Source organism: Bradyrhizobium sp. AZCC 2289 (assembly GCF_036924615.1).
GTDB lineage: Bacteria > Pseudomonadota > Alphaproteobacteria > Rhizobiales > Xanthobacteraceae > Bradyrhizobium.
In genome coordinates this window covers 5,038,584-5,096,254 of record NZ_JAZHRY010000001.1, presented here as the reverse complement: position 1 = coordinate 5,096,254, position 57,671 = coordinate 5,038,584, and the positions used below count along the sequence as shown (strand labels likewise).

Genomic DNA, 57,671 nt, shown 5'->3' with positions numbered 1-57,671 from the left:
TCGACAACCCTGAGCGACATGCATCTGGCAGATGTCCGCTAACCCGAAGCATCAACGTAAGGAGAATGTGATGAGATTTGTGCGCCTCAGCCTGGCTTTGTCCGCATTCCTGCTGACCACCAGCCCCAGCCTCGCAGACGATATTTTTGGCACCTGGCTGCGCGACAATGGTGCCCTGCAAGTCAAGTTTGAACCGTGTGGCGATGCGATCTGCGGAAACATCGTGTGGGTAAAGCCCGGTTCGGATTCGAAAGCCAAAGTCGGGCAGCGCCTGTTCTTTGAGATGCGGCCCAATGGGGTCAATTCCTGGACTGGAAAGGCCGCAAGTCCTGACAGCGGGTCGGTCTATTCAGGCAAAATGTCGATCGAAGGATCTGGCCTCAATACCTCGGGCTGCATGGTCGGCGGCTTGATTTGCAAGTCGGTGAACTGGAAAAAGATATCTTAGACCGACACCGCACCGGCGACGCCGAGCAGTTCGAGGTGGCTATGCGTCCCGGCCCCCCGTGCGCAATTGCGCACCAGGCCGGGACCACACCGTTTTGGTGCCCCTCACGCAAACTTCGGCTGCACCGCGTGTGCCGTCAGCCTCGCCCGCTCGGTGTTCGGCCACAGCAGCGCGAGGCCGAGCAATCCCGACACGACCAGGATCACCGCGTTGATGGTGAAGCCCGTCATGTAGCCGTCGAGCGGCGCCGCGGCGCTCTGGATCACGCTGCCCATCACATAGGGCGCGAGGATGCCGGCGAGCGTGTAGAGCGCGCCATAGATCGAGATGATCGCGCCGCGCTGCGACACCGGTGTGAACTCGCCGAGCATCGGCGCGCAGACCACATAGATCGATCCGCACAGTCCTGATCCGACCACCAGCAGGGCGATCATCAGTGCGCCGGGTGCGACATGGGGAATCACCGAGAGGACCAGGCCGCCGACGATCAGCGGCACCGCGCCCAGCACGCCGCGGGCGCCGCGGGTGGTGAAGCCGCGCGCCAGCATCAGCTGCGAGATCCAGCCGGTGAGCAGCACCATCACAGCGCCGAACACCCAGGGCAGGATCGAGATGAAGCCGGCTTGCTGCTGCGAGAAGCCGAGCCCCTTGACGATGAAGGGCGTGAACCAGGTCAGCCCCAGCGACAGCGCCCAATAGGCACCGAAGGTCGCGGCGACACAGCCGACAAAGGTTCGCGAGGTCAACAGCCGGAAGTAGGGAATGCGCGGCTCATTGGCCGCCATCGCCGCGGTCTGCACCAGCGGGCCTTCCTTGCCGAGGATCAGCCACGCCACCGCCCACATCAAACCGACCACACCGAGCGCACCAAAGGCGTAATGCCAGCTGTAATTGACGATCAGCCAGTTCAGCGCGGGTACCGCGAGGATCACCCCGAACGCCGAGCCTTGCGACAGGATTGCAATCGGCAGGGTCCGCTTCTCGTCCGGAAACCACTTGAAGATGGCATGCGCTGCGACCGACGCCGCCGGGCCCTCGCCGGCGCCGAGAATCACCCGGCAGATCAGAAGCGTGGTGAAGCCGATGGTGCCGACCATCGGGAATTGCGCCAAGGCCCAGACCAGTGCCAAAGCCAGCAGCACCCAGCGGGTGTCGATGCGATTGACGATGAAGCCGACGATGATGGCCGCGATCGAGAACAGGAAGAAGAACGAGGAACCGAGCAGGCCGAAGGATTCCGGCTCGAGCTTGAGCTCGGTCATGATCGGCACGCCGGCAAGACCGACCACGATCTTGTCCGCAAAGTTCACCAGCATGAACAGAAACAGCAGAAAGGTGATTTTCCAGGCGCCTTTCGGCGTCGGTTGTGCGGTCATGATCGGCTCCCAAATTATCTTTGCCGGCTCTGTCAGATCGGCTTGGCCCGATGCTAGCCATGCCTTTCCGGACAAGGCAACAGCGCATTTGGACCGGACCGCGTGCGCTGCAACTATGCGCTGTATGCGACATGCCGCCTGACGTTGTTTCGCCTGGCGGAAGCAGGCGGATCACGATCGCGTCGCCGCGCGATTGAACCCGTGATCTACCATGGCCGCCCTGATATATGGTCTCATCCGTCACATCCGGGGAATTTCATGGCCAGATCAGTCCGTCGTCGCGCCAACATCATGGGCGCGTTTATTTCATTGGCCGTGCTCGCCGCAACAGCCGCGCCGGCGCAGGACGCCAAAACGCCGGACTATGCGGCGATCGTCGCTGCGCCCGACCGGGCCGATACCGACCGCCAGGCCGACCAGCGCCGCCAGCCGGCCAAAATGCTGGCTTTCGCCGGCGTCCAGACCGGGATGAAGATTCTGGATATGGAAGCCAGCGCCGGCTACAGCACCGAACTCTTGGCGCGCACCGTCGGGCCGGCCGGCACCGTCTACGCGCAGGATTCGGCTGCCGTGATCGAGCGCTTCGTCAAGGACAAGTTCGACATCCGCGCGCAGAAGCCCGCGATGAAAAACGTCGTGCATGTCATCAGGGACTTTGACGATCCGATCCCACCCGACGTCTCGGGCCTCGACATGATCACCTTCTTCTTCGCCTATCACGACATCACCTATATGCAGGTCGATCGCGCCGTCATGAACAAGAAGATGTTCGCGGCCCTCAAACCCGGCGGTTTTCTGATCATCGCCGACCATTCCGCGAAACCGGGCGACGGCACAAATGTCGCCAAGACGCTGCACCGGATCGAGGAGAGCACGCTGCGGCAGGAGATCGAGGCCGCCGGGTTCAAGCTGGTGGCCGAGGGCGATTTCCTGCGCCATCCCGAGGATCCCAGGGAGGCGGCGGTGTTCCGTCCGCAGGTGCCGACCGACGAGTTCGTGTTGAAATACCAGAAGCCGTTGTGAGGCACGGCTTTCGTCGCGCATGACCAACGGCAACCCCATCGTGCTTGATGTCACCGGCCTGACCAAGAGCTACCGCTCCGCCGGCGAGGAGATCGCCGTGCTTCGCGGCGTGAATCTTGCGGTCGCGGCGGGAGAAAGCGTCGCGCTGACCGGTGAATCCGGCAGCGGCAAGAGCACGCTGTTGCATCTGATCGCGGGCCTCGACGCCGCCGATGGCGGCGAGATCCGGCTGGCGGACGTCATCGTCTCCGGTCTCGGCGATGCCGGCCGTGCGGAATTACGGCGCGATCGCCTAGGGCTGGTGTTTCAACAGTTCAACCTGATCCCGAGCCTGACCGTCGAGGACAACCTGGTATTCCAGTCGCGGATCGCCGGCCGTCACGACCCGGCCTGGCATGCCGAACTCGTCGAGCGGCTCGGGCTCGGCAATTTCCTGAAACGCTATCCCGAGCAATTATCCGGCGGCCAGCAGCAGCGGGTCGCGATCGGCCGTGCGGTCGCGATAAAGCCGCTGCTGCTGCTCGCGGACGAGCCGACCGGCAATCTCGACGAGGCCACCGCCGACGAGGTTTTGGCGCTGGCCCGCGATCTGGTGGCGCGCACCGGATGCGGTTTTCTGATGGTGACGCACAGCACAAGGCTTGCCGCCACGCTGGACCGGCAGGTCAATCTCCACGCCGGTATCATCACATGACGCGCGCGCTCTGGATCCTTGCCGTGCTCCTGAGCCACTGGCGGCGGCATCCGATGCAGCTCGCGACCCTGTTGATCGGCCTGATCTCGGCGACCGCGCTGTGGAGCGGCGTGCAGGCGCTGAACCAGCAGGCGCGCAATTCCTACGACCGCGCCGCCGCGACCTTCGGCGGCGCCCGCACCGCGATGCTGGTCGGCCGCGACAGCGCCACCTTCCCGCAACAACTCTTCATCGACCTGCGCCGCGCCGGCTGGCCGGTCTCGCCGGTGCTCGAAGGCCGGATCCAGATCGGTGGACGTTCGTTCCGGCTGCTCGGCATCGAACCGGTGACGCTGCCCGCCGAAGTCGGCAACGCCCCCACGATCGGCAAAGCCAATCTGCAGTCCTTCATGACTCCGCCCGGAGAAATGCTGGTGGCGCCCGAAACACTGTCCGATCTCGGCCTGAGCGAGGGCGCGACGCCGTCGACCAATGGCGGCCCGGCCTTGCCGCCGCTGCGCGTGCAGCCGCAACTGGTGCCCGGCGTGCTGGTGGTCGATATCGGGATCGCGCAAAAACTGCTGAAAATGCCGGATCAGCTTTCCCGCCTGCTGGTCGGCAAGGCAAAAGGCAAGCGCGCGGCGCTGGAGACGATTGCCGGCGACAAGCTCCGTCTGATCGAGCCCAGCGCGGAAAGCGATCTCGAACGCTTGACGGATAGTTTTCACCTCAACCTGACCGCGTTCGGGTTGCTGTCGTTCTTTGTCGGCTTGTTCATCGTCAATTCGGCGATCGGGCTCGCCTTCGAACAGCGGCTACCGATGCTGCGCACCCTGCGCGCCTGCGGCGTGTCGGCGCGCCTGCTCAACACCGTGCTGGTGATCGAGCTGGTGTCGCTGGCGCTGGTCGCGGGGCTGATTGGACTTGTGTGCGGCTATTTGATTGCGGCTGCATTATTGCCCGATGTCGCCGCATCCCTGCGCGGGCTCTATGGCGCGCAGATTCCCGGCCAACTGACGCTCAAGCCGGAATGGTGGTTCGCGGGCGTCGCCATTAGCGTTTTGGGCGCGCTCGCGGCCGCCGTCGCCAGCCTCACAAAAGCTGTCCGCATGCCGGTGCTGGCCACCGCCCAGCCCTACGCCTGGCAACAGGCGCAGCACCGCTGGCTGATGTTCCAGAGCGCGCTGGCGCTCATGGTGTTCGCGGTGGCGGGGAGCTTTCTGTGGTTCGGCGATTCCCTGATCGCAGGCTTTGCCGTGCTCGCGGCCATGCTGCTTGGCGCCGCGCTGATCCTGCCGGCGCTGCTCGAGATCGTGCTTTCACTCGGCCAGCGATATGCGCGGCGGCCGCTCGGCGTCTGGTTCTGGGCCGACAGCCGCCAGCAGCTATCAGGATTGTCGCTGGCCCTGATGGCGCTGTTGCTGGCGCTCGCGGTCAATGTCGGCGTCGGCACCATGGTCGAGAGTTTTAGCCGCACCTTTCTGGTCTGGCTCGACGGCCGGCTGGCGGCGGATGTCTATGTCAACGCGGCCAACGAGGCGCAGACGGCCGAGATCAGGGCGTGGCTGCGCCAGCGCCCCGAAGTCGACGCGGTCCTGCCCGGCGGCCGCGCCGACACGCAATTCGGCGGCGCGCCGATCGAGGTGCTGGGACTGGCCGATCACGCTACCTATCGGGACAACTGGCCGCTGCTGCAGTCGGCGGACAATGCCTGGACCAAACTTCGACCCGGCGATGCCTGTCTCGTCAGCGAACAATTGGCGAGGCGTCTCAAACTTGCGATCGGCGACCGGATCGAGGTCCCGACATCGGGCGGCAACTGGCCGCTCCAGATCGTCGGCATCTATGCTGATTACGGCAATCCGAAGGGCCAGATCGCGGTCAATTTCGCCGCGCTGACGCGGCACTTTCCGGAAATCCCGCTGACGCGACTGGGCCTGCGCGTCGCATCGCCAAAGATCCCGGCGCTGATCGCGGCGCTCCAGGAAAAATTCGCGCTCGACGACCGCAACGTCGCCGATCAGGCGACGATGAAGGCGGACTCGACGCGGATCTTCAACCGCACCTTCTCGGTCACCGCGGCGCTGAACGCCTTCACCCTCGGCGTCGCCGGCATCGCGCTGTTGACCAGCCTGCTCACGCTCGGCAATTCCCGCCTGCCGCAACTGGCGCCGCTCTGGGCGATCGGCATTACAAGGCAGCGGCTGGCCGCGATCGAATTGCTCAAGACGATGTCGGTCGCGCTGATCACCACCTTGCTTGCGATTCCCTTGGGGCTGCTGGTGGCGTGGTGCCTGCTGGCGGTGGTGAACGTCAAAGCCTTTGGCTGGCGGCTGCCGTTTCAAATCTTCCCGCTGCAATTGCTGGCACTGCTCGGCGTCGCCATGGCCGCGGCATTGTGTGCCGCTTTGCTTCCCGTCGTCAGACTGGCGCGGATGCAGCCGGCCAGCCTGATCCGGATCTTCGCAAATGAGCGGTAGCGGCACGATATCCCGCCGCTTCTTTGCGGGCGGCGCGCTGCTGCTCGGGCTCGGCGGCAAAGCCCTTGCGCAGGGCTTTGCCGGGCTCGGCGAAACCACCGACGGATTTGCGTCCGTCGTTCCCGGCAAGGCGTTTGTGTTTCCAGCCGATCACGGCCCGCATCCGGGATTTCGGATCGAATGGTGGTACGTGACGGCCAATCTCGTCGACTCAAAAGGAATTGCCTACGGCGTACAGTGGACGCTGTTTCGGCAGGCGATCGCAGCCGGCGCCGAGCTCGAAGGCTGGGCCAATCAGCAGATCTGGATGGGGCACGCTGCAGTGACTTCAGCGCAGTTGCACCGGACCAGCGAGACCTTTGCCCGTGGCGGCATCGGCCAGGCCGGTGTCGAGGCAAGCCCTTACCTGGCCTGGATCGATTCCTGGGAAATGCGCGGGCTGCCCGCGATGAACGCGGCCAACATCGCGCCGCTCGCCCTCAACGCATCGGGTGCCGATTTCAGCTACGCGCTGCGCCTCGATGCGGATCGGCCACTCGTGCTGCAGGGCGATGGCGGCTACAGCCGAAAATCGGAGCGCGAACAGGCGTCGTATTATTACAGCCAGCCCTATTTCGCTGTGACCGGCAGCATCACCATCGACGACAGGCAAGCCGAGGTTACCGGCCAGGCGTGGCTGGACCGCGAGTGGAGCAGCCAGCCGCTGGCGCCGGATCAAAGCGGCTGGGACTGGCTGTCGCTGCATCTGAACTCCGGCGAAAAGCTGATGCTCTATCGAATGCGCCAAACCGACGGCAACCATTACGGTTCCGGCAAATGGTTTGCGCGTGACGGCAACGCACAGCAGATCGCCTCCGCCGATCTCACCATGACGCCGCAGGCCTTTACCGAGATCGAAGGCCGCAAGATTCCGACGACATGGCGCATCGCCATTCCAAAACTGGCGCTCACGATCGAATGCATCCCGCTGAACGCGCGAAGCTGGATGGGCACGAGCTTTCCTTATTGGGAAGGCCCGATCCGCTTTTCCGGCAGCCACGCGGGATTAGGCTATCTGGAGATGACGGGCTACTAGAGCGAGCGATAAATTCCTGAGGTGCGAGCCGACGGGTCGCGCGAATGCGCGCCCGATGACAGGCTCCGCGAGCCTCGAAGGATGAGCGGCCGGTGGCTGTCGCCCTCGGCCTCCTCAGGGTGACGGATCGCGCTATAGGCTAACACGTTCAAAAGGGGGGGAACTTTGCGATGTATCATTTCACCGCGCTCGTCACGTGCCTTGCCATCCTGTTTTATTTCTTCACCTCCATCCAGGTCTCGAAAGCGCGCGCCGCGTTCGGCATCAAGGTGCCTGCGACCTCCGGCAATCCCGATTTTGAACGGATGTTTCGCGTGCAGATGAACACGCTGGAATGGATGCCGATCTTCCTGCCCTCGCTGTGGCTGTTTGCCGTCTACATCAGCGATGCCGTCGCAGCCGGGCTTGGCGTTGTCTGGATCGCCGGCCGTATCCTCTACCTGATCGGCTATTCGGAAGCCGCGGCCAAACGCGGCCGGGGTTTTGGAATCCAGGCCAGCGCCGCGATCATTCTTTGGGTAGGCGCATTGGGCGCGATCGCCTGGCGTCTGATCCACGGGTGAATGATCCGATCACAACATCGTGGCGTTGCACTGTCTTCTTCCGATCATGTTTCGGGTGAATATATTCAGTCAGGCAACGCATCCCGAATCGTGCGTTGCTGTTGCTCTGAACTGCCCCGTCCGCTGATCCCCAGCGGGCGGGGTTTTCATTGGCGCCGAGTCCTTATTCCAGACCAGCATTTCATTCCAAATCAGCGCCGCTATTTGGAACATTACTACCGTCATCCTACACCGACTGCGGCGCGCCGGGCACGCGATCGAATCATATCCGCAGCGGCACTTAAAATGATTCTCATAATATAAGCTGGCATTGCGCGATTTCACGGCAAATCCGCATCATGCGCCATCTCCCTTTACCGTTGATCGCCGAGCCAGCGGTAAAATACGGCGCGTGCGTTGCACAAACATCACAGCGGCGTGCGAAGCGCGGCACGTCACGCGTTTGTCATTCCCAAAAATTTGTTCTGCGCTATCGCTTTGCACACGGATCTACGCCTGCTGGACGAGTGTGGCGATCCAATCGGAGAGACAGAATGAATGCGATCAGAAATTTAGTCCTCGGCTCGGCGGCGGCGCTTCTCGCCGCCTCGGGAGCCCAGGCGGCTGATCTTCCCGTCAAGGCCAAAGCGGTCGAATACGTGAGGATCTGCTCGTTGTACGGCGCCGGCTTCTTCTACATTCCAGGTACCGACACCTGCATCAAGCTGGGTGGTTATCTCCGCGTCGACACCACGTTCAACGGCGGCATCCACGGTACGCCGGCCTGGAACGGCGACATCGGCCAGGGCAATCGCTATCGCGACTACTTCGCCTCCCGTTCGCGTATGGCGCTGACGGTCGATACCCGCACCGCGACCGAATACGGCGTTGTCCGCACCTTCGGTCAGGCCGACATGCAGTTCTCGACCCAGGGCAGCACCACGGTCAATCCGGCCAACTTCACGGCATCGCCGAGTGCAGGCACCAATACGAGCCTGCTGAACCAGCCCGGCGAAGGTTACGTCGCCGTCGAGTACGTGTTCATCCAGTTCGCCGGCTTCACCTTCGGTAAGTCTTCCTCGGCCTACTCGACGCCGTGGAATGGTTTCCCGGGCAACATCAGTTCGAACCTGCTCGGCGGCAACAACACCGACACCGGCGTGAACAACATCCAGTACACCGCCCAGTTCGGCAACGGCGTATCGGCCAGCATCGGTCTCGACGATCCGACCGTGTGGGATCGCACCGCGGTGTACAATCTCGGCCCGAGCGGCGTTGGCGTCGGTGGCGTCGGCGCACTCGGCACCAGCGCCAACGCTTATGCCGGCACGCATGCTCCCGACATCGTCGGCAATATCAAAGTCGACCAGGCCTGGGGCCTGTTCCAGATTTCGGGCGCTGCGCATGAAGTCTCCGGCTCCTACAACATCCTGAACACGGTTGCGGCTCCCGCTGGCGCCGTTGGCGTGGCCAACGGTTCTCCGACCGCGCTGTCGGAAATCTCCGGTCACCCCGAGACCAAGTGGGGCGGTTCGGGGATGGTGGCGTTGAACGTCAAGAACATCCCGACCGGTGCGGGCGACGACATCAAGGTCGATGCGTCCTATGCGGTCGGCGACACCAAGAACGTGATCGCGACCAGCAGCGCTTCGCCGAACTTCGCGATGTTCGGCAGCACCAGCGCGCCCGGCGCCTATCAGAGCATCGGCATCGGTGCGACGACGGACGCAGTCTGGTTGCCGACTTCCTCCGGCGGCACCGGCGATCTGAAGCTGACCAAGGCCTGGGGCATCCGTGGTGCGTTCAACCACAACTGGGATCCCTACTGGTCGTCGAGCCTGTTCGGCAGCTACTCCTCCGTGCGTTACGACGGCGCGGTGGGCGACCTGTCGACCGCCAAGGGCGCGTATTGCGCGGCTTTCGCGGCCGGCCATCCCGGCGCCGGCGTCACCTACACCTGCAACCCGGACTTCAACGTCTCGCAGCTCGGTGTCATCACCCGCTGGACGCCGGTGAAGAACCTGACGTTCTCGGGTGAAGTTCAATGGTTCCACCTCGACCAGAAGTACTCGGGCACCTCGACCTTCGGTCCGGGCGCTCCGAAGCCGACGGCCACCTACGAGTTCAAGGACCAGAATACGGTTCTGCTGCAGCTTCGCGCTCAGCGTAACTTCTGATCGTCCTCACTCACGCGAACGCCGCGCTGCTTGACTGCAGCGCGGCGTTTGACGTTTTGGAAGACATGAACCGGAAGAGACGAACGGAATTGCCGTTGCGATCATTTTGCCGGTGGCCGGCCGCCGTCCTTCGCCGCCTCGCCGATCGAAAAACTGATCGGCACGCCCTGACCGTTGCGGCAGCTCAGCAGCCCTGAATAGGACGATGCCGCCGACGCGACGATCCGGCAGCTGTCATCGTCCATCGCCAGCGTTCCTTCCAGCCGCGATGGCGAAACCTTCAGCTGCATCACGCCGGATTTTTCCTCGACGCCGTTGACGCTGCAAAGCCCGACATGGCGCAGCGTCACGGGCCCCGAATAATCCGCGCCGGTGCCGGTCGCCGTCCTGGCCAGATTGCCCTTGATCTCCCATTCCTGGAGGTAGCCGATCTGCCCGCTGGCGGAATAGGACTGCGCCAGCGCCGCCGACGCACCGGTGCATATCAGTATGGCCGCCACGATCGCCCTCATCGACGCCTCGCGATCACTGCAAATCCCGCACGACACGAAAACCGTTGGCGTAATAGCGCACGTCGACGTCGTAGCGGAACCGTGACGCGGATCTGACCTCGGTTGCCTTTGAGAGGAAATTGCCGCCGCGCAGCACCCGCAGGCGGCAATCGCCGGTCGTCCAGGCCACCGCGTCCCTGGGCGCATTTTTGTAATTGTCGTTCCAGCAATCTTCGACCCATTCGGCGGCGTTGCCTGATGTGTCGTAGAGCCCAAAGCCGTTGGGCCGGAACGAGCCGGTGGCAACGATCTGCTTGCTGGTCGGACTGCCGCATGTATCGCACTGCGCGCGGCCCGAGCCGACGTCTTTGCCCCACCAGAATGGCGTCTTGGTCCCTGCGCGCGCCGCATATTCCCATTCGGCTTCGGTCGGCAGGCGGTATCTTTGCCCGACTTTCTGCGACAACCAGGCGACAAAGAGTTTGCTGTCATCCCAGCTCACATTGATCACCGGCCGGTCGCCGCGTCCCCAGCCGTGATCGTCGGGCCGGTGCTTGCAGGCGCCGGCATCGGCGCACTGGTCCCATTCCGCGAACGTCACTTCGCGGCGGCCGATCGCGAATGGCTTGCGGATGGTGATCGCGTGCTCCGGCTTCTCATATGGGGTGTCGTTGGACCCCATCGTGAAGTCCCCGGGCGGGACCACGACAAGCTCGGGGCAGTCGGCGCAGTCACGAAAGGTTTCGCCGGGTTCGGGACTGGTGTTGCGTTGCGCCACCGCGGCGTCGGGCGACGACGCGGGCCGGTCGGCCGGCGGGCCGGTGCTCAGCCCTCGCTGCGCGTTCGCTCCGGGACTTCCCAATCCAACCAGCGCTGTGAGGGAAATCACAGACAACAGCCGCAATTTCATGTCGTTATTTCCGCGGAGGCCATACTGAACTCCTTAGAATATGCATTGTCAGATTCAAGAGGCTCTAGCATGCTTTATCCGCTGGCAATCGGCAAGGCGAGGTACCCCGGCGCGAAGGCTTTTGGGGCCGGATTCCGGTTTACATCGCCCGGCAAACGAATATCGTTTGAACAGCCGTTTGGCGTTAGCCGCCGGGGTTCGCCGAGGGCGACGATTTTTTTAAGTAAGGACCGCACAGGCTGCGGTCCAATATTGGGAAAATTGCGATGGTCCAGCGAATCCTGAGGTCGATCCTCGTCCTGTTTTTCGGCTCCTTGTTGCTCTGCAACGCAGCGCTGTCCCAGACCGGCGGGCCGACGCCGTCGCCTTCGGGCGCCGCGGTGTACTTCATCGGATTGAAGGACGGCGACACGCTTCCCACCAAATCCACACTGCATTTCGGCCTGCGCGGAATGGGCGTCGCGCCGGCGGGTTCCGATCGGGCCAATTCGGGTCACCATCACCTGATCATCGATGCACCGACGCCGGCCCTCAATACCGAAATACCGAACGACTTCCAGCATCTGCATTTCGGCGCCGGCCAGACGGAAACCGAGATCACGCTGACGCCCGGCGAGCACACCTTGCAGCTCCTGTTCGGCGACAAGAATCACGTTCCGCATTCGCCGCCTGTCATGTCGGAGCGGATCAAGGTCAAGGTGGCCGATGCCGCGCCGCCCCCGGCGCCGGCAGCCGCTGGCGGACGCAAGCCGTCGCCAAAGGATGCCAAGGTCTATTTCATCTATCCGACCGTCGGCGCCTATATCTCGCCCAACCCGGTGATCCGCTTCGGTCTCCTCAATATGGGCGTAGCACCTGCAGGATTTGACAAGCCGAACACCGGACACCATCATTTGCTCGTCGACGCGGAATTGCCGCCGATGGATCAGCCGATCCCGAACGACTTCAACCATCTGCATTTCGGCGCCGGCCAGACCGAGGCGAAGATCACGCTGCCGCTCGGCCCGCACAAGCTGCGCCTGCTGTTCGCCGACTCGGCCCACGTGCCGCACGATCCGCCGGTTTATTCCGACGTCATCAACGTGACCGTGACGGAGAGCGGCCGTCCGCCACCGAGGAAGCGCGTCAAACACCACCGCCACTGGCGGTACTACCGGAATTGATACTGCGATGAAACTGCGAGAATTCCTGATCTACGGCTTCTGTCTCGCTGCGGGGGCGTTGTTCGCCACCGCAGCCGCGGCAGAGCGGCGCGTCGCGCTGGTGATCGGGAATGCCGTCTACAAGAATGCATCGTCGCTGCCCAATACGATCAACGACTCGACCGCGATCGCGGCGCTGTTCAAATCGGTGGGCTTCGAAGTCGTCATCTCACGCAACGATCTCGGCGTCGTCGATTTCAAGCGCAGCGTGCGTGAATTCCTGATCACGGCAGAGAACGCCGATATGGCGGTGGTCTATTATGCCGGCCACGGCATCGAGATCGGCGGCACCAACTATCTGGTCCCGGTGGATGCGAAACTCAGCCGCGACTACGACGTCGATGACGAGGCGGTGTCGCTCGACCGCATCATCTGGGCATTGCAGACGGTGCGCCGCCTGCGGCTGATTCTGCTCGACGCCTGCCGCGACAATCCGTTTGCCGCAAAGCTGCGCTCCGCAGGGAACCGAGCCACCGCCAGAGGCGGCCTTGCCAAGATCGAGGAAGTCAGCGCCGACACGCTGGTGGCTTATGCCGCGAAGGCCGGCTCGATTTCCTATGACGGCGACGGCATCAACAGCCCCTACGCCACCGCGCTGATCAAGCATCTCGCCGAGCCCGGCCTCGATATCCGCATCGCGCTCGGCCGCGTCCGCGATGATGTGGTCGCCATGACCGGCGGACGGCAGGAACCGTTCATCTACGGCTCGCTCGGCGGTGCCACCATCCCGCTGGTGTCGTTGCCGGCCAAGAAGGTCGAACCGCCGCCTGCGCCCGCCGCGGTCGCCAAGCGCGAGCCGCCGGCGGCGGCCGTACCTGCGCCGAGCCCGCCGTCATCCGCACCGCCGAAACCCGCGGTGGCCGTCGCTCCCGCGCCCGCCAGCGTGCCACCGGCGCCGCCAAAGCCCGTGGTGGTCGTCAACCCCGCGCCTGCCAACGTCCCGCCGGCGATCAAGGTCGAACCGCCCAAGCCGGCGCTGCCGGCGCAAGCCGCACTGGAGACCGCCGATCCCTGCATCCGCGACGAACAGCGCCTGGCCCGCCTGCGCGCCAACCCGACGCCCGATGAAATCGCCAGCTTCCAGCGCGACCTCGGCTGCATCCGGCTGCGCCCCCAGGTGCAGCGCCTGTTCGAGAGCTACGTGACCGAACCGCGGCCTGCGGCGGCCCCAGCCGCCGCGGCGCCCCCGCCGGCGCCGAAGCTGCAGGCCGAGACCCAGCCGGTTCCCGCCGAGGACGTCTGTGCGCGCGACACCGCTCGCCTGGCACGCCTGCGAGCCGAGCCGAGCATCAACGCTGTTGCAACATTCGAGCGGGAACTCGGCTGCGAGCAAATCCGGCCGCAGCTGCGGCGGCTGCGCGAGAGCCTTGGCGGCTGACACGGCCGCGCCACTCACACAACAGACAGCGCGGCTCTGGATCGATACAGTTACCCGACTCGGGGTTTTGCCCACGTTCAGCAAAATCATTTTTTTCAAGTCGACAACAACCGGCATGGCCGCGTCATTTGTAATGCCAATGTAATGCTAAGTGGATTTTTTGGGGGGGGGGGGCACATCATGAAACAGGTACTGATCTTGTTGTTTGCACTGTGTACAGCCGTTCCGGTCCATGCGCAGTCAGTCGATGCCGAACTCGACGGCATCATAAAAGATGCGAAAGGCAATTTCGAGAAACTCACCGTCATCGATAAATCGGACAAGGCCCTGAAAGTCTCGAATGACGCGCAGGTGTTTTCGACCCAGGCCGCGAACAAGGCAGAGAAAGAGGTGAAGGATGCGACGGCGCCATTGCAAATGGATGCAAACCGCGCCGATCAGATGCGAAGCCAGCTTCTGGCAATGGGATGTCCCGAGAACGGCGGCTCGGTTGCCATCGAACTTGCTCAACGCTGCAATCCGCTCATCGACCAACACCGGACCTTGCACGACGGGGTTCTGCGCCGGGCCGCCGAATTGAAAAATAAAATACAGACGGTGAGAACGCTGAGAGAGAACATTACCAAGACGACGCTGAAAAATGCCGAACAGCAAAAGAAGAACAATGACGAGCGGGCAAAACTCATCGCGCAGAAACTCGAAATAAAGACGCGAGCCGTCATCGCAGACCTCAAGAACAAGGCTACGGCGGAAAAGGCCTGCACTTCGATGTCGACCGCCGAGGGTCAGGCCTGCTGCCACAAGGTCGTGTTCGATGGCGCGGATCCAAAATTATGCGGCGTCGAAGCGATGTGCGAAGCCTTCGAGCATGGCGGCATGTTCGGAAGCGGTCTCGTAATCTGCAAGGTAGCCAGCAAATGAGCCGCCTTGGCGACAGGGCCGGACGCGCGGCTTTAAAGGTGTTGTCCCGGCGTTCGCCTGGCGTTCGCCGGGACAACGTTGAGATAGATAACGCCTGCGATCACTTCGTCAGCGGGCAACCGGAGTCCTTCGCGGTCGGGAACGCCTTGTCGCCCGGGACCACCGCGAGTTGCTTGTAGTAGTCCCAGGGCTTCTTCGACTCCGACGGCTTCTTGACCTCGAACAGATAGAGGTCGTGCACCATGCGGCCGTTTTCCAGCACCTTGCCGCCTTGCGCAAAGAGATCGTCGACCGGAAGCTCCTTCAGCTTCTTGGCGACCGCCTCGGTGTCCTTGGTTCCGGCGGCCTTGACCGCCTTGAGATATTGCAGCGTCGCCGAATAGGTGCCGGCCTGGATCATGCTCGGCATCCGCCCGGTGCGCTTGAAGAAGCGATTGCCGAGCTCGCGGCTCTTGTCGTCGCGATCCCAGTAATAGCCTTCGGTCAGCACCAGGCCCTGGGCGGCCTCAAGCCCGAGACCGTGGACTTCGGCCAGGGTCAGCAGTAGGCCGGCGAGCTTCTGACCGCCCTTGACGATGCCGAATTCGGCCGCCTGCTTGATCGAGTTGGTGGTGTCGAGGCCGGCATTGGCAAGGCCGATGATCTTGGCCTTCGAGCTCTGCGCCTGCAGCAGGAACGACGAGAAATCCGACGAGTTGAGGGGAATGCGGACCGAGCCCAGCACCTTGCCGCCCTTCTCCTTGACGACGTCGCCGGTGTCTTTTTCGAGCGCATAACCGAAGGCATAGTCCGCAGTCATGAAGAACCAGGTATCGCCACCGGCCTCGACCAGCGCGCCGCCGGTGCCGATCGCCAGCGCATGCGTATCGTAGGCCCAGTGGAAGCCGTAGGGCTGGCAGGCATCGCCGGTCAGACGCGAGGACGCCGCGCCGACCACGATGTCGATCTTCTTCATCTGCTTCGACAAATCGTGAATCGCGAGCGCCACCGACGACGTCGTCAACTCCGTGATCATGTCGACGCCTTCGACCTCATACCAGCGCCGCGCGATCGCGGTCGCCAGGTCCGGCTTGTTCTGATGGTCGGCGGTAACGACTTCGATCTTCTGGCCAAGCACTTCGCCGCCGAAATCCTCCACCGCCATCTTGGCCGCTTCAACCGACCACTTGCCGCCGTAGTCGGCGTAGACCCCGGACTGATCGTTCAGAATGCCGATCTTGACGCCCTGTGCCGACGCCGGCCCGGCGAGGAAAAGACCGCACACCGCAACGGCCGCCAACAATCCCGATTTCATATGTATCTCCCAGTAGCTTCTGTCCGGAAATTTCGCGCAACAATATTTCATAACCCTGCGACTGCCCATCTATTTCGGATCAGCCAATAGTATTGGGCATTTGCGCCGCGGTCAGACCGCGGCCGGCTTCGCAGGATGCTTCCGATCGGCCAGCCCGCGGACCACCATGTAGAAGATCGGCGTGAAGACCAGGCCGAACAGCGTGACGCCGAGCATGCCGAAGAACACGGCGACACCGACCGCCTGCCGCATCTCCGAGCCCGAGCCGGTCGAGATCACCAGCGGCAGCACGCCGAGAATGAACGCGAACGACGTCATCAGGATCGGCCGCAGCCGCAAGCGGCAGGCTTCGATGACCGCGTCCAGCCGCTCGCGCCCTTCGAGCTCGATGTCGCGAGCAAACTCGACGATCAGGATCGCATTCTTCGCGGCAAGGCCCACCAGCACCACGAAACCGATTTGCGTCAGGATATTGACGTCCTGCCCCATGATGCGCACGCCGATGGTCGCAGCGAGCAGGCACATCGGCACGATCAGGAGAACGGCGAACGGCAGGCTCCAGCTGCCATATTGCGCCGCCAGCACCAGGAACACGAACAGCACGCAGATCGGGAACACATAGAGACCCTGATTGCCGCCGGTGACCTGCTGGTAGGACAGGTCGGTCCATTCGAACGAGAAACCGCTCGGCAGCGTTTGATCGGCGAGCTGCTTGATGGTGTTGAGGGCGGTCGTCGAGCTCGTGCCGGGCGTCGGCTCGCCCTGCAGTTCGGATGCCGCGTAGAGATTGTAGCGCGCGACGCGGTCGGGTCCGGAGATGTCGCGGAAATCGACCACGCTGCCGAGCATGACCATGTCGCCCGCCGCATTGCGCGTGCGCAGCCGCGCGAGGTCGGAGGTCTCTTTCCTGAACGGCAGATCGGCTTGCGCGGTGACGTGATAGGTACGGCCGAACAGGTTGAAGTCGTTGACGTAAGTCGAACCGAAATAGGTCTGAATCGTATCGTTGATGCTGGCGATGGGAACGCCGAGCTTCTGTGCCTTGACCCGATCGATGTCGACGAACATTTGCGGCGTATTCGCGGTGAAGGGCGAGAACACCGAGGTGAGGTTCGGCGACTTGCGCGCGGCGGCGACCAATTCGTCGGTTGCGGCCGCCAACAACTCAGGACCGCGACCCTGACGGTCCTGGATGCGGATGGTGAAGCCGCCTCCGGTGCCGATGCCGGGCACCGCAGGCGGCGGAATCACGATGATGAAGGCACCCTGGATACTCAGCAGCCGCTGGCGCAGATTGTTGGTGATGACAGTCGCGGTCAGTCCCTTCTTCAGACGCACTTCCGGTTCATCGAACACCGGGAACAGCGCCGCGGCGTTGCCGGCCTGCGTGCGTGTCGCGCCCGAGAAGCCGGCAAAGACCGCGACGCGAACGATACCCGGCGTATCCAGCGCAATCCGCTCGATCTGGCGTACCACTTCGGTGGTGCGCGCCAGCGACGCCGCGCCCGGCAATTGCGCCGAGATGATGACGTAGCCGCGATCCTGCGCCGGAATGAAGCCCTGCGACGTTGTCGCGAGCAGCCAGCCGGCGCTGCCGATCAGTGCGACATAGATCACGAGCATCACAGCCTTATGCCGGATCACGAAGCCGGCCACGCGCGCATAGCCGTGCGAGAGGCGGTCGAAGACGCGGTTGAAGAGGCCGGTGAAACTTTCCCAGCCGCGGGCGATGATGTTCCAGCGTGCCGGCGGCCGCTTGTCCTCGTGTGGAACCAGGATCAGCGAGGCCAGCGCCGGTGACAGCGTCAGCGAGCAGAAGCATGAGATCGCGGTCGCCACCGCGATGGTGACGGCGAATTGCTGGAAGAACTGCCCGGAGATGCCGCCAAGGAACGCGGTCGGCACGAACACCGCGCACAGCACCAGCGCGATTGAGACCAGCGCCCCGCCGACCTCCTCCATGGTCTTGAGCGCGGCATCGCGCCGGCTCATGCCATGCTCGAGATGCCGCTCGACGTTTTCCACCACCACGATGGCGTCGTCGACCACGATGCCGACTGCCAGCACAAGGCCGAACAGCGTCAGATTGTTGATCGAGAAGCCGAGCGCCGCCATCACCGCGAAGGTGCCGACCAGCGACACCGGGATCGCGACGATCGGGATGATCGCGGGCCGCCAGCCCTGCAGGAACACCAGCACCACAATGACGACGAGCGCCATGGCTTCGTAGATGGTCTTGATCAGCTCATGGACGGATTGCGCGATGAACTCGGTCGGGTTGTAGCCGATATTGTAGTCGAGCCCTTTGGGGAAGCTCGCCTTTAGCGTGGTCATCGTATCGGAGATGTTCTTGGCTGTGGCCAGCGCGTTCGATCCGGGCCGCTGCGTCACCAACATGCCGACGGCCGACTTTCGCAGCAGAAAGCTGTTGGTCGAGTAGGACAGCGCGCCGAGTTCGACGCGGGCGACGTCGCGCAAGCGCACCGTGCGGCCGTCGGAGCCGGCCTTCACCACGATGTCCTCGAATTGCTTTGGATCCTTCAGGCGGCCGGTAAACACCAGATTGGGCTGGAAGGCGCGGTCCGCGATCGGCGGCTCCGCGATCTGCCCGCCGGTGATCTGCAGGTTCTGCGAGCGGATCGCGGCCATCACCTCGGCCGAGGTCAGGCCGAGATTGGCTATGCGGTCGGGATCGAGCCACAGCCTCATCGAATAGTCGCGGGCACCGAAGATCTGGATATCGCCGACGCCGTCGAGCCGCAGTAACTGGTCACGGACCTGCAGCAGCGCGTAGTTCGAGATATAGAGCTGGTCGAAGCTGTCGTCGGGCGACAGCATGAACACGACCATCAGGATGTCAGGACTGTTCTTGCGCGTGACGACGCCGTTGCGCTGCACCTCGTCCGGCAGTTGCGGCTGCGCGATTGCGACGCGGTTCTGCACCAGCACCTGGGCCTTGTCGAGATCGGTGCCGAGCTTGAAGGTGACGGTGATCGTCAATTGCCCGTTCGAGGTCGCCTGGCTGTAGAGATACAGCATGTCCTCGACGCCGTTGATCTGTTGCTCGATCGGAGCGGCGACGGTGTCGGAAACGGTTTGCGCCGACGCGCCCGGATATTGCGTGGTGATGACGACGGTCGGCGGCACCACTTGCGGATATTCGGAGACCGGCAGCGTGGTGTAGGCGAGCGCGCCGACGATCAGCAGCACGATCGACAGCACCATCGCGAGGATGGGCTGATTGATGGAGAGCCTGCCGAGATTCATGGCTTGGCACCGGCCGGGGCTGATGCGGGATGCGGGCTCACCTTGGCGCCGACGCGGGCGCGCTGCAGGCCGTCGACAATCACTTTATCGTCCGCCTTCAGGCCATCGCGGATTACGCGCAGGCCTTCATCGAGCGGCCCCAGCACCACCGGCCTCGCCTCGACCGTGTTGTCGTCCTTGACCACGAACACGATCTTGCGCGACTGGTCGGTGGCAATAGCCGTATCCGGCAACAACAGGGCCTCATAGGGCGCGCTGCCGATCAGCCGCACCCGGCCGAACTGTCCCGGCAGGATCGAGAAATCCTTGTTCGGAATCACGGCGCGGCTGCGCAACGTCCCGGTCGAGACATCGAGACGGTTGTCGAGAAAATCCATCTTGCCGTCATGCGACGGCTTGGTTTCACCGGTCAGCTTCACCTGCACCGGGTTCGGGGTGTCGCGCGAACTCGGCCGCTTGCCCTCGAACCAGAGCCGGTTGTTCTTCAGGTAGGTCGCCTCGTCGACGTCGAAATAGATGTAGATCGGATCGAGCGAGACGATCGAGGTGAGCAAGGTCGCGCCGCCCTCGCTGCCCTGCACGAGATTACCGACGCTGATGAGGTGGCGGCTGACGCGGCCGGCGATCGGCGCCAGCACATGGGTGAACTCGATGTTGAGCTGGGCGGCCTTCAGCGCGCCTTCGGCTACGGTCTCGGCGGCGTGCGCCGCCTGCAAGGCCTGGCGGCGTTGGTCGACGACCTGTTCGGAGACAGCGCTGGTCTGGACCAGGTTCAGGCCGCGCTCGAGGTCGCGCTTGGCAAGCTCAGCCTTGGCGCGCGCATCCGCAAGCTGGCCGTCGGCCTGCTTGGCGACGGCTTCGAAGGGGCGGGAATCGATCAGATAGAGCAGGTCCCCGGTATGCACCATGTCGCCGTCCTTGAACTCGACATTGGTGACGAAGCCGCCGACGCGGGCGCGAACCTGAACTTCCTCGACCGCCTCGAACCGTCCGGTGAACTCATCCCAATCCGTGACGGTGCGTTTCACCGGTTGCGCGACGGTGACGGGCGGCGCCGGCGCGGCCGCCTGTGGTGGCGGTTTGTCGCCGCAGCCGGACAGCACAACGGCGATCAGGATGCCGAGCGGCCAGAGCCGGCCGAGTGGATGGCTGTTGAGGCCTTTGGCCAGGCGCCCCTGTCTCGCAGTCGCACTCAATGCCATCTCCCCTGCCCTTCGCGGCGCCACGATCGATCGGCGGTTGCCGATCCTTCGCGGCGGAGGCCACAGATGTGATCGGGTCACAGTCTGTTCAAGAACCGACCGGGATCAAGCAAAATAGTTACGCATTCTGAAGGCTTTGCATCTTGCCCCCGTGCGTCGCGGGCGCAGCGGGGCAACGAGGCCGGCGCTGATATCGCCGTTCACGCGATCGTGACGATCGTCGTCGTCGCCGGTCTGCGGGTGAAGGATGCGTGACGTCACACACCTGCCGTCGGCCGCCCGCCCTCGAGCAAAGTTCCTCGTCGCACGCGATCCAAAAATGCTTTCGGGCACGCCCCGGCAGGCAGCAACCTCGGCGTGTCAAGGTTACCGGCACCTCAAAAAGGGTTAACACGCGGGAACATTGACTCCCGGTTGCAGCGCCAATACGCTCGTGGTTGCTAAAGCGTAAATTTTTTAGTGGCCGCTTTTCTTGAACATTCATTGATTTCGGCGGCGTGAGTGGGGCGTTTTGCGGAATGACGGGCGAAATTTCAGTCGCTAGTGGCTTGCCTTGCAGAGTGACCCTTGCCATCGGCCGTTCCCTCAGCGGAACGGGACGGCTCCCACGCCATGCGCGATTTCAATCAAAAGATGTGAACGAGTTCACAGCTCGCTTCCTCAGGCGATCGTAAAGAGTAAACCGGCCCAGCGCCGGTTACGGGAGTAACCATGAGCACCATTCCTGCATTCACGTTCGGCGGCATCACCCGTCCAGCCCTCATCCTGGACCCGTCCGGGAACATCATTCTGGATCCGGCGGCACAGGCCTTTTTGGATACTTACGGGACCAAGGCGCTCTATGCCGGTGTCCCCCCCGGTACACACTTTCCGCCGATTCCGGACTTGCTCACAACGCCGGTCGACAACAACGCGGCGGCCAACAACGTCGCTGAAGGCGCGGCGGTCAATACGCTGGTCGGCATCACGGCTTCATCGCAGAGCCTGCTTCCCTTCTCGATCACCTATTCGCTGTCGGCAGATTCCTCGAGCGGCGGCTTCAAGATCGACCCGAACACCGGCGTGGTGTCGGTCGCCAATCCCGCCAAGATCGATTTCGAGAGCAGCCCGGGTCATGCCTATACCGTCACCGTACAGGCCACCGACGGCATCTTCACCTCTTCGCAGAATTTCACGATCGGCGTCAGCGACGTTGCGCCGTCGACCCCGGTCGACGGCAATGCCGCGGCCAACACGGTAGCGGAAGGTGCTGCCGTCGGCACGGCGGTCGGCGTCACCGCGCATTCGACCGACATCAACGGCGGAACGGTTACCTACAGCCTGACCGGCGACACTTCGGGCGGCGGCTTCACCGTCAATGCCGCGACCGGCGTCGTCACCGTCGCCGATTCGACCAAAATCGATTACGAGACCGCGCCGGGCCACGCCTACAGCGTCACCGTGCAGGCCAGCGACGGGACGCTGACGAGCACCACGCAGACCTTCACCATCGCGGTGTCGGATGTCCCGCTGCCTACGCCGGCCGATACCAATCCCGCCGCCAACCAGGTCGCGGAAGGCGCCGCCGCTGGCACGCTGGTCGGCCTCACCGCGACGGCCAACGACCCGAACGGACCGACAACGACCTATTCGCTGATCGGCGACACCTCGGGCGGCGGCTTCACGATCAACGCCGCGACCGGCGTCGTCACCGTCGCCGACCCCACCAAGATCGATTTCGAAAGCGCGGGCGGGCACGCCTACAGCGTTACCGTGAAGGCGGATGACGGCCTGACCAGCACCACGCAGGCGTTCACGATCGCGGTTACTGACGTCGCACCATCGGCGCCCATCGACAGCGATGGGACGGCCAACACGATCGTGGAAGGCGCGGGCAATGGCTCTACCGTCGGCCTCACCGTGCATTCGACCGACATCAACGGCGGCACGATCACCTACAGCCTGACCGCCGATGCCTCGGGCGGTGGCTTCACCATCGATCCCAACACCGGCGTCGTCACCGTCGCCGATTCGACCAAGATCGACTTCGAGACCGCGGCGGGCCACGCCTACAGCGTCACCGTGCAGGCCGGCGACGGTACGCTGACCACCCCGCAAACCTTCACCATCGCGGTGACCGACGTCGCGCCATCGACGCCGGTCGACAGCAATGCCGCGGCCAATACGGTCGCGGAAGGCGCGGCCAATGGTTCGACCGTCGGCCTCACTGCGCATTCGAGCGATATCAACGGGGGCACGGTCACCTACAGCCTGACCGCCGATAGCTCCGGCGGCGGCTTCGCCATCGATCCCAACACCGGCGTCGTCACCGTCGCCGATCCGACCAAGATCGACTACGAGTCCGCGCCCGGCCACGCCTATAGCGTCGCCGTGCAGTCCAGCGACGGCACGCTGACCAATTCGCAAAGCTTCTCGATCGCGGTCTCCGACGTCGCGCCCTCGACGCCGGTCGACAGCGACGCCGCGGCCAATACGGTCGCGGAAGGCGCGGCCAATGGTTCGACCGTCGGCCTCACTGCGCATTCGAGCGATATCAACGGGGGCACGGTCACCTACAGCCTGACCGCCGATAGCTCCGGCGGCGGCTTCACCATCGATCCCACCACCGGCGCCGTCACTGTCGTCGATTCCAGCAAGATCGACTTCGAGAGTTCCGGCGGCAGTTACACGATCGTCGCCCAGTCCAACGACGGCACGCTGACCAATTCGCAGGCCTTCGTCATCGCGGTCTCCGACGTCGCACCGTCGGCGCCTGTCGACAGCGATGCGGCGGCCAACCAGGTTGCGGTTGGCGCGCCAGCCGGCACGCATGTCGGCGTCACCGCGTCCTCGACCGATGTCAACGGACCTGCTGTCACCTACTCGCTGGTCGGCGACACCTCCGGCGGCGGCTTCACCATCAATTCCGCCACCGGCGTGGTCACCGTCGCCGACCCCAGCAAGATCGTCTTCAACCCCGGCAGCCCGAGCTTCCACGTCACAGTCGACTCCAGCGACGGCACGCTGCACAACCAGCAGACCTTCACCATCGGCGTCATTCTGGATGCGGCGCCGGTCGTCACGGCAGGCCACACGCTGGCCTACACGGAAAACCAGGCGGCGACCGCGATCGATCCGGCGGTGACCGTTACCGACTCCGACAATGCCACCCTCGCGCATGCGACGGTGCAGATATCAGGCAACTACGTCATTGGCGAGGACGTGCTGGGCTTCACAACCCAGAACGGCATCACCGGTTCGTTCAACGCTGCAACCGGCACGATGACCCTGACCGGTTCGGCCAGCGTCGCGAATTACCAGACCGCGCTGGAATCGGTGACCTATTTTGACAATAGCGATAACCCGTCGGGATTGGCGCGCACCGTCACGATCCTCGCCAATGACGGCACGCTCGACAGCGCGCCGGCGACCGACACCATCAACGTCACGCCGGTCAACGACCCGCCGGTCGTGACCGCCGGCCACACCCTGAACTATACCGAGAATCAGGCGGCCACCGCGTTCGACCCGGCGATCACCGTGTCCGACGTCGACAACACCACTCTCGCCTCGGCGACGGTGCAGATCACCGGCAACTACGTCAATGGCGAGGACGTGCTGGGCTTCACCACCCAGAACGGCATCACCGGTTCGTTCAACGCCGCGACCGGCACGCTGACCCTGACCGGCTCCTCCAGCGTCGCGAACTACCAGACTGCGCTGGACTCGGTGACCTATTTTGACAATAGTGAAAACCCGTCGGGGTTGGCGCGTACCGTCACGATCGTCACCAACGACGGCACTGCCAATAGCGTCGCCAAGACCGACACCATCAACGTCACGCCGGTCAACGACGCCCCGGTCACCACCGCCGGCGGCTCGCTGAACTACACCGAAAACCAGGCCGCGACCGCGATCGATGCGAGCGTGACGGTTTCCGACGTCGACAGCGCCAATATGTCCAGCGCCACCATCCAGATCACCGGCAACTACGTCAACGGCCAGGACATCCTCGGCTTCACCAACCAGAACGGCATCACCGGTTCGTTCAACGCCGCAACCGGCACGGAAACGCTGACCGGTTCATCCAGCGTCGCGAACTACAAGACCGCGCTGGACTCCGTCACTTACTTCAATAACAGCGACAACCCGTCCGGGCTCGATCGCACCGTCAGCTATACCGTCAACGACGGCTCCCTCAACAGCAACACCAGCACGTCGACCGTCCACGTCACGCCGGTCAACGACCCGCCCGTGGTGACCTTCGGCGCGATCACCGGATTCACCGAGCCGCCGAACGGAACGCCTGCGGCGAGTTCGGTTCCGATCACGGTCGCGCCCAGCCTCACGATCAGCGACGTCGACAGCACCAATCTGACCAGCGCGGTGTTCGAGTTGAACAACCTCGAGCCTTCCGACGCGCTTTCAGTGTCGGGGCACGCCGGCCCCAGCGGCAACATCGGCAACATCCACTTCGATATCGTCACCAACATAGGTGGCGGCTCAACCAGCCAGACCGTCACCTTCACCGGCACCGATACGATTGCGCACTACAACGCCGTGCTGGATCTGGTCCAGTTCAACAACACCAGCGAAAACCCCGACACCACCGCGCGCTCCTATACCGTTACCGCGGTCGACGACGGCAACACCTTGAATGGCGGCAATAACACCGGCTCGGCCACTACGACCGAAACCGTCACCGCCGTGGACGATCCGCCGACCGCTTCGGTTCCAACGGATGCATCGCTCGGAACCGCATTCTCCCACACCAATTTTGCGATATCAGGCCTGTCGGTTGCGGATATCGACGCCGGCAGCGGCAACGTCACCGCGACGATTGCCACAAGCCATGCCGGGCTGACCTTCGACACCACCGGCCTCGCCAGCTTCACCAATAATGGCAGTCACACCGTCACGCTCACCGGCACCATCGCGCAGGTCAACACCGCGCTGGGAACCCTGGTCTACAACAGCGACGACGGCTTTAGCGGTGCGGACACCGTGACGCTGAACGTCAACGACAATGGCCACACCGGCACCGGTGGACCGCTCTCCTCGGGCAACCAGACGTTCCATGTCGGCGTCGTCCCGCAGGTGTTTTATATCGACAACACCAATTCCGGCCCTGGCAACGGAGCCGGCACGCAGGCCGATCCCTTCCATTCGATCGCCGCCTTCAACACGGCGAGCCCGGCAGGCACCGGCGATTACGTCGTGCTGGAACACGGGACCGGGACCTATAGCGAGGCCAACGGCATCAATCTCGCCAATGGCGTCAACCTGATCGGCGGCAGCCAGACCCTGCAATTCACCAATCCGGTGACCAACCAGGTGGTCACGGCCAATGTCGGCTCGGGCACCGATCCCCTCATCAAGCTCACCGCCGGCTCCACCGACAATGCGATTGATCTGCTCGCCGGCACCACCGGCCACACCATCGCGCACGTCAACGTCGATACCACGCTGGGCACCGGCATGGGCATCAGCGACGATGGTAACAATGTCGGCACCGTCGCCATTTCCAATATGTTGGTCAACACGGCGAGCGGTACCGGCATTAGCTTTACCCATGGCGGCACCGTCGGGACCACCGGCACCAACTCCATCTCGTCGACGTCAGGCACCGCCCTCGATGTCGAGAATACGACGATCAGTTCGAGCAACCTCACATTCCAGAGCATCTCCTCCGGTTCCGCCAGCAACAGCTCAGGTGACGGCATCATCCTGGTCAACACCGGGTCGACCGGTGGTCTGCATGTGACCGGCGTCGGCACAACGGCGAGCAGCGGCGGCACGATCCAGCACAAGACAGGCGCGGACGGCAGCAGTTCACAGGGCAGCGGCATCTTCCTGAACAACACCAAGGACGTTGAGCTTGCCGACATGCAGCTGAACGGCTTCGACAATTTCGCGATCCGCGGCAACAGCGTCACCGGCTTTACGCTGGATCACACCGTGATCAATGGCGACAGCGGAACCTCAAACAGTTTCATCGACCCATTGGTGACCAACTTCAACACCGGCGAAGACGCGATCCGATTTACAAATCTGCTCGGCTCGGGCTCGATCACGAACTCGAACATCAGCGGCGGCTATACCAACACGATCATGGTCGAGAACAATACCGGGACGCTGAACCGGCTGACGATCGATCACTCCACCATCGGCGGCCGGACCGACAACGGCACCGGCATGAACGACGGCATCAACTTCCAGGCCGACACTGGAAGCACGGCGATGAACCTCACCGTGACCAACAGCGCGCTGACCACCGCGCGCGCCGCTTTGATAGCGGTCACCAACCAGGTCGGCACCAACACCGACGTCGTGTTCGACAACAACACGCTGACCAACAATCATCCGCTGACGGTCTCGGGCGGCCCGGGCCTCGACTTTGCCGGCCTCGGCAACATGACGTTCGATATTTCGAACAACACGTTCGACATGCATGCCGCCAATGGCGGTACCGGCATCAAGTCTCACGTCATCGAGGTAAACAAGGGCAGCGGCAGCGGGAATTCGACGTTCGACGGCACGATTTCGGGCAATACGATCGGCGTCGCCGCCACCGCCCATTCGGGCAGCGGCGCCGCCTCGAACGATATCGATATCAACAGCCAGGACAATGGCACGTTCACCGTCGCGGTCCTGAACAACACGCTCACGCACTACGACACCGCCGGCATCCAGATCACCCAGGGACCAGGGAGCAGCACGGTCAACGCGACGGTGCAGGGCAATGTCACCAGCAACCCCGATACGAACGGATTCGCCGGCCTCTATGTCGTCGCCGGCGTCGGCCTCGCCGGCGACCATGGCGTCGTCAACCTCCTGGCCGGCGGCTCGGGCACGCAACGAAACGATTTCTCCAACGGCGATCCTACGAATACAGACGATGTCTTCCTCCAGGCATCCACCCCAGGCACGTCCGTGATCAACCTCTCAAAGGGCGTGTCCGTGGCGGCAACCGCAAACCAGGTCATCAAGGACAACAACCTCAATCCCGGCGCGACGACCGAGTTCGACTCCGGAACGATCAACCTTGTCGCCGGTAATCCGCCGCTGCCGCTGCTCGCGGCTCCCGGCGGCGTGCAGGCTTCCTCGCCGACATCGGGCGAGATGCATCTGACCCAGTCCGAACTCGACTCGGTGGTGGCCGCGGCAATCGCGGAGTGGGCGGCCGCGGGCGCCTCCGCCAGCCAGCTCGCCGCGCTGCATGCCACGACCTTCAGCATCGCGGATCTGTCCGGCAGCATCATCGGCGACGAAACGTCTCCGGCGCATATCACGATCGACACCGACGCCGCCGGCCATGGCTGGTTCATCGATCCGACGCCGTCGGACAATTCGGAATTCACCCACGCCGTCAACGCCGCCGGCACCGACCTCCTGACCGACCCGGCAAATGCGGCGGCCGGCCATCTCGATCTGCTCACCACCGTGGTGCACGAGATGGGTCACGTGCTCGGGCTACCCGACAGCAACTCGGCAAGCGCCGTCAACGACCTGATGTATATCAGTCTCGTCGATGGCGAGCGGCGGCTGCCGGATTCCGCCGACGTAGTGCAGGCGAACAACGCCTCGTCGTTCTCCTTCCAGGCCGTCGGCACCTCCGCGCCGGCACCGACCCCGGGCGGCTCCGCCGGCGCGCCGGTCGTGACGGCTGCTCCCATCCTCGACGCCGGCCATGGTGGCGGCACCCTTGTCGGCACCGCGGGTGCGGACAATTTCGTGTTCGCCAATGTCGACGTTCATGGGTCGGCGGCGCCGCCGATCACCCATGTCGCAAACTACAGTTTCGCCCAGGGCGACACATTCGACTTCTCCGCGCTCACATCGCAATTGCACGGATCGGGCGTAAGCGACGCTTTGGTGGTGCGCGCAATCGAGGGACCGGGCGGCTCATTTGCGACGCTGCAGGTAAATACCGCCGATAGCAGCATGGGTAGCAAGGTTGGCTCCAATTGGGTCAGCGTCGCCGAGATCGATGGCGCGCATATCGGCGATACCGTGAACGTGCTGATCGACAGCAACGCTGCGGTTCACCTCGCGCAAATTCATGTCGGCTTGCTGGTGTAAGGGCGACGCGTTCGATTTCTCCGGGCTGGCATCGCAGCCATGCCCTCCGGCGAACTGCCGGCGGGCGGGCTGTTCGGCAATCAATCGGCCTGCCCCTTCGGGCAGAGTCATCTCGACTTGCGGGTGAAGCCAAGAGCGCGTAAAAATTCGAATGATACAAATTGAATATTGCTCTAATTTGCCGAGCGGATTGTTCGATTAGGTCCGCACCGGCAAAGCCATTGGTTTTATCAACGGCGGCGCAACCGCCGCGCCTCAAGATTCAAGTCGACTTCTCGTTGTGCCGTGCCATAATGGCAATGTTAAATAATACATAGGAAGGAGCGCTCATGGCCGAGCCGTTTCTCTCGGAAATCCGGATGATGTCGTTTGGCTTCCCGCCCAAGGGTTGGGCGCTTTGCGACGGTCAGCTGCTTCCCATCAACCAGAACCAGGCGCTGTTCTCATTGCTCGGAACGACCTATGGCGGTGATGGACGCGTCAACTTCGGCCTGCCCAACCTGGATGGACGAACGCCGATCCACATGGGCAACGGTCACACGCTGGGCGAGCGTGGCGGCGAGCAGGGGCACACGCTCTCGATTTCGGAAATACCGACGCATGTTCATACGGCACAAGGCTCGCCGACGGACGGCGATCAGGTCATTGCCACAGGCAATTATCTGGGACCGGTGAACCAGCTCTATGGGGCTCCCTCCAACACCACGGCGATGGTTTCGACCGAGATCAGTGCCGTCGGGGGCAGTCAAGCCCATCTCAACATGCAACCGTTTTTGACCATCAATTTCAGTATTGCCCTGCAGGGCATCTTCCCGTCACAGAACTGAGGGGATTCATCCATGGCACAGCCTTACGTCGGCGAGATTCGCATGTTTGCCGGCAACTTCGCGCCGGCCGGCTGGATGTTCTGCGAGGGACAGCTGCTGCCGATCTCCGAGTTCGAAACCCTGTTCAACCTGGTCGGCACCACCTATGGCGGCGACGGCCAGTCCACATTCGCCCTGCCGGACATGCGCGGCCGGATCCCGATCCACATGGGCAACGGCTTCGCGCTGGCCGAAACCGGCGGCGTCGAGACGGTCACGCTGACGACCGCGCAAATACCCTCCCATAGGCATCCCTTTATCGCGACGTTGAACATTGGAGGGGCGAACAGTCCCGGCAATAATGTGCCCGCGCAAAGTTCTACCGTGAAGGTCTATTCGACCGTGGCACCGGGCGTGGCGTTGGGTCCATCATCGATTACCATGACCGGCGGCAGCCAGCCGCACAATAATTTCCAGCCGTATCTCTGCGTCGACTTCATCATTTCGTTGTTCGGCATCTTCCCGAGCCCGACCTAGGAGCATCCCATGGATCCGTTCGTCGCGGAGATCCGCATTTTCCCCTTCAATTTCGCGCCCAAGGGCTGGGCGTTCTGCGACGGGCAGCTCCTGCCGCTCTCGCAAAACACCGCACTGTTTTCGCTGCTCGGCACCACCTATGGCGGCGACGGCAAAAGCAATTTCGCGCTGCCCGACATGCAGGGCAATGCGCCGATGCATCCGGGCCAGGGCCCCGGCCTGTCGCTGCACGATCTCGGCGAAACGGGTGGATCAGACACCGTCACATTGCTCGAAAGCGAGATGCCGCAACACAACCACGGATTGATGGCCGAGGTCACGCCCTCGCAGTTATTCGCGCCGAGTTCCGCGACGGCACTCGGCCGGTCTGTCGGCGGGCCCGCTTATCAGGCTAGCGGTACCGGTTTGGTGCAAATGAACGCGCAGGCCGTCGCCCCCGCCGGCGGCGACCAGCCGCACAACAATCTGATGCCCTATCTCACGCTGAATTTCTGCATCGCGCTGCAGGGTGTCTTCCCGCCACGCACGTAAGCTCGGTTCGATGGATCAACCTCTGTCCGCTGCCCGCGAGACAGTCCCGTTCGGCTGGCGGCGTGCGGCCGATTCCGGGCTGAATTTCCGCCGCATCGCGGACGCCGACCTGCCGTTCCTCGTGCGGGTCTATGCCTCGATCCGCGCCGAAGAGCTTGCCGCCACCGACTGGTCCGACGAGCACAAGGCGGCATTCCTGGACCAGCAGTTCCAGGCGCAGCACGCGCACTATCAGCGCTACTACCCGAACGCCGACTGGCTGGTGACGGGGCACCAGGGCCGGGATATCGGCCGGCTCTACGTCGAGCGCTGGCCGAGCCAGCATCGCATCATCGACATCGCCTTCCTGCCCGAACATTGCGGCAAGGGTTTTGGCGCGGCACTGCTGCGCGACCTCATGGACGAGGCTGCCGCCGCCGCTAAAGACGTCTCGATCCATGTCGAGAAACTCAATCCGGCGATGCGGCTCTACCGGCGCCTCGGATTCGTCACCGAGGAAGACAAGGGCGTCTACGATCTGATGCGCTGGACCGCGCCAGCGGCGTGATCTCGCGCAAGATCGTTATCCCGTGGCCTCGTGGTTCGAGACGCGCGGCGTTGCCGCGCTCCTCACCATGAGGGTCTAAGACATCATCCTGAGGAGCACGCGTTAGCGTGCGTCTCGAAGGATGAAGCCACCGAACCCAAATGCGTTACGTGAACGTCGCGTGATAGCCGTTGCCGCCCTGCGTCGGCCCGACCGGCACCAGAAATATCTCCATCGTGCCAAGCGCCGGATGTGTCACCGGATAGGTCGCCTGCGGCAGCCACGGGCCTTGCGGCGCGACGAACAGCAGCGCGAACGCGCCGCCCGCACGTCCGCTCGCGCCCGCAGGAGCGACCTTCACCAGCTTCAACGGCACGACACCGCTCGATGCCTGCATGTCGAAGACCGTATCGCGATGCGGCGCGAAATCGTCGATCTTGAGCGTCGCGAGGTCAGGCGATGGTGACATTGCAATATCCATCCGGTTGCGCCGTTCCCTCTAGCATAGTGTGGATCACACGACAAAATTTGCATTGGCCACAATCGGAAGGTTAATACGAAACCAGCCCCGGCTGGATTACATCGGGCTGGAGCTGCAATCCCTTTCGTGACTAACATCGGTGGCTAAGGGTCCCGGCGCCCCTGCGCACCCGGCCGGGACGATGTCAGAGCGAGGTCGGCCATGGACGCGACTGTAACACCAGCTTTGCCCCGCGGCGCCGATCACATCGCGCCTGACTGCGCCGGGCAAAACTTTTACGCCATCGATCGCGGCCTGCGCGATCTGCTCGCGCTTTATCTCCTCCCGGACGATTTCCGGCGGCTGGAGCCGCATTTCGATCGCCTCGGCGCGCTCGCCGGCGGCCGGCTCGATGAACTGGCGCGGATCGCCGACAGGCATCCACCGGTGCTGCACCCGCGCGACCGCTTCGGCCGCGACGAGGACTGGATCGACTATCATTCCTCCTACCGCGAGATGGAAAATATCGCCTTCGCCGATTTCGGGTTTCACGCCATGAGCCATCGCGCCGGCACGCTTGGCATGGATCGCCCGCTGCCGGCGGTCGCCAAATACGCGCTGCAATATCTGTTCGTGCAGGCCGAATTCGGCCTGATGTGCCCGATCAGCGTGACCGACACCTCGATCCATCTGATCCGGAAATTCGGTAGCTGCGAGCTGAAAGAATATCTGCTGCCGAAAATGCTGTCCGCCGATCCGGCGACGCAGTGGAAGGGCACCCAGTTCATGACCGAGCGCGCCGGCGGCTCCGATGTCGGCACCATCGAAACCGTCGCCCGCCGCGAGGACGGCGAATGGCGGCTGTATGGCGACAAATGGTTCTGCTCGCACGCCGACGCCGACGTTGCATTGCTGCTGGCGCGCCCCGACGGCGCGCCGGCCGGGACCAAAGGCCTGGCGCTGTTCGCGCTGCCGCGCCGGCTGAAGGACGGCAGCCGCAACGCCTATCGCATCGTCCGGCTCAAGGACAAGCTCGGCACCCGCTCGATGGCGTCAGGCGAGATTTTGCTGGAAGGCGCCACGGCCTTTCTGGTCGGCGCCGCCGATCAGGGCCTGAAGCAGATGATGGAGCAGGTCAATCTGTCGCGGCTGTCGCATGGCGTGCGCGCGGCGGCGATGATGCGGCGCTGCGTCAACGAGGCGATGGTGTGCGCGCGAACACGCTCCGCCTTCGGCAAGACCATCATCGACTATCCCCTGCTCCGCCGGCAGCTCCTGAAGATCACGCTGCCGACGGAACAGGCGCTGTCGATGTTCCTGTTCGCGGCCGACGCGATGGACCGCGCCAATGCCGGCGCAAGGGACGCCGAAAATTGTTTGCGGATCCTGACGCCGCTTCTGAAATTCCGCGCCTGCCGCGACAACATTCCGGTGGCGACCGGCGCGATGGAGGTGCGCGGCGGCAATGGCTACATCGAGGAATGGGTGCAGGCGCGGCTGGTGCGCGACGCCCATATCGGCGTGCTCTGGGAGGGCACCAGCAACATCAACGCGCTCGACATCGTTACCCGCGCCGTCGGCAAGAGCGGCGCGCACAAGGCGCTGGAAGCCGCATTGCTGAAATTGCTCGACGAAGCCGCGGCCATTCCAGCGGCGTTCCGCGACCGCCTGCGGCAGACGCTCGACCGGACCATGCGCTTCGCCGAACGCGTCGCCGCCGACCCCGCGCGGGAAGCGCACGCCCGGCGTGCGGCGAGTGCGCTCTATCACATCGCCAGCGCTGTGCTGATGACGCGCGAAGCCGCCCAGCTCGGCGCCGATGCGCGCAGGGCGCTCTTGGCCCGGCTGGTGCTGGAGCATCGCCTGGGCGTGCAGGATCCGCTGGCGCCCGAGGCCGGCGAATGGGAACGGGAGGCTGTGGAAATTTTGTTATCGGATCGCAGCGTGTCGGTTGCGGAGATTGGTGGGCTGTTGGAGATTTAGTCGTCATTCCGGGATGGTCCGAAGGACCAGACCTCAGATGCGCAATTGCGCACCGGGGAATCTCGAGATTCCGGGTTCGCGTCTTCGACGCCCCCCGGAATGACCGGGGTAAGCATCTTCGGGCATGACGTCTCGCGCCAGCTTCGCTAGATTGCCGTCGAGGAAAGGAACCATCCGGGGGAGGACGAGGTGCACAAGGGCCGTGTCGTATTCGGCGCGATGGATGAGGTTGTCTTCGGCCGTCCGGCGGCCGAGGCGATCGTCGAGCAGATCGATCGCCTGAAGGCTGCCCGCGCCTTCCTGATGGTCAGCGGTACGCTCAACCGCCAGACTGACGAGATCGGAAAAATCCGCCGCGCGCTGGGAGCGCGCTGCGTCGCCACCTTCGACGCGATGCCGGCGCATACGCCGCGCGCGGCCGTCATCGCCGCCGCCAACCAGGCCAGCGCCGCCGATGCGGACATCATCATAACCGTCGGCGGCGGCTCGATCACCGACGGCGCCAAGGCGGTGCAGCTCTGCCTCGCCAACGATGTGAATACGGTCGAAGGCATCGACGCCATTCGCGGCCAGGGCAGCGGCTCGCTGGCCGCGCCAACCGTGCGCCAGATCAGCGTGCCGACGACGATCGCCGGCGGCGAGTTCTCGTCGATCGCCGGCGTCATCAACGAAAAGACGCGGGTCAAGGAAGGGCTGCGCCATCCGCTGCTGATGCCGCGCGCCACCATCCTCGACCCCTGGCTTTCCGTGCACACGCCGGAATGGCTGTTCCTGTCGACCGGAATCCGCGCCGTCGATCACTGCGTGGAAGGCATCTGCTCCCGCGAGGCGCATCCTTACGGCGATGCGCAGGCGCTGAAAGGGCTAGCCATGCTGACCGAGGCGCTGCCGCGGGTGAAGGCGGATCCCAACGACATCGACGCGCGGATGGATTGCCAGATCGGGACCTGGCTTTCGACCGGGCCGCTGGCGTCGGGCGTGCCGATGGGCGCCAGCCACGGCATCGGCTATGTGCTCGGCGCCGAATTCGAGGTGCCGCACGGCTATACGTCCTGCGTGATGCTGCCTTCGGTGATGCGCTGGAACAAGCCTGATAACGCCGAGCGGCAGGCGCTGGTGGCCGCGGCGATGGGACACCAAAGCGAGGATGCCGGCGATGTGCTCGACCATTTCATTCGCGGCCTCGGCATGCCGCGCAGCCTGCAGGATGTTCGCGTAGGCCCCGAACATTTCGACCGGATCGCGGAAGCTGCGATGGCCACGCCATGGGTGCCGCGCAATCCGCGCCGGATCGAGAGCCCGGCGCAGGTGCGCGAGATTCTTCTAATGGCGGCATAAGGGAATGGCATAAGGGAACCAAGAGCAAGATGTACACCGGCAAGCATGCGCTTCTTCGTCCGCTTCAGCCCGCCTTCATCATGGCCGGCACCGGCGAGACCGTCACCTACCGCGAGCTGGATGCGCGCAGCAACGCGCTGGCGCATCTGTTCCGCAACCGCGGCCTCAAGCGGCTCGACCATTATGCGATCTTCATGGAGAACAACAGCCGCTACCTCGAAGCCTGCGGCGCGGGCGAGCGCTCCGGCCTGTATTTCACCTGCGTGAATTCCTACCTGACGGCCAGCGAGCTCGCCTACATCCTCACCAACAGCGAGTCGCGCATTCTCATCACCTCAAAGGCAAAACTCGAGGTCGCGCGCGAGGCGCTGAAGCAATGCCCCAAGGTCGAACTCTGCATCGTCGCCGATGGCGACGGCGAGAATGAGCGCATCGTCGGCCTGCGGCAGGCGACGGCGGGTTTACCGACGACGCCGATCGCAGACGAGTCGGTCGGCACCGCGATGCTATATTCGTCGGGCACTACCGGCCGGCCGAAGGGCATTTTGCGGCCGCTGCCGGAACAGCCGCCGGTACAGAACCTGCCGATCTTCGACTTCCTGCACAAACTCTGGCAGTACCGCGAAGGCATGATCTATCTGTCGCCGGCGCCGCTCTATCATTCGGCGCCGCAAGCCGCGGTCAACCTCACCATACGATCCGGCGGCACCGTCATCATCATGGAGAGTTTTGATCCCGAGCGTTACCTCGAACTGATCCCGAAATGGGGCATCACGCATACGCAACTGGTGCCGACGATGTTCTCGCGCATGCTCAAACTGCCGGAGGAGGTGCGATCCCGCTACGATTTGTCGTCGCTGGAGATCGCGATCCATGCGGCGGCGCCGTGTCCAGCGATGGTCAAAGACGACATTATCAAATGGTGGGGACCGATCGTCCACGAATATTACGGCGCCACCGAGGGGCTCGGCTTCACCGCCTGCAACAGCCAGGAATGGCTGGCGCATCGCGGCACCGTCGGCAAGGTTTATCTCGGCGACCTGCATATTCTCGACGAGAACATGAAACCCTGCCCCGCCGGCACTCCGGGCACAGTGTGGTTCAAGACTGCGACGCCGTTTGAATATTTCAACGATGCCAACCGGACGAAGGAGGCCCGCTCGGCGGACGGCAGCATGAGCACCGTCGGCGACGTCGGCTATGTCGACGCGGATGGCTTTCTCTATCTGACCGATCGCGCGACCTTCATGATCATCTCCGGCGGCGTCAACATCTACCCGCAGGAATGCGAAAACCTCCTGATCACGCATCCCAAAATCGCGGACGCCGCGGTGTTCGGCGTCCCCAATGCCGATCTCGGCGAGGAAGTGAAAGCGGTGGTGCAGCCGATGCCGGGGGTTTCGCCGGGACCCGAACTCGCAGAGGAATTGATTCGGTTTTGCGGCCAATCGCTGTCGCGCCAAAAAGTCCCCCGATCGATCGACTTCGAAGCCGAGCTGCCGCGGCTGCCGACCGGCAAGCTCTACAAACGTTTGTTGCGCGACCGCTACTGGGGCAACAAGACATCACGCATCGTGTGAAGGCGAAAGCGACCTCCGAACTTCCTTCATTTGCCGACCGGGCAAGTGCCGGGATTATCGCATGGGGACGGTGATGCGCGTGTGGTGGCAGCGGCCTCGGAGGCTGGACCTTCAACCCCATTCACCAGGGCCGAGACGCGCCAGCGATAGGCGGATGCCGGCGTCAGGCCGGAATCGGCGAAACTCGCGCCGGCCACGTCGGCCACCGCGGCAAACTGGCCATCGGCGCCGGCCCGCGCGATACGGTAGGCTGTGGTTCCCGGCTGCGGGGTCCACGCCAGATCGGCAGAAATGTCCGAGGTATCGATGACCATGAGCGCCGCCGGCGCCGCGGCGGCAGCCGGCGCGGGCGCGGGCGCGGGTACAGCCCGCGCGGTCAGTGCATCGAGCATTGCCTTGATCGTCCTGATCTGCGGCCCCGACTTGGCGACATAGCTGTCCGCGTGATTGACGTAGCTCCACCAGTCCCAGCACGCCTGCGGATTGAACGGCAGGTACGAACTCGACATGGTCTGCGGATAAAGCACGATCAGGCGATTGGTGTCCGCCCAGGCATTGTACCCGGTGTCGTCGACGTAACGCCGATCGATATCGCCACTGTCCTGCTTGCACCCATGCAGCGCGATGTGGACCCGGCACGCCGCACCCTCCTCGCACGCCTTGGGAACGAACAAATAGCCAGAGTCGCCCAGACTGAGCGAACCGGCGTCATCGGGCCGGGTGTAAGCCGACTGATCGAAACGCTTGGTCGTCCCGCTCAATGTCCCCCGGTTGGGGGCATTCAACGCGCCATAGATATGCTGGAGAATGATTCCGGCCTGGTCATAGCCGCACTGGTCGATATACGGGACGGCGTTGTCGCCGCAGCCGTTGAGGCCATCCTTGTGCGGGTCCTGCGCGATAACCAGCGAATGGCCCGCCCCGATTGTGGTCTGGTAGTACAGGTTGCCGCGGTTGGGCTCGCCGAGATAATGCCGATAGAAATCCGCGGCCGCATCGGTGGCCGACTTGGCCACGACGGCGTCGTTGTAGCCGTGGAAGACATACACTTTCTGTCGCCGCACGAATTGCAGGGCATCGATATCGCCGGAAGCCGATTTGGCGTCGGCCTTTGCGAAAGAGCTGCCCAGTTCCGGCGGCGGCCCGGTCATGCATGGGCCGGTCGCGGTCATGATCGGCAGCGTGTAGCCGTTGATGATGTCGTCGGCATCCGCCTTCGCGCACCAATAGGGCCCGCCGGCGACCACGCCGACGCCCTTGATCACCGAAGACCAGGCGGTCGCGAACTGCACGGCCATGAAGGCGCCCGACGAGATGCCCGATATCGAGCTTTCGCCGATGTCGGCGTTGTAGCCGGCCAGTTTTGCTGGCTGTTCGGCCCGCGCCGGGCCCGCGGCCGACGCCGCCGCGCCAAAAACGATTGCCGTCGCCATAGCCACGCCTGGGTTCATGACACGCTCCTGTTGAGCCGAAGACATCCGACACCCCCGGTATGCTGGTTTCATGCCAAAGCCGGAGAGCGGCTTCCCGGAAAGGAAGGCAAGGACGGCAACCTGCTCGAAGTGCGCATGATCGCAAGCTCGATCATGAACGCCTCGGGCATCTTCACCGCCGACAAGACCGTCAAATACGACCCGGCGAAGTCGGTGCTCAAATTCGCAATCGGCGACAAACTGTCGCTGGCGGCACGGCAGACGGCTTCGTCAGGCCGGCGGCAGCGTTCTTTGCCGAGATCGAGCGCAAATACGTCGCGGTATAGCGCCAAACGCCGCGAATTCCGGCCGTCAGGCGCAATCAATTCCACAATATGAGACGTCGCTCGCCGAGATAGTCCGAATTGCCAATCCCCGCATCGGCCGCGGCCGGTTGCCCGAGCCCCCCGTCATGATATCGTCCGGCGCAAATCGGCCGGTTGAGACCGAAAATTGGGAGGGGATCATGCGGAGCGTGAAAACGCTTGCCGTCGCGGTATTGGCTGTGCTGGCGGCTTACGATGTCTCGTCGGCAGGCGAGCCGAAACAGGGCGGCATTCTCCGGATCTATCACCGCGACAGTCCGGGCAGCGCCTCGATCCATGAGGGCGCGACCTATTCGATCAACGTCCCCTTCATGCCTGTTTACAGCAACCTCGTCCTCTTCAATCAGCATATCGCCCAGAACAGCGTCGATACCATCGTCCCGGAACTCGCGGAGAGCTGGGCCTGGAGCAGCGACAACAAGACCCTGACCTTCAAGCTCCGGCACGACGTCAAGTGGCATGACGGCAAGCCGTTCACGTCCGCCGACGTCAAATGCACCTTTGACATGCTGATGGGCAAGTCGCCGCAGAAATTCCGCCAGAATCCGCGCAAATCCTGGTACGAGCAGGTCAATGACGTGACGACCAACGGCGACTACGAGGCGTCGTTCAACCTGAAACGGCCGGAACCGGCGCTATTGTCGCTGCTCGCCTCGGGCTACACGCCGATCTATCCCTGCCACGTCTCGCCGGCCGAAATGCGCACCAAACCGATCGGCACCGGCCCGTTCAAGTTCGTGGAGTTCAAGGCCAACGAGTCGATCAAGCTCGTGAAGAACCCGGATTACTTCAAGAAGGGCCTGCCCTATCTCGACGGCATCGACTTCACCATCATCCCGAACCGGTCGACCGCGATCCTCGGCTTCGTCTCCGGCAAGTTCGACATGACCTTCCCGACGGAAGTCTCGATCCCGCTGTTGAAGGACGTCAAAGCGCAGGCGCCGAATGCGGTGTGCGTGGTGGAGCCTAACAACGTCTCGACCAACATCATCGTCAATTCATCCTCGCCGCCGTTCGATAATATCGACATCCGCCGCGCGCTGGCGCTGGCGCTCGATCGCAAGGCGTTCATCCAGATCATGTTCGAGGGCCAGGGCGATATCGGCGGCACCATGGAGCCGGCGCCGGCCGGCCTGTGGGCGATGCCCAAGGAGATGCTGGAATCGATCCCCGGCTACGGCCCGGACATCAACGCCAACCGGGAAGAAGCGCGCAAATTGATGCAGAAGGCGGGCTACGGCCCCGACAAGCACCTGCAGATCAAGGTCTCCACGCGCAACATCCCGGTCTACCGCGATCCCGCCATCATCCTGATTGACCAGATCAAGAGCATCTATATCGACGGCGAACTCGACGTCGTCGACACCGCGCAGTGGTTCCCGAAAGTGGCGCGCAAGGACTATGCGCTCGGGCTCAACCTGACCGGCAATGCGGTCGACGATCCCGACCAGTCGTTCTACGAAAACTATTCCTGCGGCTCCGAGCGGAACTACACCAATTACTGCAACAAGGACATCGAAAAGCTGTTCGATCAGCAATCGGCCGAAACCGACCTCAACAAGCGCAAGAAGCTGGTCTGGGAGATCGACAAGAAGCTGCAGGAGGACGTCGCGCGTCCGATCATCTTCCATAGCCGCACCGGCACCTGCTGGCAGCCCTATGTCAAGAACGTCACCATCATGTCCAATAGCTCCTATAATGGCTTTCGTTACGAAGACGTCTGGCTGGACAAGTAACGTCCATCGGCGCACAGGCTTCGAGGGCGGGTCAGGGAGAGCGGCCAAGTGTTCGGTTATATCGTGCGGCGCCTTGCCTTGATGCTCGTGACCCTGATCGGGATCTCGATCATCATCTTTGTGCTGCTGCGCGTCGTTCCCGGCAACATCGTCGATATCCTGTTCGACGCGGCGGGGTTCGTCGATCCCGCCGACAAGGCCAACCTGGAAAAGGAACTGGGTCTCAGCGACCCGATCGTGGTGCAGTATCTGCACTGGATCGGCGGCCTGTTGCGCGGCGATCTCGGCTATTCCTATGTTTCGGAAAAGCCGGCGCTGGATGAAATCCTGCCGCGGATTCCGATCACCGCGCGGCTCGCCGGCCTGGCGCTGCTGTTCTCGGCATCGATCGGCATTCCCTTAGGGGTCATCAGCGCCGTACGTCAGGGCACGCGGCTGGACTATGCCTTGCGCGTCGTCAGCCTCAGCGGCCTGTCGCTGCCGTCGTTCTGGCTCGGGCTGTTGATCCTGATGGCGTCGGTTTCGTTGTTCGGATCGATGCCGATCTTCAATCCGAACCCGAAGACATGGACCGAGGCCATCGCGATCTATTGCGTGCCGGCGATGGCGGTAGGTTTTCGCAGCGCCGCGCTGACGATGCGCATCACGCGCTCTTCGATGCTCGAAATCCTGCGCCAGGATTACATCCGCACCGCGCGGGCCAAGGGCGCCTCCGAATCGTCGGTCAATTACCGCCATGCGCTGAAGAACGCTATCCTCCCCGTCATCACCGTGATCGGTATCGAGGCGGCGTTCCTGATCGGCGGACTGATCGTCACCGAAACCGTCTTCAACATTCCGGGCATCGCGCGGTTCCTGGTCGAGGCGCTGCGCTGGCGCGATTATCCGATCGTGCAGAACCTGGTGATGCTGATCGCCGTGGTCGTGGTGGTCGCCAATTTCACCGTCGACATGCTGTACGCCGTGATCGATCCGCGTATCCGGTATGGGGATTAGCGCATGAATGGAATCAATGCCGACGTTCGGGTCACCTCGCCCCGCTTGCGGGGAGAGGTCGGTGCGCGCAGCGCGGCGGGTGAGGGGGACTCTCCACATTCGCGCTCGCGGAGAGTCCCCCTCACCCCAACCCTCTCCCCGCAGGCGGGGAGAGGGAGCATCACGGATTAGGAGATATCAGTTTGGCCGTGGTCAACTACGATAGCGAGCTCCGACGCGCCGGCGCAGACGCCGCGCATGGTTGGCGCCGGCTGGCTTTCCTGGCGCAACGCCACATGCTCGGTACGATCGGCCTCATCATCATGGTGCTGTTCGTCTGGGTGGCACTCTCGGCCGACCTGATCAGCCGCTACGATCCGCTCAGCGTCGATTCCGCGCACCGTCTCGCTGCGCCCGACTGGCGGCACTGGCTGGGAACCGATTCATTCGGCCGCGACGTCTGGAGCCGCATCGTCCACGGCGCGCGCATTTCGCTGGCGGTCGGCATCGGCTCGACCACATTGGGCGCGTCGATCGGGGTGATCGTTGGTCTCACCTCAGGCTATCTGTCCGGCTGGGTCGATCTCGTATTCCAGCGGGTGACCGATATTTTGCAGGCACTGCCGCTATTGGTGCTGGCGCTGGTGATGACCGCAGCGCTGGGACCGTCGCTGCCGAACGTTATTCTTGCGATCGCGATCCCGCTGATCCCGACGGTCGCCCGCGTGATTCGCGCCAATACGCTGGCGCTGCGCGAGCAGCCATTTGTGGAAGCCGCCAAATCGATCGGCATGAGCGAGGTGCGCATCGCGCTCCGCCATGTGCTGCCCAATACGCTGGCGCCGCTGATCGTGCTGGCGACCGCGCAGCTCGGTTCCACCATTCTGACCGAAGCCTCGCTGTCATTTCTAGGGCTCGGCATTCCCGAGCCCTATCCGTCCTGGGGACGTATGCTGTCGGAATCGGCGGCGGAATATGTCCGCGTCGCGCCATGGCTGGTGATCTTCCCGGGGATTGCCATCAGCCTTGCGGTGTTCGGCACCAACCTGTTCGGCGATGCGCTACGCGACATCCTCGACCCGAGGCAACGCGGCTGATGACCAAAGCGCAGACGGAAGACACGGTTCTCGACGTGAAGAACCTGCAGACGGTGTTCTTCACCAATTCGGGGCTGTTCAAGGCGGTCGACGACGTCTCCTTCACCGTCCGGCGCGGCGAGACGCTGGCGATCGTCGGCGAATCCGGCTGCGGCAAGAGCGTCAGCGCGCTGTCGATCATGCGGCTGGTGCCGGATCCGCCCGGCCGGATCGTCGGCGGCTCCGTGACGCTCGAAGGCACCGACCTGTTGAGCCTCGACGAGGCCGAGATGCGCAAGATTCGCGGTGACCGGATCTCGATGATCTTTCAGGAGCCGATGACCTCGCTCAATCCGGTGATGCGGATCGGCGACCAGATCACCGAGGCGGTCCAGTTGCACCGGTCGATGACGAACAAGGAAGCGTGGAAAAAGGCCGTCGAGATGTTGCGTCTGGTCCGGATTCCCGAACCGGAGCGGCGGGCGATTGAATATCCGCACCAGCTTTCCGGCGGCATGCGCCAGCGCGCCATGATCGCGATGGCGCTGGCGTGCCGGCCGGCGCTGTTGATCGCGGACGAACCGACCACCGCGCTGGATGTGACGATCCAGGCCCAGATCCTGGCGCTGATCGTCGATCTGCAAAAAGAACTTGGCACCGGCCTGATCCTGATTACCCACGATCTCGGCGTGGTCGCGCAGACCGCGCAGCGCGTCATCGTGATGTATGCCGGCAAGAAGGTCGAGGAAGCCAGCGTCGAAGCGCTGTTCGAAAATCCCAGGCATCCCTACACCCGCGGCCTGATGGCCTCGATGCCGGCGGTGATCGGGCTCGGGGCAAAGGCCGATGCGCGGCTGACCGAAATTCCAGGCATGGTGCCGTCATTGACGAACCTGCCGGTGGGCTGCGCTTTCGCGCCACGATGCGCCATGGCGATCGATCGTTGCCATCAGGAATATCCGCCCCTGCAGGATTTTGGCGATCGTCATTTTTCGGCGTGCTGGCGCGCCGCAGAACTGGTGGCGGCGCCATGACCGAGAAACCTCCGCTGCTCGAGGTCACCGACCTCATCAAACATTACGCGGTGCGCGGCGGCGTGCTGCGCCGTCGCGTCGGCACCGTGCACGCGGTCGATGGCGTCAGCTTTTCAGTGGGAACGGGCGAAACGCTCGGACTGGTCGGCGAGTCCGGTTGCGGCAAATCGACCGTGGCGCGGACCGTACTGCGGCTGGTCGAGCCGACCAGCGGCACCATCAGACTGAACGGCCTGGACATCGCGCCGCTCAGCAAGGCGGAATTGCGGCCGCACCGGCGCTCGATGCAGATCGTGTTCCAGGATCCGTTCGCCTCCCTCAATCCACGCATGACCGCGGGCGATATCGTCGGCGAACCGCTCAGCGTGCACGGGCTGGCGTCGGGTCACGCGAAGCAGGAACGGGTTACCGAGCTGTTCGCACAGGTCGGATTGCGGCCGGACCAGATGAAGAATTATCCGCATCAATTCTCCGGCGGACAGCGGCAACGCATCTGCATTGCACGGGCGCTGTCGCTCGGGCCGAGCCTGATCGTATGCGACGAGCCGGTCTCCGCACTCGACGTCTCGATCCAGGCGCAGGTGATCAACCTGTTGATCGACCTGCAGCGCAAGCACGGCTTCTCCTATCTGTTCATCGCGCACGATCTCGCGGTCGTCGCCCACATCAGCCACCGCGTCGCCGTGATGTATCTCGGCCGCATTGTCGAGATCGCGGACAAGACCGAACTGTTCGCCAACCCGCGCCATCCCTATACCCAGGCGCTGTTGGCATCGGTGCCGGTTGCCGATCCCAAGGCAAAGCGCCTGACGCCGATGATCGACGGCGACGTGCCGAGCCCGATCAACCCGCCCTCGGGCTGCGCGTTTCATACCCGCTGCCGCTATGCGATGGAGCGCTGCAAGGCGGAACGGCCGGTGCTGGCGGAAGCCGGCACGGGGCATCAGGTAGCGTGCTGGCTCAATGAGGGGACGGGGCGGGCGGGATAACAATTTCGTAGGGTGGGCAAAGCGAAGCGTGCCCACGACCTCGCGTGCGAAAAAGATGGTGGGCACGGCGCGAAGTGCGCTTTTGCCCACCCTACGAAGCTACGCCGCCGCCTCGATCTCCACGACAATCTTCCCCGTCGTCACCTGCTCGCCTTCGGCAACATCGATGGCCGCAATCGTGCCCGCTATGCCGGCCGTGTGCACATGCTCCATCTTCATCGCTTCCAGCGTCATCACCGGTTGACCAGCCGCGACCTTCTCACCCGGCTTGACCAGCACCGCGACGACGCGGCCGTTCATCGCCGCGCGGACTTTGCCGTTACCGCCGTTCGAAACCGCGGAGACCGGCGCGGCCAGCGTCAGGTCGCGCACCCTGAGCGTGAGGCCCCGGTGCAGGATATAGAGGCGATCTCCGTCGCGCTGAAACCTTGCCGATTCCATCACGCCGCTACTGTCGAAGCGGATGCTGTCGCGGCCGAGCTCATCGATCTCGAACCGGTGCACGTGGCCGTTGAGGCTCGCGGTGTAGCTCCCATCGCGTTCGCGCACGATTTCGACTTCCTGCACGCTTTTGCCCAGGTCGATGCGCGCAGCGATCGGGAATGTCGCCGCCAGGCTGCGTCCGCTTCGCCATGGCGGCGCGTGCGGATTGGTCACATAGAGCAGCAGCGCCGCCAGCGCGGCCTCGAAATGTTCATCCGCGCGCGGCGCCAGCAGTTCGTCGCGATGCTGGCCGATGAACGCCGTGGTCGCTTCGCCCGCGGCAAAGCCGGGATGGCGCAGACAGGAGATCAGAAACGACTGATTGGTGGTGACGCCAAACGCCGCGGTCTGCTCCAGGCCGGAGATCAGCTTGCCGCGCGCCTCGTTGCGATCAGCACCGAAACTGATGATCTTGGCGATCATCGAATCGTAGAACGGCGGAATCTCGGAACCGGATTGCAGCGCGTGCTCGACGCGAATCCCGTCCGGCATCTGCCACAGCGCCATCCTGCCTGACTGCGGCATGAAATCGTGCCCGACGTCTTCCGAGCACAGCCGTACCTCGATCGCGTGGCCGGAGAATTTGACGTCCTCCTGCGTGAGCCCGAGCGGCTCGCCGCTGGCGATACGCAACTGCAATTCGACCAGATCAAGCCCGGTGATCGCCTCGGTGACGGGATGCTCGACCTGCAGCCGCGTGTTCATTTCCATGAAGTAGAATTCGCCGCCTTGATCGAGCAGGAATTCCAGCGTCCCGGCGCCCTCGTAGCCGATCGACTTCACCGCCGCGACCGCGACCGCGCCCATCCGCGCCCGCAATTTCGGCGTGACCGCCGGCGACGGCGCTTCCTCGATCAGTTTCTGGTGCCGCCGCTGCACCGAGCAATCGCGCTCGCCGAGATGGACGGCGTTGCGGTAGCGGTCGCCGAACACCTGGATCTCGATGTGGCGGGGATCGACGATGGCACGCTCCAGGATGACGTTGGGATCGCCGAACGCGCCCTGCGCCTCGGATCGCGCGCTGCGCAAGGCATCCGGAAACGCCGCAGCATTCGCGACCAGCCGCATGCCGCGCCCGCCGCCGCCGCCGACAGCCTTGATCATCACCGGGAAGCCGATCTTCTTCGCTTCCGCCAGCATCACCGCGTCGCTCTGGTCCGCGCCCTGATAGCCGGGCACGCAGGGCACGCCGGCATCTCGCATGATATTCTTGGCGCCGGCCTTGTTGCCCATCGCCCTGATCGATTCCGGCGACGGCCCGATGAAGACGAGGCCCGCGTCGCGGCAGGCTTGCGCAAACTCCTCGTTCTCGGCGAGGAAGCCATAGCCGGGATGCACCGCGCTGGCGCCTGATGCCTTCGCGGCGGCGATGATCGCATCGATCCGCAGATAGGATTGCGACGGCAGCGCCTCACCGATCCGCACCGCTTGGTCGGCTTCGCGCACATGCAGTGAATCGCGATCGGCATCGGAATAGACCGCGACCACGCCATAACCGAGCCGGCGCGCGGTGCGCATGATCCGCAGCGCGATCTCGCCGCGGTTGGCGATCAGGATTTTGTGGAACGGCGTCTGCTTCATGGTGGCATCGCTCATGGCCGCGCCACCGAGAATTGCATGCGCTGTGGCGTCCGCGTCTCGGCCTCGCGGCAGATCGCCAGCACTTCGGACAGGATGCTGCGGGTATCGCGCGGATCGATGACGCCGTCGTCAAGCACGCGCGCACTGGTCGAGAACACATCCATCTGGCCGTCGAAAACGCCCGTGATCTGCGCCTTCATCGCCTCCAGCTTCTCTTTTTCAATGGGCCTGCCGCGCCTCGCGGCGGCGGCCTCGGTCACGATCGCCATGGTTTCGGCGGCCTGCTCGCCGCCCATCACGGCGGTCTTGGCGTTCGGCCACGAGAAGCAGAAGCGCGGATGGAAGCCGCGGCCGCACATGCCGTAATTGCCGGCGCCGAACGAGGCGCCGCAATAGATCGTGATCTGCGGCACGGTGGCTGAGGTCACCGCCTGGATCATCTTGGAGCCGTGCTTGATCATGCCGGCCTCTTCATAGGCCTTGCCGACCATGTAGCCGGTGGTGTTGTTGAGATAGAGCAGCGGCGTACGCGACTGACAGCAGGCCTGGATGAAATGCGTCGCCTTGTTGGCGCCGGGCACATCGAGCGGGCCGTTATTGGTGATAATGCCGATCGCCTGCCCCTCGATGCGGGCGTGGCCGCAGACGGTGGCGGGGCCGTAATTGGCGCCGAATTCGGTGAAGTCGGAATCGTCGACGAAGCGTGCGATGGCCTGCCGCATATCGACGGGACGCTTGTGATCCATCGGCATGACACCGAGCAACTCTTCGGCGTCGTAGCGCGGCGGCTTGAACGAGTCTTGCGGCGGCTTCGGCCGATCCCATTCCAGATTAGCCATGATGTCGCGCGCGATCCGCAGCGCGTCGCGGTCGTCCTCCGCCAAATAGTCGCCGAGGCCGGAAATCGAGGTGTGCATCTCGGCGCCGCCGAGTTCTTCCTCGGTCGCGATCTCGCCGGTCGCGGCTTTCAACAGCGGCGGCCCGGCGAGGAAGGCGCGGGTGCGGCCGCGCACCATCACGATGTAATCGGAGAGCCCGGTCTGGTAAGCGCCGCCCGCGGTCGAGGATCCGTGCGTCACCGTGACGACCGGCAGGCCCGCCGCCGACAACCGCGCCAGATTGCGAAAAATGTTGCCGCCGCGGATAAAATCCTCGACGCGGTAGCGCAACAGATTGGCGCCGGCGCTTTCGACCAGTTGCACGTAAGGCAGCTTGTTCTCCAGCGCCAGCTCCTGCACCCGCAAGGTCTTGTCGAGGCCGTAAGGCTGCAGCGCCCCGGCGTCGATGCCGGAATCATTGGCGCTGACCATGCAGCGAATGCCGGAGACGAAGCCGATGCCGGCGATCGCGCCGCCGCCCGGGATGCTCTTGCCGGCGTCCGGCACGTCGAACATGTAACCGGCCAGGGTCGACAGCTCGATGAAAGGCGCGCCGGGATCGAGCACCAGCGCCACGCGCTCGCGCGGCAGCAACTGGCCGCGCTTGTGAAAGCGATCCTTGGCCGCAGCGGAGGCGGCACGGGTGCGCTCTTCGAGGCCGCGCATCCGCGCGATCAGCGCCAGCATGCCGTCGCGGTTGGCCTTGTAGCCGGCGCCCGAGGGCATGATGGTGCTTTCGATGATGGCCATGAATCAACTTACTCCGTCATTCCGGGATGGTCCGAAGGACCAGACCCGGAATCTCGAGATTCCGGGTCTGCGCCTACGGCGCATCCCGGAATGACAGTGGGGGTGTTGGCCATCATCACGCACTCTTCTTCTCTGCAAAATGTTCGGCAAAAGCCTGCCGCAGTTCGACCTTGCGCAGCTTTCCCGTCGCGGTCATCGGCATTTCATCCAGTATCTTGATGAACTTCGGCACCTGAAAACCGCCAAGATGTTTGCGGCAATGCTCGGCAATTCCGGCTTCGTCCGCCTGCGCGCCCGGCTTCAGCTTGACGAAAGCGGAGACTGCCTCGCCCCATTGCGGATGCGGCAGGCCGACCACGGCGGCATTCTGCACGGCGGGATGCGCCAGCAGCGTCTCTTCGATCTTGACGGAGGCGACATTCTCGCCGCCGGACTTGATCATGTCCTTCTTGCGGTCGAGGAACAGCACTTCGCCATTCTCATCGATCAGCGCGAGATCGCCGGTGTGATGCCAGCCGAATTTGCGCGCCTCTTCGGTGGCCTTCGGGTCCTTGTAATAGCCCATCATCACGTTGGGGCCGCGGTGCACGAGTTCGCCGGCCTGACCGCGCGGCAGCAGATTGCCGGCGTCGTCCATGATCGCGGTCTCGTTGACGATCAGCGATTCGCCCCAGTAGTTGCCGAAGCGCGTGAGCTGCACCTCGGGCCGCGACATCGTGGTCGCAGGATACATTTCGGTTTGGCCGCTGGACAGCACGAAGTTCGGGCAGAGATCGGCGATCGCGCGTTCCAGCAGCGGGCGGCCCATCGGCGCCATGGTGTAGATGCAGGTCTTCAGCCCCGAGAGGTCGTATTCCCGGCGGCGCGGGTGATCGAGGATCGCCTGATACATCAGCGACAGCCCGACGAACACGGTGAGCTTATCGCGCACGATCGCTTCCATGCAGACCACGGGATCGAAGCCGCGCATCAGCGCCATGCGGCCGCCGACCGAGAGATAGCTTAGGAGCAGCACATGGCCGGCGCAGTGGAACAGCGGGAATTGCCCGGTGATGCCGTCGTCGCGTCCGAGTTGCATCTCGATGCAGTTGCTCATGACCGCCATGACGACGGCGAGATGGCAGTGCATCGCGCCTTTCGGGCGCGACGTGGTGCCGGAGGTATAGATGATCATCGCGAGATCGCGGTCGTCGAAATCGATCTCGGGCTCGATGTCGGACTGGCCGTTGATGAGATCGTTGAAACTCTCCAACCCGGCTTTGGCGGCGTTGCCGGTCAGATCGACCGCGATCAGATCCATGCCGCGCTTCTGCAGCGCGGCGCGGCGGTCGGCCTGCGCATGCAGATTATCGTCGATCAGCGCGAACCGCACTTCGGCGTGGCCGAGGATGTAGTCCATATCGGCCGGACCGAGCATGGTGTTGATGGGCACCCAGACCAGACCCGCGCGATGAATGCCGAACAGCGCTTTGACGAACTCGACCGAGTTGTTGCAGATCGTCGAGATTTTTTCGCCCGGCTTCAGCCCGCGCTGCACCAGATAATTGGCAAAACGGTTGGCGTCGCGCTCCAACTCGGTGAAGGTGACGCGCCGCGCGCCGTCGGTGACGGCAACGCGATCGGGAAACCGCGCCGCCGCGCGTTTCAGGAGATCGCCGATCGCGACGCGGCCGATGCGGCCCGGACCGGGGACGCCGCCGGTGGCGGTGAGGTTGGTCATGTCGATCCTCTCTCATCGTCATTGCGAGGAGCGAAGCGACGAAGCAATCCATTCTTCCTTTACGCGGCGAGATGGATTGCTTCGCTTCGCTCGCAATGACGGTTTGGCACTAATGCCTGGTCCCAAAAATCCGCCGCGCTTCCGCCGGGCTTGCGATCTCGCGGCCCGCCTTGCGCGCGCACGCTGCGATCGCCTCGATCAGCTGCCCGTTCGACGTCACCTTGGTGCCGTCGGCGAGATAGAAGGTGTCCTCCAGCCCGGTGCGGAGGTGGCCGCCGAGATCGGCGCAGCGCTGGTGCAGCGGCCAGATTTCGGCGCGCCCGATCGCGGTGACCTGCCAATGCGCTTCCGGCAGTTTGAGCTTCAAGAGGATCGGCAGCAATTCCGGATCGGCCGGCATGCCGGATGCGACGCCCATCACAAAATTATATTCCAGCGGACCGGAATACATGCCGGTCTGCCGATACATGCCGACGCAGCGGACGATACCGACGTCGAAGCATTCGAATTCCGGAATCGTATCCGCTGCCTTCATCACGTCGAGATAGTCCTGCACCTTCTCGACCGCATTATCGAACATCATCGGCGGCCAGGCCCAGGTGTTGTCGGCCTTCACTTTCAGATAATTCAGCGAACCGGCGTTGCAGGCCGCCATCTCCGGTTTGGTCTCGCGTACGCAATCGAGCGCGCCGGAATAGTTCGGCCCCGAGGTGCCGGTGGTGTGATTGATGATGACGCCCGGGCAAGCCTCGCGGATCGCCTGCTGAATCTCCCGGCTGACGCTGACCTCCCACGATGGCAGATGGCCCTTGTTCGGCGCCTGCTGGCGCAGATGGATATGCATGACGCTGGCGCCGGCGTCGAAGGCGGCCCTCGCCTCGCGCGCCATCTGTTCCGGCGTGACGGGAACGTGGTGCTGTTTCGGATCGGTCAGCACGCCGTTCAGCGCGCAGGTGATGACGGCCTTGTCGCTCATGAAATTCCTTCGATCTGCTCGTGTCTTGTCGCGGAACAGGAACGAGGATCATGCGTCCGACGCTAGCCGGCTTCTTGCGTCCACGCGCTATCGGCGCCAATGCGGCCGCTGCGGTAGATCGCCAGATCGCGCGAGCCGGAAAAGATCGCGCGCGGCTTCAAGCCGTAAAACCTTCGGATCGAGTGGCTGAAATGCGTGGAGTCGGGATAGCCGATATCCTGCGCGAGATGCGCGAGGTTGATGTCCTGGTTGGCGAAGTGCAGGAGATGCCGCGCCCGCTTCCAGGCACGGAACGAGCGGAACGAGATCCCGGTCTCTTCCTTGAACAGATGCAGGAAGCGCGACGGCGATAATCCTGCTTCCGTCGCACAGCTTGCCGCCGTCACCGGCTCGCCGTCAAATTTGCCGATCTGCGCGATCGAGCGCACCACGCGCGGATCGAGCGCGCGCTGCGATAACGCCTCGCCGAAACACATGGTGTCGAATTCGGCGTTCGACAGATCGTCGCTATATTGCCGATCCCGCAGCGCCGCATAGGCACCGCGAATCCGGTCGGCAAACAGATGGCGTTCCGGACCCGTGAGCCGCGCATCGAGCGCATCGAGCGCGCCGGCGCGGACGCTTTCAGGCTCGATGGCGACGCAGATCGCCGAGCGATAGACGCTGGCGATGGTGTGGCGCTGATTTGGTGTGGTGACGGCAAGCTCGCCATGGCTCTCGCGACCGGCCGCGGTGGTGAGGCGGAGGCCGCCCTTGATCGCGACATAGACGTGAAACGCGCCCGGGCAGCGCTCGCGCGGACGGCCGAGCAAGCCTGCGTAAAACACGCGATCGGGGGTGATCAGCATCAGATGGCCGGAAACGTGGCCCTTGGCGTCCATGGCAGGTCCTCCTGGGGCGGCTCTTTTGGCCGCTGCGCGAGGCAACCATAGCGTAAATCCGGCGCCGGACCACGTCATTCCGGGGCGCGAAGCGAACCCGGAATCTCGAGATTCCGGGTTCGATGCTTCGCATCGCCCCGGAATGACAGGCGAAATCAGGCGCGCACGCGCGGCGCCACGTTCTGCTCGAGCCCGGCCTTTTGTTCCGCGGCCACCGACCGCTGGTAGCCGTCGCGCGCCTGCAACCGCGCCCAATAAGCCCTGACGTTAGGCCCGAAATCCCTGGCCAAACCGATGTTTTCGGCCAGCCGCAGGGCGTAACCATTGACGATATCGGCCGCCGTGAAGCGCCCGGCGCACAGCGTCTCGGCTTTGCCGGTCGCGGCTTCGACCGCGCGCAGCCGGCCAAGGAACCACTTTGCGTAATCGCCGGCGACCTGCGGATTGCGCCGCTCCTCGGGTTCCAGCTGACTGTAGCGGAGCACCAGCGTTTGCGGAAACGTCAGCGTCGCATCGCTAAAGTACATCCAGTTCAGGAAGGCGCCATAGGCCGCGTCGTCGACGCCGACAACCAGCGACGTCGGGCCGTATTTGGTGCCGAGGTAATGGCAAATGCCGGAGGACTCCGTCATTTTGGTCTCGCCGTCGACCATGAAGGGAATAGTGCCGAGCGGATTGATCGCGAGATATTCCTTGGCGAACACCCGCGGCGGAAACGGCAGCATCTTGAGATCGTAGGGCAGGCCGAGTTCTTCCAGCATCCAGAGCGGACGGAACGAGCGCGCACCGTCGCAGTGATAAAGCGTGATCATCCGTTTCGTCCCCCTCGATAGTCCTCATGGTGAGGAGCGCGGCTTCGCGCGTCTCGAACCATGCGCAACACAACTCATCCTTCGAGACGGCGCAAGTGCGCCTTCTCCCGAGCGAACGCAAGTGCGTTCGTCCGGGGATGAGGATAACCTATTGTCTTTGGCCCGTTCCCGGCAGCGTGCCCATCATCTTGCATAGCACCGTCAGCATCACCTCGTCGGCGCCACCGCCGATCGAGGTCAGGCGGGTGTCGCGATAGGCCCGGCTTACCGGCGTCTCGTTCATAAAGCCCATGCCACCCCAGAACTGCAGGCAGGCATCGGTCAATTCGCGGCCCAGCCGGCCGGCCTTGAGCTTGGCCATGGTCGCAAGCCGCGTCACGTCCTCGCCCGCGACCAGCGCCTCGGCAGCACGATAGATCAGCGCGCGCAGCAATTCGACCTCGGTCTGCATTTCCGCAAGCTTGAAGTGGACGGTCTGGTTATCGAGAATCGTCTTGCCGAATGCCTTGCGGTTGCGGGTGTATTCGATGGTCTCGGCGATGATGAATTCATGCGCCTTGAGGCAGGCCGCAGCACCCCACAGCCGCTCCTCCTGGAACTGCACCATCTGATAGGTAAAACCCTTACCTTCGTCGCCGATGCGGTTGCGCTTCGGCACCCGGACATTGTCGAAGAAGATCTGCGCGGTATCGGAGGAGCGCATCCCCATCTTGTCGAGTTTTCGCGCGACCTGCACGCCCCTGGTTTTCATTGGAACGCAGATCAGCGACTTGTTGCGATGGACCTGCCCGTCGCTGGTGTTGGCCAAAAGGCAGATCCAGTCGGCCTGAACGCCATTGGTGATCCACATCTTGCCGCCGTTGATGACGTAATCGTCGCCGTCGGACCGCGCATTGGTCTTGATCGAGGCGACGTCGGAGCCCGCACCCGGCTCGGAGACGCCGATGCAGGCAACCGCATCGCCGGCGATCGCGGGCGCCAGAAATTCCTGGCGCACTTCATCGGAGCCGAACCGCGCCAGCGCCGGGGTCGCCATATCGGTCTGCACCCCGATCGCCATCGGCACGCCGCCGCATCTGATGGCGCCGAGCTCTTCCGCCATCATCAGCGCAAAACTGTAATCGAGCCCCTGGCCGCCGAATTCCACCGGCTTGTTGAGGCCGAGAAAGCCGAGATCGCCGAGTTTTTTGAACAGCTCATGCGAGGGGAACTGTTCCGCCTTCTCCCATTCATCGACGAACGGGTTGATTTCCGCCGCGATGAACTTCTGCAGGATGCGGCGCGGTTCGTCGTGGTCGGCGGTGAAGAGCATTTTTCTTCCTTGTCGTTTCGGGGCGGCGCGAAGCGCCGAACTACGATGTGCAATTGCACATCGGAGAACCTCGATATTGCTTAACTTATCTCTGGATTCCGGGTTCGCGCCGCGCGCGCCCCGGAATGACGGTGTTCTTCTTTCGCTCGTCTTGGCCGGGCATAGCCGTCCGAAGGACGGCGTCGCTTCCGCTCGCCTATGCCCGGCCATCCACGTCTTACTTTTTCACCGGCACCAAGAACGTGGATGCCCGGGACAAGCCCGGGCATGACGGAGAAAAACCCCTCACAGCCCCATCTGCCGGCTCGCAAGATCCTTCATGATCTCCTCGGTGCCGCCGCCGATGGCGTTGACCTTGACCTCGCGGTAGATGCGCTCGACCTTGACGCCGCGCATGAAACCGGCGCCGCCGAAGATCTGCACCGCCTCCGACGCGCAGAACGCCATGGTCTGCGTCGCCTGGTTCTTCATCATGCAGATCTCGGCAACCGGGCTCTCGCCCTGCCCGAGCCGCCACGCCAGCATTTCCAGCATCGCCTGCGACGCCGCAACCCGCTGCGCCATGTCCACCAGCTTGTGGCGGATCACCTGGTGCTGGGAGATCGGTTTGCCAAAGGTCTTGCGCTCCTTGGCGTAGGCGATCGCTTCCTCGACGCAGACGCGGGCGTAAGCGGTGCAGCTCGCCGCCATGCCCATGCGCTCGCTGTTGAAATTCTGCATGATGAGCTTGAAACCCTGGCCCTCCTCGCCGAGCAGGTTTTCGACCGGCACGCGACACTCGTCGAAATGCAGCGTCGCGGTATCCGACGCCCACCACCCCATCTTCTTCAGTTTGGTCCGTGACAGGCCCGGCGTATCACCCTCGATCAGCAGCAGGCTGACGCCACCCGCGCCTTCGCCGCCGGTACGCACCGCGACCGTCAGATAGTCGGCGCGCATGCCCGAGGTGATAAACGTCTTCTCGCCGCTGACGACGTAATGATCCCCGTCGCGGCGCGCTTTGGTGCGGAGATTGGCGACGTCCGAGCCGCCGCTCGGCTCGGTGATTGCCAGCGCCGAGATTTTCTTGCCTGCCAAAACCTCCGGCAGCACCCGCGCCTTGATCTCGGGGCGGGCGGCGCGCGCGATCGGCGGCGAGCCGATGGTGTGGCTCATCAGGCTTGCGCTGACGCCGCCGGCGCCGGCGCGCGCCAGTTCCTGCGAGGCCACGATCTTCATGAACTGGTCGGCGGCGACGCCGCCATATTCCTCGGGAAAGCCCAGCCCCAATAGCCCGATCTCGGAGGCTTTTGCGTACAGCTCGCGCGGAAACTCGCCGGCTTCGTCCCATTCGCTGGCAAAGGGTTCGATTTCGCGGGCCACGAAGCGGCGCATCACGTCGCGGAACGCTTCATGCTCCGCCGTATAGAATGGGCTTTGCGCCCGTGTCCGCTCCAGCATAGTGGCCTCCCTGGGGTCTAAATTGCCCTGATTTGGCCGGCGCAACTTGCGTTGAGCGGCTGACTTTTTCCATGCCGCGCCAGAGCGCAGCGTCGGCGGGTTGCGTCTCGCGTCCAGCAACTGAACGCAAGACGGATTCCTTAGGCTTGCCCTAGCCTGCGGCCAACAAAAATAACACAAAATCGGCGCTACGCCGGGAGGATCGAGCGTGATCAGATCGAGCAGCGTTGCCCCGACCGTATTTTTGGCGGCCTCCCTGTCGCTTGCCGCATGGACGCCGGCCGTGGCGCAGCAGCCGGGGATCACCGACACCGAGATAAAGTTCGGCAACATCATGCCGTATAGCGGCCCGGCCTCGGCGCTCAGCGTCACCGGCAAGGTGTTTGCGGCCTATTTCGACATGATCAACGAGAAGGGCGGCGTCAACGGGCGCAAGCTCAACATGATATCGCTCGACGACGGTTTTTCGCCGCCGAAGACGGTCGAGGCGACGCGAAGGCTGGTCGAGAATGACGGCGTCGCCTTCATGTTCGGCACCATGGGCACCGCGCCGAGCTCGGCGACCGCAAAATATCTCAACGGCGCCAAGGTGCCGCACCTGTTCCTGATCAGCTCGGCGTCGAAATGGAACGAGCCCGCCACCCAGCCCTGGCTGATGGCGCTGCCCTGGGCGCCCAATTATGTCGAGGAAGCCGGCATCGAGGTCCGCTTTGCGCGCACCAAAAATCCCAACGCGCGCTTTGCGATCCTTTACCAGAACGACGACGCCGGAAAAGATTATCTGCGCGGCGTCAGGCAAGCGCTCGGCGCCGACGCCGACAAGGCGATCGCGATGGCGACGAGTTTTGAGGTCGCCGATCCCACGGTGGATTCGCAGATCCTCACGCTCGCCAACACCAAGGCCGACGTGTTCCTGATCTACAGCGTGACGCCGCGCGCCTGCGCGCAGGCGGTCCGCAAGGCCTACGAGACCGGCTGGCGGCCGATGCGCTTCATCGCCTCTGGCTGCGCCAACAAGGACACCGTGATGGTGCCGGCCGGCCTCGAGGCAGCCAGCGGCATCATGTCGGTGGTGGCGCTGAAACCCCACACTCCCGACTCCAAAGACGCCGGGCTCCTCGCCTATGCGGACTTCATGAAATCGCGGTTGCCGAATGTCGATCCCGCCAACTTCGCGGCCGGCTATGGCTACATGGTCGCCCAGGCGCTGGTCGTGGTGCTGGAGCAGTGCAAGAACGATTTGAGCCGCGCCAACATCATGGCCCAGGCCGCCAACCTCAAGAACGTGTCGCTGTCGATGCTGCTGCCCGGCATCACGCTCAACACTTCGCCGACCGACTATCGTCCGATCAAGGACGGTTACATGGTCGAGTTTCGCGACAACCAGTTGACCGTCATCAGCGATTTGCTGCGCGGCGGCTCGTGAACGATGTCCGGCACTAGCCCCTTTAACCGGACATGCCGCCGACACGCCGAACTCGACGCGATTGACCCATAAGTGAAATACCGGCCGAGGTTGGAGGGACCGGCATGTCGCTCCAGCGGAATGCCTTATCATGAGATAATAACAGACGCTGAGATGCGGCGGCTACTTCCGCTTGGGGTTATCAACTGACCTGACGGCCCCGAAATCCAACTTCCGGTCTTCCCCGAACAACGGACATCATCAGACCGCCCCAGCATGTCTCAAAGGTGCCACTTTTCGGTCCTCGCGCGATGTCCGACTTGAGCCCGGAATGCGCACCAAAGCGGACGTCCGCCGACCATCTGAATTCATGGGTTCACGAGCAGTCATGACGCGTGATCAGGGTCATTCGGCGGGCGCGACCATCGTCGACGCCGGCAAGCGATTTGGAATGTGCAGAAACAGCGCGCAAACGATCGCAGCGATGAGGCCGAGCAAGGCGAGCCCGTAGAGTCCACCCGCGTAGCTGCCGGTCATATCTTTCATGATGCCGACATACCAGGGCCCGAAGAAGCCTCCGAGATTGCCGATCGAGTTGATCCAGGCAATGCCTGCTGCAAGTCCAGGGCCACTGAGGAACATGGGCGGCATGGCGAAGAACGGGCCCTTGGAGCCATAAAAACCCATCGCGGCGATCGACATTCCGACGAGCGCCCACCAGGTCCCCATCGTCATGCCGGCGATGACCAGCCCTACGGTCGAGAACACGCAACCGATGAACAAATTCCAGCGCCGCTCGTTCATGCGATCGGAAATGCGCCCCCACACCACCATGGCGATACCGCCGCAAATATAAGGGATCATGGTGAGCCAGCCGACCGTCATGTTGCTGTAGTTACCCAGCGACTTGATCATTTGCGGAATGAAAATCAGCATGCCCAGGCTGGCGGTGACGATGCCGACATAGTTCAACGCCAGCAGCAGCACCTTGGGATTATAGAGAGCCTGCCACAGCGTGAATGTGCGCACCGCCTCGGTGGCGCGGCGTTCGGCGGCGATCCTGGTGACGAGCCAGTTGCGTTCTTCCGCGGTCAGGAATTTTGCCTGCTCGGGGCGATCCGTGAGCACGAAAAATGTCAGCACTCCGATCGCAACGGTCGGGATCGCTTCGGCGATGTACATGACCTGCCAACCCCGCAGACCGAACAAGCCATCGAGGCCGAGAAGCCCGGTCGATATCGGCGCGCCGATTGCCACCGCGACCGGCAGACCTACCAGAAAGCCCGAAACGATGCGGGCGTGATGATGGCTCGGGAACCAGTAGGTGAAGTAAAGGATGATGCCAGGAAAGAAACCGGCCTCGGCGACGCCCAACAGGAAGCGCACGATCGCGAAGCTTGTCGAATTCGTAACGGCGGCGGTGCAGCCCGCAAGTATCCCCCAGGTGATCATGATCCGGGCGATCCATATTCTGGCGCCGATCTTTTCCAGGATCACGTTGCTCGGGACCTCGAAGATGAAATAGCCCCAGTAGAACATGCCGA

General features: G+C 63.5%; 43 protein-coding genes (2 of these 43 cut by a window edge). 26 read left to right on the top strand and 17 right to left on the bottom strand.

The annotated features are described in order from the left end of the window. Together V1289_RS24230 and V1289_RS24225 are read left to right on the top strand one after the other, a co-directional pair. Positions 1 to 42, top strand: partial view of a hypothetical protein gene (locus V1289_RS24230; RefSeq protein ID WP_334399447.1) — the 3' portion only. 720 nt of this gene lie to the left of the window's left edge; only the last 42 of its 762 coding nucleotides appear in the window; its start codon lies beyond the left edge, outside the window; it ends in the stop codon at positions 40 to 42. A gap of 28 nt (positions 43 to 70) precedes the next feature. Beyond that, on the top strand, positions 71 to 448 hold the full coding sequence (locus tag V1289_RS24225) for a DUF2147 domain-containing protein (RefSeq protein WP_334399446.1): 378 nt from the start codon (positions 71 to 73) through the stop codon (positions 446 to 448). Positions 449 to 552: 104 nt separating this feature from the next. Here the strand turns inward: V1289_RS24225 and V1289_RS24220 are convergent, their stop codons facing one another. Continuing rightward, a complete protein-coding gene (locus V1289_RS24220) occupies positions 553 to 1,824 on the bottom strand; it encodes an MFS transporter (protein WP_334399445.1) in 1,272 nt (423 codons plus the stop codon). A 258-nt stretch (positions 1,825 to 2,082) separates the two neighbouring features. Between V1289_RS24220 and V1289_RS24215 the strand changes: the two genes are divergently transcribed. The 6 genes from V1289_RS24215 to V1289_RS24190 all read left to right on the top strand — a co-directional run bounded on the left by V1289_RS24215 (position 2,083) and on the right by V1289_RS24190 (position 9,794). Then, positions 2,083 to 2,847 carry a class I SAM-dependent methyltransferase gene (locus V1289_RS24215; protein WP_334399444.1) on the top strand — a complete coding sequence of 255 codons (765 nt, stop codon included), beginning with the start codon at positions 2,083 to 2,085 and terminating at the stop codon, positions 2,845 to 2,847. Positions 2,848 to 2,866: 19 nt separating this feature from the next. Continuing rightward, on the top strand, positions 2,867 to 3,541 hold the full coding sequence (locus V1289_RS24210; RefSeq protein WP_334399442.1) for an ABC transporter ATP-binding protein: 675 nt from the start codon (positions 2,867 to 2,869) through the stop codon (positions 3,539 to 3,541). Further along, positions 3,538 to 6,000: an ABC transporter permease gene (locus V1289_RS24205; protein WP_334399440.1), complete on the top strand. Its 2,463-nt coding sequence runs from the start codon at positions 3,538 to 3,540 to the stop codon at positions 5,998 to 6,000. The genes V1289_RS24210 and V1289_RS24205 overlap by 4 nt, the downstream gene beginning before the upstream one ends. Further along, complete coding sequence (locus V1289_RS24200) at positions 5,990 to 7,075, top strand: lipocalin-like domain-containing protein (RefSeq protein WP_334399438.1); 1,086 nt, start codon at positions 5,990 to 5,992, stop codon at positions 7,073 to 7,075. Before V1289_RS24205 ends, V1289_RS24200 begins: the two co-directional genes overlap by 11 nt. A gap of 170 nt (positions 7,076 to 7,245) precedes the next feature. Further along, positions 7,246 to 7,638, top strand: coding sequence for an MAPEG family protein (locus V1289_RS24195; RefSeq protein ID WP_334399436.1), 393 nt, complete (start codon positions 7,246 to 7,248; stop codon positions 7,636 to 7,638). 533 nt (positions 7,639 to 8,171) lie between these two features. Next, a complete protein-coding gene (locus V1289_RS24190; protein ID WP_334399434.1) occupies positions 8,172 to 9,794 on the top strand; it encodes a porin in 1,623 nt (540 codons plus the stop codon). 101 nt (positions 9,795 to 9,895) lie between these two features. Here V1289_RS24190 and V1289_RS24185 read toward each other — a convergent pair whose 3' ends face one another. Next, a complete protein-coding gene (locus V1289_RS24185; protein WP_334399432.1) occupies positions 9,896 to 10,294 on the bottom strand; it encodes a hypothetical protein in 399 nt (132 codons plus the stop codon). A 25-nt stretch (positions 10,295 to 10,319) separates the two neighbouring features. Beyond that, positions 10,320 to 11,195: a formylglycine-generating enzyme family protein gene (locus V1289_RS24180; protein ID WP_334399431.1), complete on the bottom strand. Its 876-nt coding sequence runs from the start codon at positions 11,193 to 11,195 to the stop codon at positions 10,320 to 10,322. A gap of 266 nt (positions 11,196 to 11,461) precedes the next feature. Between V1289_RS24180 and V1289_RS24175 the strand changes: the two genes are divergently transcribed. From V1289_RS24175 to V1289_RS24165, 3 genes are all read left to right on the top strand, one after another. Then, positions 11,462 to 12,358, top strand: a complete 897-nt coding sequence (locus V1289_RS24175; protein WP_334399429.1) for a DUF4399 domain-containing protein — start codon at positions 11,462 to 11,464, stop codon at positions 12,356 to 12,358. 7 nt (positions 12,359 to 12,365) lie between these two features. Further along, on the top strand, positions 12,366 to 13,775 hold the full coding sequence (locus V1289_RS24170) for a caspase family protein (protein ID WP_334399427.1): 1,410 nt from the start codon (positions 12,366 to 12,368) through the stop codon (positions 13,773 to 13,775). Between the two features lie 144 nt (positions 13,776 to 13,919). After that, entirely contained in the window at positions 13,920 to 14,696 is a 777-nt protein-coding gene (locus V1289_RS24165; RefSeq protein ID WP_334399425.1) for a hypothetical protein, read from the top strand. Between the two features lie 100 nt (positions 14,697 to 14,796). On the opposite strand, the gene V1289_RS24160 is transcribed toward V1289_RS24165, so the two are convergent. The 3 genes from V1289_RS24160 to V1289_RS24150 all read right to left on the bottom strand — a co-directional run bounded on the left by V1289_RS24160 (position 14,797) and on the right by V1289_RS24150 (position 20,426). Continuing rightward, the gene (locus V1289_RS24160) at positions 14,797 to 15,990 is read right to left on the bottom strand and encodes an ABC transporter substrate-binding protein (RefSeq protein ID WP_334399423.1); all 1,194 of its coding nucleotides are present in this window, start codon (positions 15,988 to 15,990) and stop codon (positions 14,797 to 14,799) included. Positions 15,991 to 16,101: 111 nt separating this feature from the next. Further along, the gene (locus V1289_RS24155) at positions 16,102 to 19,257 is read right to left on the bottom strand and encodes an efflux RND transporter permease subunit (RefSeq protein ID WP_334399421.1); all 3,156 of its coding nucleotides are present in this window, start codon (positions 19,255 to 19,257) and stop codon (positions 16,102 to 16,104) included. After that, positions 19,254 to 20,426, bottom strand: a complete 1,173-nt coding sequence (locus V1289_RS24150) for an efflux RND transporter periplasmic adaptor subunit (protein WP_334407636.1) — start codon at positions 20,424 to 20,426, stop codon at positions 19,254 to 19,256. The genes V1289_RS24155 and V1289_RS24150 overlap by 4 nt, the downstream gene beginning before the upstream one ends. A gap of 744 nt (positions 20,427 to 21,170) precedes the next feature. On the opposite strand from V1289_RS24150, the gene V1289_RS24145 reads away from it, so the two are divergent. The 5 genes from V1289_RS24145 to V1289_RS24125 all read left to right on the top strand — a co-directional run bounded on the left by V1289_RS24145 (position 21,171) and on the right by V1289_RS24125 (position 30,941). Continuing rightward, positions 21,171 to 28,520: a cadherin domain-containing protein gene (locus V1289_RS24145; RefSeq protein WP_334399420.1), complete on the top strand. Its 7,350-nt coding sequence runs from the start codon at positions 21,171 to 21,173 to the stop codon at positions 28,518 to 28,520. 329 nt (positions 28,521 to 28,849) lie between these two features. Then, positions 28,850 to 29,347, top strand: coding sequence for a phage tail protein (locus V1289_RS24140; RefSeq protein ID WP_334399418.1), 498 nt, complete (start codon positions 28,850 to 28,852; stop codon positions 29,345 to 29,347). A 12-nt stretch (positions 29,348 to 29,359) separates the two neighbouring features. Continuing rightward, entirely contained in the window at positions 29,360 to 29,863 is a 504-nt protein-coding gene (locus V1289_RS24135; RefSeq protein ID WP_334399416.1) for a phage tail protein, read from the top strand. A gap of 9 nt (positions 29,864 to 29,872) precedes the next feature. Continuing rightward, the gene (locus V1289_RS24130) at positions 29,873 to 30,394 is read left to right on the top strand and encodes a phage tail protein (RefSeq protein WP_334399414.1); all 522 of its coding nucleotides are present in this window, start codon (positions 29,873 to 29,875) and stop codon (positions 30,392 to 30,394) included. Positions 30,395 to 30,404: 10 nt separating this feature from the next. Then, positions 30,405 to 30,941 (top strand): GNAT family N-acetyltransferase, encoded by a 537-nt coding sequence (locus V1289_RS24125; RefSeq protein ID WP_334399412.1) that lies wholly within the window; start codon positions 30,405 to 30,407, stop codon positions 30,939 to 30,941. Between the two features lie 145 nt (positions 30,942 to 31,086). Here the strand turns inward: V1289_RS24125 and V1289_RS24120 are convergent, their stop codons facing one another. Then, on the bottom strand, positions 31,087 to 31,389 hold the full coding sequence (locus V1289_RS24120; protein ID WP_334399410.1) for a DUF6916 family protein: 303 nt from the start codon (positions 31,387 to 31,389) through the stop codon (positions 31,087 to 31,089). A gap of 213 nt (positions 31,390 to 31,602) precedes the next feature. Between V1289_RS24120 and V1289_RS24115 the strand changes: the two genes are divergently transcribed. The 3 genes from V1289_RS24115 (at position 31,603) to V1289_RS24105 (ending at position 36,281) form a co-directional block, all read left to right on the top strand. Continuing rightward, complete coding sequence (locus V1289_RS24115; protein WP_334399408.1) at positions 31,603 to 33,363, top strand: acyl-CoA dehydrogenase family protein; 1,761 nt, start codon at positions 31,603 to 31,605, stop codon at positions 33,361 to 33,363. Positions 33,364 to 33,552: 189 nt separating this feature from the next. After that, entirely contained in the window at positions 33,553 to 34,701 is a 1,149-nt protein-coding gene (locus tag V1289_RS24110) for an iron-containing alcohol dehydrogenase (RefSeq protein WP_334399406.1), read from the top strand. A 29-nt stretch (positions 34,702 to 34,730) separates the two neighbouring features. Then, positions 34,731 to 36,281: an AMP-binding protein gene (locus V1289_RS24105; RefSeq protein ID WP_334399404.1), complete on the top strand. Its 1,551-nt coding sequence runs from the start codon at positions 34,731 to 34,733 to the stop codon at positions 36,279 to 36,281. Positions 36,282 to 36,307: 26 nt separating this feature from the next. Here V1289_RS24105 and V1289_RS24100 read toward each other — a convergent pair whose 3' ends face one another. Beyond that, the gene (locus V1289_RS24100) at positions 36,308 to 37,732 is read right to left on the bottom strand and encodes an extracellular catalytic domain type 2 short-chain-length polyhydroxyalkanoate depolymerase (protein ID WP_334399402.1); all 1,425 of its coding nucleotides are present in this window, start codon (positions 37,730 to 37,732) and stop codon (positions 36,308 to 36,310) included. 12 nt (positions 37,733 to 37,744) lie between these two features. On the opposite strand from V1289_RS24100, the gene V1289_RS24095 reads away from it, so the two are divergent. The 6 genes from V1289_RS24095 to V1289_RS24070 all read left to right on the top strand — a co-directional run bounded on the left by V1289_RS24095 (position 37,745) and on the right by V1289_RS24070 (position 43,889). Beyond that, on the top strand, positions 37,745 to 38,092 hold the full coding sequence (locus tag V1289_RS24095; protein WP_334399400.1) for a hypothetical protein: 348 nt from the start codon (positions 37,745 to 37,747) through the stop codon (positions 38,090 to 38,092). Positions 38,093 to 38,219: 127 nt separating this feature from the next. Beyond that, positions 38,220 to 39,815, top strand: a complete 1,596-nt coding sequence (locus V1289_RS24090) for an ABC transporter substrate-binding protein (RefSeq protein ID WP_334399398.1) — start codon at positions 38,220 to 38,222, stop codon at positions 39,813 to 39,815. Positions 39,816 to 39,863: 48 nt separating this feature from the next. Then, entirely contained in the window at positions 39,864 to 40,811 is a 948-nt protein-coding gene (locus tag V1289_RS24085; RefSeq protein WP_074271587.1) for an ABC transporter permease, read from the top strand. Between the two features lie 182 nt (positions 40,812 to 40,993). Then, positions 40,994 to 41,887 carry an ABC transporter permease gene (locus tag V1289_RS24080; RefSeq protein WP_309181349.1) on the top strand — a complete coding sequence of 298 codons (894 nt, stop codon included), beginning with the start codon at positions 40,994 to 40,996 and terminating at the stop codon, positions 41,885 to 41,887. Next, the gene (locus tag V1289_RS24075) at positions 41,887 to 42,900 is read left to right on the top strand and encodes an ABC transporter ATP-binding protein (RefSeq protein ID WP_334399393.1); all 1,014 of its coding nucleotides are present in this window, start codon (positions 41,887 to 41,889) and stop codon (positions 42,898 to 42,900) included. Before V1289_RS24080 ends, V1289_RS24075 begins: the two co-directional genes overlap by 1 nt. Beyond that, entirely contained in the window at positions 42,897 to 43,889 is a 993-nt protein-coding gene (locus tag V1289_RS24070; protein ID WP_334399391.1) for an ABC transporter ATP-binding protein, read from the top strand. Before V1289_RS24075 ends, V1289_RS24070 begins: the two co-directional genes overlap by 4 nt. Before the next feature lie 99 nt (positions 43,890 to 43,988). On the opposite strand, the gene V1289_RS24065 is transcribed toward V1289_RS24070, so the two are convergent. From V1289_RS24065 to V1289_RS24030, 8 genes are all read right to left on the bottom strand, one after another. After that, positions 43,989 to 45,968, bottom strand: coding sequence for an acetyl/propionyl/methylcrotonyl-CoA carboxylase subunit alpha (locus V1289_RS24065; protein WP_334399389.1), 1,980 nt, complete (start codon positions 45,966 to 45,968; stop codon positions 43,989 to 43,991). Next, positions 45,965 to 47,581, bottom strand: a complete 1,617-nt coding sequence (locus tag V1289_RS24060; protein ID WP_334399387.1) for an acyl-CoA carboxylase subunit beta — start codon at positions 47,579 to 47,581, stop codon at positions 45,965 to 45,967. Before V1289_RS24060 ends, V1289_RS24065 begins: the two co-directional genes overlap by 4 nt. 115 nt (positions 47,582 to 47,696) lie before the next feature. Then, positions 47,697 to 49,301 carry an AMP-binding protein gene (locus V1289_RS24055; protein ID WP_334399385.1) on the bottom strand — a complete coding sequence of 535 codons (1,605 nt, stop codon included), beginning with the start codon at positions 49,299 to 49,301 and terminating at the stop codon, positions 47,697 to 47,699. A 109-nt stretch (positions 49,302 to 49,410) separates the two neighbouring features. After that, the gene (locus V1289_RS24050) at positions 49,411 to 50,277 is read right to left on the bottom strand and encodes a 3-keto-5-aminohexanoate cleavage protein (RefSeq protein ID WP_334399383.1); all 867 of its coding nucleotides are present in this window, start codon (positions 50,275 to 50,277) and stop codon (positions 49,411 to 49,413) included. Positions 50,278 to 50,339: 62 nt separating this feature from the next. After that, a complete protein-coding gene (locus V1289_RS24045; protein ID WP_334399381.1) occupies positions 50,340 to 51,158 on the bottom strand; it encodes a helix-turn-helix domain-containing protein in 819 nt (272 codons plus the stop codon). Positions 51,159 to 51,313: 155 nt separating this feature from the next. After that, entirely contained in the window at positions 51,314 to 51,970 is a 657-nt protein-coding gene (locus V1289_RS24040; RefSeq protein ID WP_334399379.1) for a glutathione S-transferase family protein, read from the bottom strand. A 148-nt stretch (positions 51,971 to 52,118) separates the two neighbouring features. Next, entirely contained in the window at positions 52,119 to 53,282 is a 1,164-nt protein-coding gene (locus V1289_RS24035; RefSeq protein WP_334399377.1) for an acyl-CoA dehydrogenase family protein, read from the bottom strand. Positions 53,283 to 53,567: 285 nt separating this feature from the next. Then, complete coding sequence (locus V1289_RS24030) at positions 53,568 to 54,722, bottom strand: acyl-CoA dehydrogenase family protein (protein ID WP_334399375.1); 1,155 nt, start codon at positions 54,720 to 54,722, stop codon at positions 53,568 to 53,570. A gap of 208 nt (positions 54,723 to 54,930) precedes the next feature. On the opposite strand from V1289_RS24030, the gene V1289_RS24025 reads away from it, so the two are divergent. Then, positions 54,931 to 56,148 (top strand): ABC transporter substrate-binding protein, encoded by a 1,218-nt coding sequence (locus V1289_RS24025; protein ID WP_334399373.1) that lies wholly within the window; start codon positions 54,931 to 54,933, stop codon positions 56,146 to 56,148. 384 nt (positions 56,149 to 56,532) lie between these two features. Here the strand turns inward: V1289_RS24025 and V1289_RS24020 are convergent, their stop codons facing one another. After that, on the bottom strand, positions 56,533 to 57,671 hold the 3' portion of the coding sequence (locus V1289_RS24020) for an MFS transporter (RefSeq protein ID WP_334399371.1). 169 nt of this gene lie beyond the right edge of the window; only the last 1,139 of its 1,308 coding nucleotides appear in the window; the start codon falls outside the window, past its right edge; the stop codon is at positions 56,533 to 56,535.

What these genes read in the sequence shown, in the direction of transcription:
- V1289_RS24160 (WP_334399423.1), bottom strand. Translation starts at nt 15,990, where the DNA reads ATGAAATCGGGATTGTTGGCGGCCGTTGCGGTGTGCGGTCTTTTCCTC.
- V1289_RS24190 (WP_334399434.1), top strand. Translation starts at nt 8,172, where the DNA reads ATGAATGCGATCAGAAATTTAGTCCTCGGCTCGGCGGCGGCGCTTCTC.
- V1289_RS24070 (WP_334399391.1), top strand. Translation starts at nt 42,897, where the DNA reads ATGACCGAGAAACCTCCGCTGCTCGAGGTCACCGACCTCATCAAACAT.
- V1289_RS24215 (WP_334399444.1), top strand. Translation starts at nt 2,083, where the DNA reads ATGGCCAGATCAGTCCGTCGTCGCGCCAACATCATGGGCGCGTTTATT.
- V1289_RS24125 (WP_334399412.1), top strand. Translation starts at nt 30,405, where the DNA reads ATGGATCAACCTCTGTCCGCTGCCCGCGAGACAGTCCCGTTCGGCTGG.
- V1289_RS24135 (WP_334399416.1), top strand. Translation starts at nt 29,360, where the DNA reads ATGGCACAGCCTTACGTCGGCGAGATTCGCATGTTTGCCGGCAACTTC.
- V1289_RS24035 (WP_334399377.1), bottom strand. Translation starts at nt 53,282, where the DNA reads ATGCTCTTCACCGCCGACCACGACGAACCGCGCCGCATCCTGCAGAAG.
- V1289_RS24220 (WP_334399445.1), bottom strand. Translation starts at nt 1,824, where the DNA reads ATGACCGCACAACCGACGCCGAAAGGCGCCTGGAAAATCACCTTTCTG.
- V1289_RS24205 (WP_334399440.1), top strand. Translation starts at nt 3,538, where the DNA reads ATGACGCGCGCGCTCTGGATCCTTGCCGTGCTCCTGAGCCACTGGCGG.
- V1289_RS24050 (WP_334399383.1), bottom strand. Translation starts at nt 50,277, where the DNA reads ATGAGCGACAAGGCCGTCATCACCTGCGCGCTGAACGGCGTGCTGACC.
- V1289_RS24225 (WP_334399446.1), top strand. Translation starts at nt 71, where the DNA reads ATGAGATTTGTGCGCCTCAGCCTGGCTTTGTCCGCATTCCTGCTGACC.
- V1289_RS24075 (WP_334399393.1), top strand. Translation starts at nt 41,887, where the DNA reads ATGACCAAAGCGCAGACGGAAGACACGGTTCTCGACGTGAAGAACCTG.
- V1289_RS24115 (WP_334399408.1), top strand. Translation starts at nt 31,603, where the DNA reads ATGGACGCGACTGTAACACCAGCTTTGCCCCGCGGCGCCGATCACATC.
- V1289_RS24065 (WP_334399389.1), bottom strand. Translation starts at nt 45,968, where the DNA reads ATGAGCGATGCCACCATGAAGCAGACGCCGTTCCACAAAATCCTGATC.
- V1289_RS24105 (WP_334399404.1), top strand. Translation starts at nt 34,731, where the DNA reads ATGTACACCGGCAAGCATGCGCTTCTTCGTCCGCTTCAGCCCGCCTTC.
- V1289_RS24045 (WP_334399381.1), bottom strand. Translation starts at nt 51,158, where the DNA reads ATGGACGCCAAGGGCCACGTTTCCGGCCATCTGATGCTGATCACCCCC.
- V1289_RS24040 (WP_334399379.1), bottom strand. Translation starts at nt 51,970, where the DNA reads ATGATCACGCTTTATCACTGCGACGGTGCGCGCTCGTTCCGTCCGCTC.
- V1289_RS24090 (WP_334399398.1), top strand. Translation starts at nt 38,220, where the DNA reads ATGCGGAGCGTGAAAACGCTTGCCGTCGCGGTATTGGCTGTGCTGGCG.
- V1289_RS24145 (WP_334399420.1), top strand. Translation starts at nt 21,171, where the DNA reads ATGAGCACCATTCCTGCATTCACGTTCGGCGGCATCACCCGTCCAGCC.
- V1289_RS24060 (WP_334399387.1), bottom strand. Translation starts at nt 47,581, where the DNA reads ATGGCCATCATCGAAAGCACCATCATGCCCTCGGGCGCCGGCTACAAG.
- V1289_RS24210 (WP_334399442.1), top strand. Translation starts at nt 2,867, where the DNA reads ATGACCAACGGCAACCCCATCGTGCTTGATGTCACCGGCCTGACCAAG.
- V1289_RS24175 (WP_334399429.1), top strand. Translation starts at nt 11,462, where the DNA reads ATGGTCCAGCGAATCCTGAGGTCGATCCTCGTCCTGTTTTTCGGCTCC.
- V1289_RS24055 (WP_334399385.1), bottom strand. Translation starts at nt 49,301, where the DNA reads ATGACCAACCTCACCGCCACCGGCGGCGTCCCCGGTCCGGGCCGCATC.
- V1289_RS24140 (WP_334399418.1), top strand. Translation starts at nt 28,850, where the DNA reads ATGGCCGAGCCGTTTCTCTCGGAAATCCGGATGATGTCGTTTGGCTTC.
- V1289_RS24120 (WP_334399410.1), bottom strand. Translation starts at nt 31,389, where the DNA reads ATGTCACCATCGCCTGACCTCGCGACGCTCAAGATCGACGATTTCGCG.
- V1289_RS24180 (WP_334399431.1), bottom strand. Translation starts at nt 11,195, where the DNA reads ATGAAATTGCGGCTGTTGTCTGTGATTTCCCTCACAGCGCTGGTTGGA.
- V1289_RS24165 (WP_334399425.1), top strand. Translation starts at nt 13,920, where the DNA reads ATGCTAAGTGGATTTTTTGGGGGGGGGGGGCACATCATGAAACAGGTA.
- V1289_RS24100 (WP_334399402.1), bottom strand. Translation starts at nt 37,732, where the DNA reads ATGAACCCAGGCGTGGCTATGGCGACGGCAATCGTTTTTGGCGCGGCG.
- V1289_RS24155 (WP_334399421.1), bottom strand. Translation starts at nt 19,257, where the DNA reads ATGAATCTCGGCAGGCTCTCCATCAATCAGCCCATCCTCGCGATGGTG.
- V1289_RS24195 (WP_334399436.1), top strand. Translation starts at nt 7,246, where the DNA reads ATGTATCATTTCACCGCGCTCGTCACGTGCCTTGCCATCCTGTTTTAT.
- V1289_RS24030 (WP_334399375.1), bottom strand. Translation starts at nt 54,722, where the DNA reads ATGCTGGAGCGGACACGGGCGCAAAGCCCATTCTATACGGCGGAGCAT.
- V1289_RS24200 (WP_334399438.1), top strand. Translation starts at nt 5,990, where the DNA reads ATGAGCGGTAGCGGCACGATATCCCGCCGCTTCTTTGCGGGCGGCGCG.
- V1289_RS24170 (WP_334399427.1), top strand. Translation starts at nt 12,366, where the DNA reads ATGAAACTGCGAGAATTCCTGATCTACGGCTTCTGTCTCGCTGCGGGG.
- V1289_RS24130 (WP_334399414.1), top strand. Translation starts at nt 29,873, where the DNA reads ATGGATCCGTTCGTCGCGGAGATCCGCATTTTCCCCTTCAATTTCGCG.